This window comes from Spirochaetota bacterium, from assembly GCA_040756435.1.
GTDB lineage: Bacteria > Spirochaetota > UBA4802 > UBA4802 > UB4802 > UBA4802.
Window position 1 is genome coordinate 1 of sequence record JBFLZD010000011.1, and the last position, 57,671, is coordinate 57,671.

A 57,671-nucleotide genomic window follows, 5' to 3' on the forward strand; every position below is an offset into this window, starting at 1 on the left:
ATGCCCTATAAATCCCTCATGGTATTTATTGGCAAATCCCTGAAAAATGCATTCTTCCACTTCACCACCAATCCTGCACCATGGCCCAATGCTGCACCCTTCTCTCACTTTAGCCTGTAATACTATTGTATTATCTCCAATCGCACATGGTCCTTCAATTCTGGTAAAAGATTTTATTGAGCAACCTTTCCCAATATACACTGGTCCTTTTGTACAATCTATAACTACATACGGTTCTATAGTTACATCATCTTCTACTATTATTTGGGAACTATCGCCTAAAATTGTTACACTATTGTGGCCACCCGGCTTTTTTATAAATTTAAAATCCTGTGTTATAATATCCCCATTTTTATCAATCAATTCCCACAGAGATGTCAGCACATAACCGTTATAATTTGCTTTTTGAGTTTTGTCCTGCAAAAAATTTTGTACATCTTCGGTGGTGGTGAATGGTGGAATGGTAGCTTCTTGTACCTTTGCAAGTACAGGAATATCGTTATGCATATAAATAGTATTATTTTGTATGTCCGATAGTTCCGGGTATATAACCCTTGCATTGATAAACAGCAACTCTTCTGAATGGTTGATTTTCACCGGTTCATTAATATGGAGATGGGGATACTGTATGTGAACTATCGCTTCCAAATGATGTCGTGTATAAAAATAGATTGAATCAGGAAACTGAGATGGGAACAAGGTGGCATATCGCTGGTGAATGGTGAAAAGTCCGCAGCGAATATCCCATACGGGCCTTGTTAGGGTTATTGGGAAAAAGTCATTATACTGTGAATCTTCAAAAATTATTATTTTCATGTTTTCTTTAGAGCAGATACATTAATCTATTACATCATTAATTATCAAACCATATTTCCTTCATTAAAAACTGTTATTAAAATTAGTTATACTATAAACTGTTGTCAATAACATTTATGTAATAAAAAAAGCCACCCTACAGGAGTGGCTTTGTATGTATAAACTTTTAAGAAAAAGCTATTTATTTGCGTCTTCTTCAGCAAATTCTTTCTTGCGCTCTTCAATAACTTTTTCAGCAATCCTGCCTGAAATTGGCTCATAATGTGAAAAGCGCATTTCAAAGGTAGCCTTACCACTTGTCATTGCACGCAGGTCAATTGAATATCGCAGCATCTCGGCCAGTGGCACCAGCGCTTTAACTACTGATATTGGGGATTTCCCTTCCTCATCCGAACTTCCCATGCCCAGTACCTTGCCACGGCGGCTGGTGATATCATTCAAAATATCACCCATTGAATCCTTTTCAACATACACATCCACTTCCATGATGGGCTCTAACAGTATGGGACCTGCAGCTTCAAGACCTTTTTTCAATGCCTGTCGCGCTGCAATTTTAAATGACATTTCAGAAGAATCAACAGGATGATATGAACCATAGTAAAGCTCAACCGAAACATCCACAACCGGAAAGCGTGCAAGCACACCCTCATCCATTCCTTCTCGCAATCCCTTTTCAACAGCCGGTATGAAGTTACGTGGAATAACACCGCCAACAATGCTGTCTATAAATTCAAATCCTTTGCCACGTTCAAGTGGTGCAACTCTTATAAATACTTCACCATATTGCCCATGTCCACCTGTCTGCTTTTTGTGCTTATACTGAGCTTCAGCTTTTTTGGTGATAGTTTCCCTGTATGCAATCTTAGGTTCAGACGTAACAAGCTCAATTTTATTCTTTTCTTTTATGGATTTCAATATAATATCCAGCTGCATTTCACCCATTCCTGACAGAACTGTTTGTTTGGTTTCAGGATTAAATATATAGGTGATAGTTGGGTTTTCATCAGTTATTCGTGAGAATATCTGGCCAATTTTATCTTCATCGCCCTTCTTGGATGCCTGTACCGCATATGAAAACACAGGATTTGGTAACTGTATTATTGGCAACAACACTGAATGCTTTGTATCACATAATGTATCAAGAGTTGCTGTTCTATCCAGTTTAACAGCAACACCAATATCACCAGGAAGAAGTTTTGGCACTTCAACCGGTTTGTTGCCAATCATAGTATAAAGTTTTGTAACGCGTTCTTTATAATTCTTGGTGGAATTTAATACTTCAGTTTCAGGCAATAATGTTCCAGAAATGATTTTCAAATAATTGAATCTGCCAGCATACTGGTCAATGTATGTTTTCCATACAACTGCAGCAAATGGTGCATCAGGTTTTGATGTAATAACCACTTTTTCTTCTTTATTATTGGGATTTAGACCTTCAACCTGTTTGTTTAATTCCCATGCAGGAACATAATTTTTAATAACGTTAAGCAAATTCTTTATACCAATAGCTTTCAGTGAAGAACCACAAATAACCGGAAAGACCTCTGCTCTGGCAACAAGTTCTTTCAAGCCTTTTTTCATTTCATCTTCAGTTAATGGTTCACCCTCTAAATACTTTTCTATCAGTTCGTCATCGCCTTCAGCCGATAGTTCCATCAGACTATTGCGTGCATCTTCTGCAGCCTTTTTCAAATCTGCCGGGATATCGCTTGCTTGAATTTTGCCATCAGGTTTAGGCATCATAGCCTTCATTTCAATCAGGTCAATAACACCGCTGTGTTTATCAGCTTCACCGACAGGAATGCAAACAGCTGCAAATTTTGCATTAAAATGGGATCTCAGGTTATCAATAATAGCATTGAAATTTGCCCGTTCTTTATCCATTTTGTTTATAAAAATGATTCGTGGAATCTTTTTTGATTCTAAATAACGCCACACTTTTTCAGTTTCTATCTGTACGCCATCAACTGCATCAACCACTACGATAGCCGCTTCGGCTACCTGAATAGCGGCTCGTGCTTCACCAACAAAATCTGACATACCAGGTGTATCAATAATATTTATTTTAACATCATCTATCTCAACATAACCCAGTGCACTACGAATTGACATTTTCCTGCTTTTTTCTTCCTCATCATAATCCGATGTCAGCGACCCGTCATCCGGCTTGCCAATTTTGTCAATTTGACCACCTATAAACAACATCGCATCAAATAATGTAGATTTTCCGGTACTTCCATGCCCCACAATGGTAACAGTTCTAACGTTTTCAGTAGAATATTCTTTTAGCATCATACCCTCCAGCGTACTATTCACTAAATTAAAATGAGATATTCTCTTTTAGGACGAAAAGACAAAAGCTTTTGCAGAAAAGTAAAATGCTATATGTTTTTTGTAAAGTATTTTATTTTATAAAATTGAAAGCTATAGCACAAGTTCACAAAGAATATTCATAATCAATTTAGAAAAGTAGTTTAATAAAACATTATCTTTTGAAAAACAAAAGTTTTTCTTACCACTTCCTGGTATCGTAGTTATGTAGCAGTATAGTTTAGTGATAGGCAATTACTGTGCTGCTTTTTGTAGTAATTCCGGCGGTGGTCCCCAGTAAAATTGGCAACAAGGAATGCCTTCTTCTAAATAAAATGAAAATGTGTAGCCACTAAAACGATAGTTATCGGTATTTTCATCACTGTCTAATGCAGCAAGAAAATCATACAGATAATTCTCAACACAATAGGCTATAACCTTTGCCAATGACATCTTACATATTTTGCGCACATCCATCACAAACTCATACTCATTCTCATACAAATATAGATGTACCCGCTTCCAGGTGTGATACCGCTTCCTATACTGTAACCGTGTATAGCTTTTCACCGGAATTCGTTTATATGACAGCACATAGTTGATGAAATTGATAACAAACGTATGAAGCGATAGTTTACGGATAGTGGCATTTTCTTGTAAAAGCTCTAAGTGTGCATAGGCAATGCAGGTAGTCGTTTCTATATTCATATGTTTCCTCCAAAGTACGTATGTAACAATACAATAGGACTATTGGAAATAATTTCAACTACAAATTGTATGCAGTTTGAAAAACCATTCACGTTAAGAATAGGCCATGGTGCAGTTGTACACCATACATTGTGATACATCCTCAGGATAATAGGCATTATGATAAAAGGGCAAGCAGTGTAAAGATTGATGCATAGCAAGTATGTCACACCACACTATGAGGTTGCTCTAAAGTGGAGGGACATTATTCACATAACTGCCGACTAATAAAAAAATATTTTATAGCTTTTTATTTCATTACTACTAGTTTGTAATTTATTTGGCGCTTACATTTATAATGTATCATCACTAATTATTCCTAAATGTGGAAATTTGAATAAAATATAAAATAGTGTACAAAGGGTGTCCCAAAAGACACCTCTTTGCAATGACTTTTGTTTTCCTGTCATTGCGAGGAACGAAGTGACGAAGCAATCCCATAGTTGCGAGCGCCGCAGGCGCGTGGCAATCTCATCTTCTGCATCATTGAGATTGCTTCACTTCGCTCGCAATGACATTGCACTCACGCCATTGCATGCACTACCGTTTCTTTTGAGACGACCCCGTACACTATATTCATTATGAAATTTTTTAGGAATTATTGCTGATGTATCATAGTTATTATCCTATTATACTTATTAATCAAAGTATTTTATTATTGCAAAATTCGTATTCATTATATAATTGTAAAAATCCAAATTAAGATAAAATATTTTGATGATAGTATGAAATTATTACACAATTACAAAATTTATGTCACAATTTTGTTCTGTATTCATCTTTGTTTATTGAATCCAGTAGTATATGCACAGAATGTTTACGAAGCATCCTCACTGCATAACGCTGCTTCCCGAAGCCAGACTGTCCAGCAGATCTTTTATCAGCGTTGGGATACCATATTCAGTAACTATCTGCACTTTGATGCATATATAAACGTAAACTGGGTATTTAATTTTTATGTAAACACATATAACCGTGGTACTGGCCAAAAAGAAGCAGTACCCATGCGGCTGGTCAGAACATTTTCAGATCTAGCAATGTTATTCTCAGTCTATACACCTGTTACAGAAACACCGGATGAAACTCAGCCAGTAGACATAACCGATGTCACAACATTCCGCAAGCCATGGGTGAACAACTCAATTTTACTGGGTTTTACAGCCTGTGGGTATCACTATGGATTAACACGTTCGGTTGAAATTAACCGTGGGAGCGCCGGTAGTGAAACTGCAACTGATTATGCCTTTTCACAATTTTTTGACGATATTGTTGCAATCACAGCGGTGTTTGTTCCCTACGTTACGCTTCATGCAGGGATTGTCTTTAATCAGCAGATTGAACCAAACGAAGATGGCACTCTGGATTATAATTTTGACCCATCAACAATTACCAAACGCTACTTCACATCATTAAGTCTTTATAACACATTAACCTGGCGGTCAACAGCAGCAAAAGACCGCATGGAATCCTATGATGTAAGCCTGAACATAACACAATTGTTATCCATTGCAACAACCATACCTTCATACATACCACAGACAACAATTGGTTACAAACAATATCATAAATACAACGATGAGCCATATGACCCGGTGTGGATAAGTACAGCAAGCGGCAAATCAAATACCATGAGCGATAGTTTAAAGCAACATGCTACCCTGTATACCTATTACACAACGTTATCCAAAAACTTTGGCAATTTTTATATTGCAACCAGTATTGAATTACAACATGTTGACAGAACGCTTGTTGATAAGCGAACAGAGCAAAAAGTATTACTGCCAATGATGCGGATATGGTGGGCAAAAGCTGGATATGATCTTATGGATAACCCTGGCTGGGATTTCATTGTATGGTTGGGAGTAAATAAATACTATGACCCTGCAATAAGCTATCATAGCAAGCATAGTGATAATGACACAGGTGGCTGGTTTGCCATGATTGACGGTACTGCGCCATATATTACCTTAACCATTAAGGCTTCATATAATGACGCAAGTGAGCTTGATAGACTTGTTGAGGTAGTTGATAAATTTGTAATAGAAGCAAGTGCAAGTTTTAGGATTTAGTTCAATGAAAAGTAAAATTTTATCATACATATTTTTATGGGCGATAGTTCCTCATATAATAGCCTGCTCCTACACAGCTGACTATATCGAAGGAGCTCTTACCAACCGTGCCAGTTTTTCCATCAGTGCCCATTATGAGGCAGGTACTGGTGTAGTCGTTGAGTGGAATGCTAATCCCGACAATGACTCCTTTGCCGGCTATGAAATATATATGACCGAAGAACCAAACAATGAATTTGCAGATTATATAGTTGTTGGAGCTTGCTACAGTATTAGTTCTTCTACATATTTTAAATATGATTCCAATCTACAGTATACTTGGACATCGCAATTTACTCATGACAACACACATATTCCATCATCAGGCATTTACTTTTACCGTGTTGGCGTCATTGAGTGGGATGAACGTGATTATGATGGTGATGGCAAAGATGATAAAAAACCTTCTTCACCTAATGAATCATTATATGAATCATATACTAATATAGCTGAAATCAGTGGCAGCGCTATGGTTGAAATTCCTTGAATAATATAGAAATATAAGCTCTGACCCCTTCTACACCCATCCCACAATAGAATACCGCTTGCGATATATTGCATCGTAGCACATAAATCTTTTTACCCTTTCGGCAAATGTTTTCCCTAACTCTTTAAAATAGTCATGGTAATCTATTGGCACCCCTACATCAGCATCCTCCTGTAAATATGCTTTTATGCTGCTGTAAGTGTATGTAGTGGGGTCAGAGCATAAATTTTTCCGTACCGGATTATACGCTAAATACCACAACAACCACAACAAATAGTGAAATCCATCTTTTGCAAATTCTACAATACTATCCTTATACCGCTCATTCCAGAAAGGACCAGTCCTTCCGGTAACCTTATTATACAGTTCTGCAAATCGCGCTTTTATATACTGCATAATGCGCCCTATAGGTGCTCCATCATCTACCGTGCGAATAACCAAATGGATGTGATTGTCCATAATACAGTAGGCAATAAGCTTAAACGGGTATTTTTCTTTTGCTCTGCGTAAAATTTCCACAAAACAGGCTTTAAAGTACTCTTCTTCTAACATATTTCGCCACTCAATGCAGCGAGAAGTAATGTGATAGGTAAGACCGGGCATCTGTACACGCAATTTCCGTGCCATAGTATTCCTCCTATAAGTATAGTAATATGCTATTACGCTTCTACTGTATACAACGCTTTTGGTGGGAAAAATTAAAAGGAATTGGGAAAAAATTTGTATTTTTGATGAAAAATTTTAAACAATGGGGTCAGAGCATAGACTATCCTCTTCTCTGGGATCCCTGCGCGAGACAAAGTAATGCATCACGCAGAGTATGATGAGTTATTGGAGAGATGGTGGGATTTAGGGGTCAAAGCCTCACTCTCCCTATCTCTGCGATCTCTGCGTTAAACAAAAATTAAACATCTCACTGAGAATACAGAGTACACGAGTGATGGGGTCAGAGCTTATATTCTACACCCTAAAGGAAAACCCCGCAGGGGTGACACTATTGTAAGGGATCAGAGCCTCACTCTCCCCATCTCTGCAATCTCTGTGTGAGACAAACCGATGCATCACGCAGAGTGCGCAAAGTTATTGGAGAGATACTGGGATTTGGGAGTCAGAGCCTATAATCTATACAGTTATGATATTTAAAACAATTACAATATTATAATTGACAGAACAGCATTTTCATTACATACACATATATATCGTTTTATGGAGGAATAAAATGCATTACTGTATTATTGGCAATGGCGTTGCAGGCACCGAAGCAGCGCTGGCTATTCGTTCACAGGATAGTTCATCAGCAATTACTATTATAACCCAATCAGCCTATCACATGTACTATCGCCCACGCCTCATTGAATACTTAGCTGGTGATATTAAACCGGAAAATCTGTATATTTACAAACCTGCAACCTATGATGAAAAACACATTGAAGTTTTGTTTAAAACTGAAGTCATTGATATTGATACAAAGAATAAATATATAACATTGCATCATGGATCAAAGATTAAATACGACAAACTTTGTATTGCCACTGGTGCCACTCCTTCCGTGCCATCCATACCTGGCATCACGTCACAGGGTGTTTTCAGCGTTCGCACTATTGATGATGCAGATGCTATTATTAACCATATAAACAACGCATCTAACAAAAATGTTGTAGTGATTGGTGGTGGCCTTTTGGGACTGGAAACTGCATACAGTTTGTGCAAGCGGGGATGCAGCGTAACAGTTATTGAATTTTTTGATAGGCTCCTGCCGCGCCAGCTTGATGGTGATGGAGCAACCATTGTAAAAAAGCTTCTTGAGCAAAAGGGATTACAGTTTGTATTAGGTGATTCGGTTACGGAAATTATGGGCGATAGTTCCGCACAAATAGTCATCTGCAAATCAGGGAAAAAACTTACCGCAAGCACTGTGATATTCTCAATGGGAATTAAACCAGAGACTACCCTGGCAAAGAATGCAGGGATTTTGGTAAACCGTGGAATAGTTATTGATAATTATCTGCAAACTTCCGAACCGGATATTTTTGCTGCGGGAGATCCAACTGAATACAATGGAATATGTTATGGAATATGGCCTGCCGCACGCGAACAGGGGAAGCTTGCAGGATTAAATATGGCAGGAGTTAAACAGGAATACAAGGGTACATTGCATTCAGTATTGTTAAAAATAACAGGCATTGACCTTTACTCGGCAGGTGATTTTACTAAAGAAGACACTCAATCCATAGTTCATAAAGCCGACAGCATATACGTAAAGTTTTTATATAATAATACTGAACCTGTGGCAGCAATTGTCATTGGTGACATGAATATTATAAAACTTGCCCGCAACGTTATGGAAAAAAAAGCTGAGATTGGTGAACTAATTGGGAAGTTTACATGATTTTTGGTGATATTTAGGGGGTGTCTCAAAAGACATCTTTTTTGCAGTGAATTTTGCCTTCCTGTCATTGCCAGGAACGAAGTGACGAAACAATCCCATAGTTGCGAGTGTCGCAGGTACTCCTACTCGTCATTGCGAGAACCACCAGCGACGAAGCAATCTTTCTTTCTGTGCTATTGAGATTGCTTCGCTACGCTCGCAATGACTTTACACTTGCGTCACTGCAAGGAACGACGTGACGTACACTGTGGTTATTGCAAGACCCACGGTTTGTTTTGAAACGGTTCCATAGTCTACTTCTCTTTGAGATACTTTTCAATTCTGTTTAAGCCTTCTTGAATATTTTCCAACGATGTTGCATACGAAAATCGTAAAAAACCCTGGCCGGCGCTACCAAAATCAATACCAGGAGTTACTCCAACTTTAACTTTCTCTATTATATTGAATGCTTCTGTATATGAATCACTACAGAAAGCACGTGCATCTGCAAACACATAGAATGCGCCTGTTGGCTCAACATGGATTGTAAATCCCATTGATTGTAATCGCTGAATCATATATTTACGCCTGATGTTGTATGTATTGCGCATATGTTCAACATCCTGCTTTGCGTGTCGTAATGCGGCAATACCAGCCCACTGAATAAAGTTATTTGCCGAAATCATAAAATTTTGATGAATACGCTGCATTACGTTTGAAAATTCTTTTGGGAAAATGCAATAGCCTAATCGCCAACCTGTCATTGCATAGAGTTTGGAAAAGCCATTTATAACAAATGCCTTATCAGTAAATTCAAGTATGGAATGCGCTCTATCTTTATAGACAAGGCCATGATAAATTTCATCTGAAATGATAAATTGTTTATCAAACTGAGCTATTGTCTGCAGTGCGTCTTTACTCATGACAATGCCTGTTGGATTACAGGGTGAATTTAACATAATAGCTTTAGTTTTGGGGGTTATTTTTTTCTTTATGTCGTCAGGTCTATACTGAAAACCTTCTTCGGGATAGGTTATTATTTCATTTACAATTCCTCCTGCTGCAATGATAAAATTTTGATAACACGGATAGCGAGGATTTGATACAATAACATCTTCACCGGGATTAAGTATAGCAAGCATGGCAAAAAGAAGCGCAGGTGAAGTCCCTGTAGTAACCAGTATCTGATCAGGTGATAGTGACACATTATATTCATCGTAATAATATTCACAGATTGCTTCACGCAATTCCAGTAAACCCAACGCGTGGGTATATTTTATTTTTTGTTTTTTCAATGCTTCTATGGCAGCTTCTTCAATAATTTTGGGTGTCATGAAATCAGGCTCCCCAACTTCTAAGTGAATCACATGCTCACCTTTGCGTTCCAGCTCTTCGGCCTTTGCCATAACATCCATAACAATAAATGATGTAAATTCATGTGCACGTTGTGATAGCATAGTGCGATAGTTCATAATAATATACTCTCACTATTACAAAATTTTATGTAGAGTGTACACATATACTACAACGATATTGCTTCCCCACAAGCAATTTGTTAATTACAGCTTCCTATTACAAGTTAACCAGCAAATCACTATCATGACAAGCCTAATTTACAGTAACTATCGCAAAAAAATAATAGCAACTATTGACAAAATTTCACTTTCACTTTATTTTAATCATTGATTCAATAAACAGTAACTATCCTGCATACTATAATAAGGGGTGAAGCCTATGGTCCAGATTTTGATTTTATACTACTCCCGTTCAGGCAATACTAAGGAGCTTGCACAGGCAATAGCAGAAGGCGTTAAACAGGTTGAGGGTGCTCAGTGCATACTGCGTTCAACAGAAGAAGTGACCAAAGATGATTTTTTGAATTCACAGGGCATTATTGCAGGATCACCGGTATATTTTGGCACAATGGCAGCTGAATTAAAACGTTTGTTTGATGATTATGTTATTATTAGACGTAAGATGGAAAACAAAGTAGGCGCTGCATTTGCTACTTCAAGTGATCCATCAGGTGGTAAGGAAACCACACTCCTTTCAATATTGCAGGCTATGCTCATCTACGGGATGGTTATTGTTGGTGATCCTATGGAAGCAACAGGTCATTACGGTGTTTCTTGCATTGGTTCTCCTGACGAAAAGACAAAAAAGAATGCAGCACTGCTGGGTAAACGTGTTGCTGAATTAGCAAAAAAACTCTGGGATAAACAGTGAAACATTGTGCCATCATAGTAGCAGGTGGTATGGGACAGCGTATGGGTGCTGCTGTCCCAAAACAATTTTTACAGCTTGGCACCAAACCTCTTATTGCATGGTCAATTGAAACATTAGCTGTATCACAATTAATTGATAGCATAATAATAGCCATTCATCCTGAATACAAGCAACAGCTGGAAGATGTCATCAACACATATTTTCCTGATACTACCATTATCATCACGCATGGTGGACAAACACGCCAGGAATCCTGCTTTAATGGATTGCAAGCGTGCAATTTTTCCAGTGATGATATTGTGCTGATTCATGATGCAGCACGCCCCTTTATAACTATTAGTATGATTAAGCAGTGCATTGATGTAGCTACACTGCACGGTGCATGTGGTATGTATGTTCCTGTAAAAGAAACGATTGCACAGGTGAATGATTCTACAATAACGCACGTTTTACCACGTGAAATTCTCTATGCAGCACAAACACCGCAATGCTTTCGGTATTCAATAATTATTGATGCCCACAAAAAAGCACGCCAGCGTAATATTACTCATGCTACCGATGATGTGTCGCTGGCTTTACTTGCCGGATATACAGTAAAAGCCATAACAGGAGATTTTTATACAAACATAAAGATTACTACAAACGAAGATATGGAGTTAGCAAAATTGTTAATAAAGGATAAGGGAATAAAGAATATTAGGTGATTTGGGTTGTAGGAATATTTTAATAATATTGCTAATCTATCTTTATCTTTTTGATGTGCCCCAGCTGTTTTATTTCATCAAAAAGCAACCGTATACTGAAATCTTCGTCCATACGGCAATGCACAATCAGATCTGATGTATGGTTTTCTACATCTTCGGTAATGGATACCTGTCGTATGTCAATATCACCAGCATGTGTCTTTACTGCTGCTAAAATCTGCTTTGCTGCAATAGCATCGGAATAATAGGTTATCTGCAATATTCTGATTTTCTTCTGTTCAACAAGCCACAGCTCAACTTTTTCAAATACCTGTAATGTTACCACCAGTAGCACCGTAGCCAAGGCCCCTAAAAAATAAAACCCAGCACCAAATACCATGCCAATGCCTGATGTTGTCCATATTGTTGCCGCGGTAGTTAGTCCTCGTATGCTGAATCCATATTTAAAAATTGCGCCTGCACCCAGAAATCCAATGCCGCTAATCACCTGTGCAGAAAGCCGTGCGGGATCACCAGAACCAGGTGAATACACATAGGGAATAAAATATGACAAAATCATAATAATGCATGCGCCCAAAGATAAAACCATGTGTGTACGCAAACCTGCAGGTTGATAGTGACGCTCGCGTTCAAAACCTATACAGAACCCTGCAATAATTGCACACATAATTCGTACAAGCACTGTAACGGGGTGCAACACATCAAGACCGGTAATGGTATCAATGACTGAACTCATGCAATTGTTCTTTTAATAATTGTATTTGATTTTCAATGCTTTCAAGTGAAGTGCTTCCATATGATTTTTTTCGTTCAGTTGATTTCTCAGGGTCAAGGTATTCATAAATGTCAGCATCAAATTTTTCTGAAAATTTCTTAAATTCATCCAATGGTAAAGTAAAAAAGTCTTTATTGTTATTTTCACAATACTTAACAATTGAACCAACTATCTCATGAGCCTGCCTGAAAGCAATACCTTTCATAACAAGATAATCAGCAATATCAGTTGCAGTGGAAAAATTTTTATATAATGCATTCTTTGTTATTTCTTTATTCACTGTCATATGTTCAATCATCTCGGCCATGCCTTTCAGCACCAATTTCACAGTATCAATGGAATCAAAGAGAGGTTCTTTATCTTCCTGTAAATCGCGGTTATAGGTCATTGGGAGCCCTTTTAGCACTGTCAACAATGAAATTAAATTGCCATATAACCTGCCCGTTTTCCCACGTATAAGTTCAGCAACATCGGGGTTGCGCTTCTGAGGCATAATGGATGAGCCTGTTGTAACGCTATCAGATAGCTTTATAAAATTGAATTCGGCTGTTGACCACACAATCAAATCTTCTGCCAAGCGTGATGAATGCATACCCACCATTGCAGCAAAGTACAAAAAGTCAGCAATAAAATCTCTGTCACTTACTGCATCCATTGAATTATGTGCGATAGTTGTAAAATTCAGCTCTTTAGCAACATAGTGCCTGTCTGTGGTATAATTAACTCCTGCCAGAGCTCCGCTTCCTAAAGGAAGGACGTCTGCAGAAGTGAATGCAAATTTCAGCCGTTTGAGATCACGCAGATACGCCCAGGCATATACCAGAAGATGATGGCTGAAGCGCACAGGCTGTGCTATCTGCAAGTGTGTATACCCCGGCATAACGATATGTTTATGTTCATCAGCTTTCTTTATCAACTTTTGTATCAAATCAACACAAAGTTTTTGTATATCGTTAATTTCGTTTTTCAAATACAATCGTACATCGGTGACTACCTGATCATTTCGTGAACGTGCAGTGTGTAACCTCCTTCCTGCATCGCCAATAAGCTCCGTTAATCTTGCTTCAATATTCATGTGAATGTCTTCAAGCTTTTCGTTAAAAGGGAATGTGCCTTCTTCAATTTCTTTCTGTATTGTTTGTAAACCATTTATAATTGCATTGCAATCATCCTGGGATAGTATACCCTGTTTTGCTAACATTTTGGCATGTGCAATGGAACACTGTACATCATGTTTGTATAACCTGACATCAAAATGCAATGATGTAGATATCTGTTCTGTAACTTTAGAGGTTGTATCACTAAACCTTCCACCCCATAGTTTTTTGTTTTTCAAAGCTGTTCTCCTGTAGAAATAGAATTATAATGCACTGTCATTTTAAGAAGCACAGTGACTTAAGAATCTCATGTTTATTACATTGAAATTTTTCAATTAAATTAGAATGATATCCTATTACTTTCATCAAATTAACCTGTAATAGCCATGACTATCAATTGCTAAATACTTTTTTTTCAAAGCTATAGTAAATCATTTCATTGAAATTATATAATAAAAATGTATATCAATCATCTCCAGTGGTAGGAGTGCATACTTCATATTTCACTAAATAATTTTTTAGGAATTACTACTGATTATTATCAGTAATTTATTTATGTCAAGTATAAAGGGGAATCTACGATTTGATATTTTTTAGTATTATGTCAAGATAGTTGTCTAATTCCCCAATAAGAGGTTTTAATTCATATTCTAGTATATCTGAAAGGCTGACTATATCATTATTTTCCATTATTTCTACAATTTCGGATAACATATCTTGTAATCTGATATTCAATTCTTCAAGTGATTGATCATTATAGACAATGTCAGCCAGATTTATGCCAAATACCGGTGATACCTGATAGCAGGTTCGCATGTATAAATAAAGGAAATCCACAAGTGTATGTATAATCTCCAGTGCTTCATTATCTTTACCTTTTTGATACAGGCTGGCTATCGCCTCTAAATTATTCACCTGCTTTGAAATCATAGATTTTAAATCCAGCAGTGTCTGAAAAAGAACATCCGGCGAATCCACACTCTGAATAATAAGATGCTTCAGTGCATCACTGCAAAGTAAAACTCTGAATAATGTTGTTACATCATGAAACAATTCATGAATTTTATTAACATCACTATTGGTCCTATTTTCACTTATCATGTTTTGCAATGATTTAATTGAATCAATATATTGCTGTACCGTCATATCTTTAAACCGCACATCTTCCCTTTCAAGGCCAAGCATATGCAATACCGACTGTAATACTGAAATAATCCATTCTATACCATAGTGCAACTGAGTAAACTCATTATCAGTTAATTGCGCAATTGACTCTTTATCTTTTAAATACTGTTCGGCTCTATTACAATATGCAATACCTTCTTTTATGGAATCAATCACCACATCACCCACAGACTGGACAAAGCAATTAATATTTTTAATGTCATGTATTGGCGTATCGGGGGCCGAGTCTGGCTGATACAGCACTCCATCAACAATAGCACCTGAAAATATCAGGCTTCGCTCTGATGCCCAGCTATGAACTGAACTCATCACATCTTTTACAGTACTTTCTTTTTCTATGGTAAAATCAACAGGATGATCATTGATTAAAAGCTGCATCATATACCTCTTATTTTAATAATTAATCGCCAGTTTGATTTTTCAAATTTTTCATTTGTTGATCCAGCCAGTTGCTCTGTGACTTGGATCCTGAGATAGCCTTTTCCATGGAAGCAAATTTTTGCCTTAATTTCTGTTCATACGCTTTCAGATGCTCCTGCTTTCGTTCAATGCGCTCATCAGTAGCTTTAATAGATGCATCCTCCAGATCCATTTTTGCTACTATGATGTTTTTACCTGCGCTAACATACGGATCCAGGATACTTTCCATCTTAAAAGCCAATCCATTATCAATCCGGTTATCGCCATCATTATCCGAACCAAAGAAATCCTGAACACCTTCCGGATTTTCTGACAGCACCTCAACAAGCTTTGCCTCATCTATTATCAGCTTGCCTTCTCTTATTGTTTCCCACTTTGCATTTATTTCACCGGTTGAAACTCCAATCTGATAAAGCATTTTAACCGGTTTTTCTACATTTGATGGATAAGCGGAGCTAATTGCGGTCTTCAATGCATTTTGCAACCGCATAAGAGTCATATCCCCAATAAAAATACCGTTTTTATATTTATCTTTTTGATAATCACCAACTTTGTCACTTTTTGCTGCTTTTGTTAATTCATTATTAAATGTAAGATAATCATTATATGCTTCAACAAATTTCTTTATTTTTTCAACTGCTGTTTCAGTATTCTGACGTATTGTTATAGTAACGGGTTTCGTTGAAGTGCCTAAGAGATTAAGGGTTACCCCCTTTAATACATCATCAATACCGCTATTTTTGGGTCTAACTATCTCAACTCCATCAAGTTTTATTTTTGCATCATTTGCTTCAGCTATAACATTTTTTGGCTCAAGTATTCCTTCCCCTTTTATCTCGGTAATCAGTGAGGCATCTTGAAACGTAGCTTTGCCATCATTACAGTAGAACAAAATTTTTGTTATCTTTTTATCTGCAAAATCCTGCCCTACCGGTATTTCCTGTTTGCCCTGTTTATTTGGGTCTAGCTTATATATTTTTTCAGTACGTTTGCCATCTTCAATCGAAACTACTCCAACACCAATAATATCTTCAACCTCTTTTTTTGGTTTCTTTTCAAGAGGTCGTTCACGGGAAACATTATACCCTTTCAGTTCAATACCTTTTATAACAGTTGTTTCATCAGGACCTATCTCAACTTTATAGGGTATTACTTCATCTTCCGATTTTTCTTTTGAATATGTAACATTCAACTCAAGTATTGACTGCTTTTGTGCTTTGTACTCAACCGGTAAAATATACTCACGCCATAATTTGGCATCTATTGTTAGCATTTTCCCTTCTTTATCAACTGTCAGAGTACCATCTTCATCCTCTACAGGTTTGTCACCAGTATAACCTGTAAAATATTTTGTATCAAAGATTATTCGCTGGGATTCTTTTGCTGCGCCTTTTTCACCTTTTACAAGGCCAATCTTTTTTAAGTACTCTTCGTCACCGCGTATTTTTAATTCACCCTTTTTTCCCGGCACTTTTGATTCAATAGTTAAAATACTTTTATCATCGATAGTTTTAATTGTTGTTGCCGAAACAACACTGGATGCAATTTCATTAATTTTGTCGCTCAATGTTTTGATATTACCACCACGGAATTTTATGGTATATGAATTTCCATCTACTTCAATGCTGAAAGTTCCTGCGGGCAATATTTCATCTTCTTTAATCTGATCAGTGGATATTTTGTGGGATGAAGCTAAATTCAATACTTCAAGTGTATGTGTGCCATTCACTGCATGCCGTGATGCCTGAGCCTGCAAAACACCAGTATCAGAAACCTGGACACCTTTTTCCTTGAATGGTGACCTGAAACCATATAAATCTTTAGTTGCATTGTTTAATGTATTAAGTTTTGTTTGCAGCTGACGTAAAGCTTCCTTACGGAGAGAATAATTATCTTTTTCCTCCTGCCATTGTATAATAGGCCTGGCTTCTACTTCAACCAGCTTTTGAATTATCTGGTCGGTATCCATCCCTGATGCTACGCCGCCTAAAGTGACTGGCATACATGTATCCCTTCATGTAAGATAATAGTAAAGATAGCAATGTACCCATACTATTTCAATACATTATCGGCAAAATTTACCAATCACTAAAGCGACATATTACAACAAAATTATCGTGATTCATCGATAAACATGCCTATCATTTCCCTGATCTGAGCAGCAAGCCTGATTACCTCTTTTGGAGGTATTTCCCGTATCACTTCATTATTGTTGGCATCCAGAACACGCATAACAATTCTGTCAGTCTTTTCATCAACTGAGAATGCTATACGATTGTTGACTGTTTTTGCCGCTGCATTCAGCATGTCTACAGCATCATTCAAACTTTCCTTTGTAAAACGGGGTTCTTCATATCCCCTGTTCTCGTTTCGTGCTTCAGGCTGCTTAACCTTGAAAGCATTTACAGGCATATTCCCCGAAACTTTGCTAATATCCATACAAGTTACCTCCTTGTATACTTTAAAAACCTTCCCTGTACAAAATTTGAAAAAATTTTTGCCCTCTCCTCGTAAATTCTAAGAGAGGGCAAATCCCGGTCGGCACTGCGGTAACCGGATATTCCCCTCATCCCAATAAATGCAATACCAACTGAGGCTTGAAATTAGCCTGAGCCAGCATCGCAACACCACTCTGGACGAGGATCTGGTCCTTTGTAAACTCAACCATTTCGGCTGCCATATCCGCATCCCGTATACGGGAATCAGCAGCTAACATATTCTCATAGGACATTGCCAGAGCATTGATGGTATTTTCCATCCTGTTGTAGTAGCCACCAAGGTCTGCCCTTTGCCGATTCAGCTTATCTAAAGCTGCATCGATATACCCTATCATGGCATTTGCCTGACCAACAGTGGAAATTGACCGTTTTCGGTTCCCATCATAAAGGTTTAAAGCCTTGGCACTCATCGTAGTAATAAAGGCTCTAATCCTTTGCCCCTGGTTTGGCCCAATATGGAAGAATATGCTTCCTACTCGCGAATTGCGCGCATAAATGCCGGTGAGCATCTTCATACGGTTGAATTCAGCGGATGTTGAAATCCTGTCGATTTCATCAATAAGCTGTGACACTTCAACCTGAATCTGCGCACGGTCGGCATTTGAATAAATTCCATTGGCAGCCTGTACCGATAGCATCCTGATCCTCTGCAGAATATCATTAATCTGCTGTAATGATCCTTCGGCAACCTGTATAAACGAAAGCCCATTTTCGGCATTTCGTTCAGCCTGGAACAAACCGTTAATCTGTGTCCTCATTTTTTCAGACACAGCAAGCCCCGAAGCATCATCGCCAGCTCTGTTAATCTGCTGGCCGGATGCCAACCGCTCAATGGACTTATCCATTCGCGATGAGACGATCTTAAGCTGCCTGTTAGCGAATATAGCGCTTAAGTTGTGATTGATTCTCATAAACTCTCCCTCCCTTGAACGTTTACAGGATATCCCGGTATTTCTATTGAGATATCTCAGGATTTTTCAGTATGTTCATCATGAACATACCGGGTCTATTGTCAGACCAGGGGTTTTCTCCCCAATGTTGCCCGGACTGCCCATCATCCAGACCTCATCAGCTGCCGTGATTCCGGCAGCCGGTGACGCCCTCCCATCATCACCGGCCGCCAGAACAAGCAGCCGAATAGAAAGGACAGCCCCGGTACAATCGTCCAGGGAGAGTGAGAATCATCACATAAGTTTTCAAAGAACCGTTAGGTGTGTCCCCTATCTGATTACACAAGTAATCGTAACACCGATTGGGGTTGTAAATTAGCCTGTGCTAACATTGCAGTGCCTGACTGCACAGGGACTGTGTTCTTGGTAAATTCTACCATTTCTTCAGCCATATCAGTATCCCGGATACGGGATTCTGATGCCTGAACATTCTCATACGCGGTCATAAGCCCCTTGGCAGTATGCTCAAGCCTGTTATAATAGGCACCTAAGTCAGCACGCTGCTTGGAAAGCTTCTGTAGTGCTGCATCCATAACACCAATGGTTGCATTTGCACCACCTGGTGATGTCAGTGTAATAGCTACTTTACCGGTAGCATCTTTCATCTTGAAAGCCTGAGCTGTCATGGTTCCAATGAATACCCTGACGCGCTGATTGGCGTTAGGTCCCATATGGAACCACATGCTTGACTTTGGATTAATCTTGGAGAACTCACCGGTTAATATTTTGAACCGGTTAAATTCTGCCTGCGATGCTATACGGTCCACTTCATCAACCAGGGCAGATACTTCAACCTGAATAAGTTGACGATCTGCGTTGGTATAGATACCGTTTGCAGCCTGAACCGCCAGAACCCTTATTCTCTGGATAATCTGGGCAGTCTGTGCTAAATACCCTTCTGCAGTCTGAACAAACGACATACCATCTTCGGTATTTCGTTCAGCCTGACGCAAACCCTGGATCTGGGTTCGCATCTTTTCAGACACTGCCAAACCAGAAGCATCATCGCCAGCTCTGTTTATTCTTTCACCAGACGATAGCTTCTCCATGCTTTTGTTCACACTCCACTGTGTGAACTTCAACGTTCTGTTAGCATTTACAGCACTCATGTTGTGGTTGATAATCATTTTACACTCCTTTGCACATTAGTTTTGGCTTCCCTGCCATTAATTACACCTCACCGGGCAGACAGTGCAGTGTAATGGTGAGCAGCAAAAACGCTGCCTTGTTCCAGGCTTGTATCTGGGCTCATACAAGACCAGAACCACTGAAAGGCCAAGCCTGGAGTGATGCTATCAAACCACAAACCCCAACAGGTGTTTTCAAAGACCAACGTCAGGAGACACTACTCCCTGCTCGACTTTTCGTCACCGTAGGCCTAAAACATGAATGCTAAAATTTCCAGTTTTTCGTTATTTATTATGGATTAAACGTAATTATTGTAAAATATGCTTTTGTTTTCTCTTTTTTTTAATATTTTTCAATATTTTTATATTATATTGCAAGAGGTGCCCTTCCACAGCATTTTTTAAATTTTTTACCAGAACCACACGGGCAAGTGTCATTACGCTGCAACTGGTTAAATTTTCCTGATTGTACTGATTGCTGTAATTTACTTACCCTTCTTACCAATTCCTTTTCATAGTGCTGGTAATGCTCAAAAAGCATCTTCCATGCTTCACACAATTTGCTTGTACCTCTTTGATTTATAGTAGAAGTAAATCTATACCTGGTGCAATCTCCCATACAAAAATTATTAATGCTGCACATACTGCATTCGGTTGTGGTTTCACGTTTAAGCAGTGCAAATGTATTGCGTTTTTCATTATTCAAAATTTCCTGTAAGCGATAGTTCATAATATTGCCTAATTGCCACTCTGGATACACAAAAAAATCACAGGGGTAACAATCGCCATTGTGCTCCACAACGATATATGAATTGCATTCACCAAGCCAGCAACATGACGTTTTTGCACCATAAGAATACATAAGAAGATCCTGAAATAACCTGATGGAAACATAGGGAAAACCATCCTGATACCATGCATCAAAAAGCTCACAGTAAAAATTCCCCAGATCCTTTCCACTGATACTGTATGGCATACTATTTCCCTGTTCATCGTGTTCAAAACAGGGAATAAACTGTAGATAGGCAAAGTTATTGTTTCGGAAGAAGTCATAGATTTCACGTGCTTGTGCAACATTTGCATTGGTTACTAATGCAAGGATATTGTACTGCACGGCATATTCATTCATAAGAGCTATCGCATCCATAACTTTTCCAAAGGTACCATGCCCTGCATAATCTCTTCTATAGGTATCATGAATTACCTCTGGTCCATCTAAGCTTATGCCAACCAGAAAATTGTTACGTGATAAAAATTCACACCACTGCTCATTGAGAAGAATTCCATTTGTTTGAAGTGAATTTTCTATGATTTGAAAATTTTTCTTTAAACGGTTTTGAACAGTAACTATCTCCCTAAAAAAATCAAGACCGGCTAACGTTGGCTCACCACCCTGCCAACACAATGAAATATACGTTGAACCAGTATCAATCGCTGCTTTTATTAATGTCTCAACTACATCAAACGGCATTATTTGAAGACGCCCCGGGTATACATCAACTACCCGTTTGTAAAAACAGTAATTGCATGCTAAATTACAATGATATGAAACCGGTTTTACTAAGATTGAAAGACTTTCCATCGCACCTATGTGACCTTGTGATCATCCCTTTAAAAATTTAGAAGCATTAAAAGCATATATTCACACAAAGTAATTGCAAGCAGATTTATGAAGTTTTTCATTATTTTTGTTGCCTTAATATTGCATGAGCATTACACTTCATTAATTCTTATGGGCACCTCTAAAAACCACTTTCATCATTATAAATGCAATAAAGAGAAAGCGGTTTTATCCTATGTTTTGTGCCCACACGGGAACATCCAAAAAACAGTTTTTAGAAGTTCACGTATTCACAGGGGAGATTCACTATGGCAGTAGATATTCAATTAGTAGAAAATTCAAAAAGTAAAAAGGAGAATTCAAAGTTTTAAAATTTAAATCTAAAAAAGAATTACAAAAAGTTGCTGATGATGTCATCCATGTATTCATGAAAACTTTAAGTGATCATGCCGGAAATTATGAACTGACTAAACCTGAATGTGACTATATAGTAAAAAGTTTATTGCAGGTTGCCAACCCTGAACTTATAAAAATAATTACTCACAAAGATACAATTATTGGTTTTCTTTTTGGCTTTCATGATTTATCAGGTGCATTACAAAAAGCAAATGGGAAGCTAACCCCTTTATCTATTTATAGAATTATACGCGAATACAAAAAAACCAACTGGATACTGGTTAACGGGATGGGTATACTTCCAGAATTTCAGGGATTGGGAGCCAATGCGGTATTATATGCAGAACTGGAAAAAACCATACGGCAATTTTCTCAGTTTAAACACTTAGAAATGGTGCAGATACAGGAAACTACAAGTAAAATGCTTAGTAATGTTAAAACATTAAATGGAAGGACATTCAAAACTCATCGGATGTATCAGTTAGCAATATAACCTGGTAATAAAATGAACATTTCACACTATATGAATATCAATTACTAACACAAAACCTATTTTGTAATTCATCAGATTGTATTTTATTTGACAATCCATTATCGGTTGAAAATATTGCTTCAACACTAATATATACTATATCAGGTAATGGAGATCGGCATGAAAAAATTAAAAGTATTTTGTACGATAGCTCTTGTTATTGTGGCAATGGCTATGCCACTTGTGTATGTAAGTGCTGGTTACGCTGAAGCAGCACACCCTGCTGTTACAGCAGAATCCACCCAAGCACCACATGGCGGGCATGACATTGGTACAGAATTGCCACTATGGTCAGTGCTGCCGTTTGCAGGGATATTACTCTCAATAGCGCTTTTTCCTTTATTTGCCCCTCATTTCTGGCATCATCATTTTCCAAAGGTGTCAGCATTCTGGGCTCTTGTTTTTGCAATCCCCTTTGTTATTTCCTATAAAGGGATAGCTGCACATGAAATTCTGCATATTTACATCATTGACTATATCCCTTTTATTATTTTATTATGGGCATTATTTACCATTTCAGGTGGTATCCTGGTACGAGGTACATTGAAAGGCACTCCGTTAGTTAATTCCACCATACTGGTTATTGGCTCTTTGCTTGCATCATGGATTGGGACTACCGGTGCGTCAATGCTGTTAATACGACCAATTCTGCGCTCCAATGCTTGGCGAAAACACAAAGTACATACCATTGTATTCTTTATATTTCTTGTAAGTAATATTGGTGGTTCATTAACACCACTTGGTGACCCACCCCTATTTTTGGGCTTTTTACATGGGGTGCCATTCTTCTGGACATTAACACATCTTTTTACTGTCTGGGGATTTGCAGTAATAATACTATTGTTGATTTATTTCATTATAGACTCTTATTTCTATAGTAAAGAAGACAAATCCAAGGAAGAATATGGTGAAAAGCAGGCGCTTAAAGTGGAAGGTTGGCACAATTTTATTTTCTTAGCTGGTGTGGTTGGTGGTGTTTTATTCAGTGGTCTGGTAAAATTGGGTGAAGTCAATATATTAGGTGTACATCAATCAATAGAAAACCTTATCAGGGATGCTGTACTCATCATCATGGGACTGCTATCACTTAAAACTACCTCTCAGCAAATACGAAAAGACAATGAATTTACATGGTTTCCCATTCAGGAAGTTGCATACCTGTTTGCTGGAATATTTATGACTATTATTCCTGCCCTTGCAATATTAAAAGCTGGTGAACATGGTGCACTTGCATTTTTAATTAATGCAGTAAAACAACCTGCTCACTATTTTTGGGCAACGGGTTCCCTTTCCAGTTTTCTTGACAATGCCCCAACATATTTAACGTTCTTTAATACAGCACTGGGCAGCTTCTATGCCGGCATGCCCGAAATTGAAGCTGTACACCGACTGATAGCTGAACAAAACGTATATTTACAGGCAATAGCAGCAGGTGCGGTATTTATGGGTGCCAACACCTATATTGGCAATGCTCCTAACTTTATGGTAAAATCAATTTCAGAAGAAGCGGGAATACGAATGCCAAGTTTTTTTGGGTATATGTTTAAATATTCAATTCCCATTCTTATTCCTGTTTTTATACTTGTAACTTACGTATTCTTTAGATAACATAATATCCAAAGGATAAGGATATTCCATTGTCCTTATCCTTTGCCAATAACAATTAAAAGAGGTGGTAGTATGGCAAAAACATTTTATGAAGTAGTACTGGAAGGTCATTATAACTTTGTCTATGGGATGCTTGAGGGATATAAATTAGCTGCAGGGAAAAATTTTACTTACTATTTAAGTCAACAGGTTAATGTAAAAGCTACAACGCTTTCTGAGGTACTTAAAGAATTTCTTACCCTTAAAAGTAAGTTACAATATGTTATTATTGAAGCTAATTCATGGAAAAAATTTGAAGCAGCTGTTAAAAAACAGCCTGAAAATTCACTCATTAATAAAAAATATATTAAGTCAGTTAAAAAGATTGAAAGTGCTTCATTTGAATTTAACTTTGAAGCCTATGCCAGAAAATATGGTGATGAAATAAAGAAAATACTTAAGTCATTACCTAAATCAATTAAGCTTGTTGACTATGCACCAAAAGAAGAAGTTCATAAAGATGCAAAAGGAACTGAACTGTATGCACCTGACCATGAATATTCATTCAAAGGTAAAGGTAAATTAGTGGGTGACATTGAAACAACTATTTCATTCAACAAGAAATTTGACGAGCACCCCTTAATAGATGTATCTACTATCAGTTTACAATTGAAATAAGAAAAATATTAATTTCACGGCTGTTTCAGGCTGCTGGGAAGTGAACATTATTACACATGTTGTTCATGGATTTTCATTCAGGAATGAATAGTATACTCCGATACTAATTACGTGTATCATCATATAGATTACATTTTTTTAATGAGATAGAAAAATAAGAACCATGAAAAAAACATTAGCAATTAGTATAATCAGTATTGTTTGCATTGCTTCAACTATTATATATTCAAAGTACAGGATGTCTTCTTTTGAACCCCAATATATAGGGTTTCTTACTGTTGAAAACAGCACCATTATAAAACAATTAGATTCATTATTACAAAAAACAAATATAGCAGGTATCAGGGGTAATAAAGAATTAGCAAAATGTTTAGAGGAACAGATTAAATCCTTGAAGCAATTATCACTTATTGCAATCGCTGATAATGAATACAGTGTTCTTATTGCAGCAAAAAAAGATAGAGTTATTAATCAAAAACTTTTTGATGCAATTATTACTGATATTTCCCAGAAAAAGCTATTGCCATCAACAACATTTCCACAAATCACACGGTACTATAGCAATCATAAATATTACTTTTTTATTTATAATGCTCCACAGTATACTATTATCACAACATATAGCTTTGTGCTTCCCAAAAATCTTATTATTAAATTAGCACTGGAAAACCTTCTCATTGTTATTATGTTTATCATCATTGGCACTGCTATCATTATCACACTTCAACAAAAAGCTAGCAAACCAACCTCAATGAAGGAAGAAAAAACGAAAATAAAACCACATACGCCAAACCCCGTTGAAGCACTCTGCCAGCAATTTTCAATTATTTCAGTAACTATCGCACAACAAAATAAAAAAGGTAACCTGCAAACCATTTACAGCCACCCTGATAAAAAACAAAACGTATACCTGCAACCAGAAATAATTAATGAATTGCTTAATGGCGTACATATACTTGCAGAAAAAAATACAGTATTAATTTTTTATAATGACACCACTCAACTTTTTTTCAGACTGGTTAAACATCAGGCTTTTAAAGGAAAAACAATACAGGATATTGAAACGTTTATAGACAATAACAGTGTCTTACTTCTTAAATTTTTGAAAATAAAGAAATAAATGTTTTTAATTTACCATTAGCGTTTTGTAGCCACAATAGCATAATGATATTGCCCGGCTTGAAGAATATTCACAATTTTAAATCCACGTTGATATAGTGTTGCGGTAGCCTGATCAACAGATAACTTGATATCCATAGATGGGCCAGGAATACCTTCCCTTTTATAAAAATCAATAATTATCAGTAACCCTTTATCATTCAGCGACTTTATTGTATTGCTCATTGCAGCATCAATTTCATTATTGTAGACAAGCCCATGCAGAACATTAATCATGATGATTGCGTCAGCTTTCACAGGAATATTTTTTGTTATATCACCAAGCATTGGCTGTATATTGGTAACTTGTTTATCTTTTACTATAATAGTTAGATTATCTATTGCCTGTTCATTATAATCCATAGCATAAATTATTGAATCAGGAAACTTTTCAGAAAGGGCAAATGAAAAATATCCATCTCCACAACCAACATCCAGAATATGCATTCCATTTGTAAAAGGCAGTTTTGCAATGAGTTCATTTGCATTTATACATGCACTGCTTGATTTTCCTTTGTGTTCGTGTTTTTGCATTGGATCTCCTTACGGTATATTTTTGTAATTTCTAAAAACAGTAAAAAGAGTCAATTTAATAATTACCTCTTTATAATGTTCAACATCATAATTCAATTATAGCGGAAAAACATGTATGTATAAATAAATATTTTACAGTAATCATAAAAATATTGCACTATAATGCGTAATACATACATGGTGTTAATAACATACTATAACGATATCACCATTATCATGAAAATCTATAAGAACATTCCCATTATTTACGAAGACAATCACATCATAGTAGTGGAAAAACCAGCAGGTATCTTAAGTCAGAAAGATTTTACCAATACTGATTCAGTGCTTGAAATTATTAAGGAATATATCAAAACTACATATAATAAGCCAGGCAATGTGTTCCTTGGTCTTGTTCACAGGCTTGATAAGCAGGTCTCAGGAATCATGGTATATGCAAAGACATCCAAAGCTGCTTCACGGCTTTCGTCTCAATTCAGAAGCCATGATGTTATCAAGGTATACTGTGCAGCTGTACAAACTCCCATCAGCACTGATACTGCATGGCATACAATACATGACAAAATCACAAGGCACCATGACAAAACACTGATTTCAAGTGATAGCCATACTGCCATTCAAGCATCACTCAAATATAAAATCATCTATACTGAGCCAACATATTCTCTGGTATTGATTCAACTGTATACGGGCAAAAAACATCAGATACGTGCACAGCTGTCGCATCTGGGCATGCCTATTGTTAATGACAGTAAATATGGTGCTACCGCACTATTACCCCAAACTGCAATTGCTCTGCATGCAGTGTACCTGCAATTTTTTCATCCTGTTACAAAGAAACAAATATCCTTTTATTCCAAACCAGGGGGCATTATAACTTCAATATTTGCTACCATTGATGTTGACCATGTAATCAAAAACGCATTAACCCATGAAGGTTATTCATTATAACATTTTGGGCGATAGTTACCATGATAATTAGTGCCAGCCGACGAACCGACATCCCTGCCTTTTATTCACAGTGGTTTATGGATTGCATACAAAAAGGTCATTGCACTGTTACCAATCCATTTAATCCCAACCAGACAAAAGAAGTGTCGTTGCTACCATCAGATGTTGAAGCAATAATCTTCTGGACACGATACCCTGTAGGACTTATGAAACATTTAGACCAGTTGACTGATTCGGGATATCGTTATATCTTTTTATACACCATTACTGGTTATCCCAGATGGCTTGAGCCTTGTTCACCGGAATTACAGCACACAATACGGGCTTTTAAAGATATAAGCAAAATGCTTGGACCACAAAAAATAATATGGCGCTATGATCCAGTAGTGTTTTCAAAAGAATTGGATTTTGATTTTCACATAAAAAATTTTACTGCAATAGCACAACAATTACAGGGCTACACACAAAGGGTTATTATTAGTATTATGGAACCATACAAAAAGGTTATACGCAGGATACAACTATTGCATGAAAAAGAAATTGTATTACACCCAATGAATGTTTTTGGAGAAGATGCGCTTTTCAACTTTTTTACCCGTATAGCCTGCATAGCTTCTAATTATAGCATGCAGATTCAAAGTTGCTGCAGTAATCTCACTGAATATGGAATAGCATATGGAGCATGTATTGACGGCAACCTTATCAATTCTGTTTTTGGATTAGATTTAAATCCTGGTAAAGACCCATATCAACGAAATAATTGCCTGTGCTCAAAAAGTGTTGACATAGGAAGCTATAACACATGTAAGTTTGGTTGCATATATTGCTACGCAAACAGGTAAGGTATACAAATCAATGTTTTACGTTTTATCTGGTACTTACATCTATGAAAACATATACATCACATTTTCTTTATGATAGCTACATTATTGCTGCCCAGGCATTAGAGCCAATGAACTATTATGGCAGGCATGGTACTCCGTTTATTTTTATTATTGATTATATGGCACAAACCCCATTTATATGCCCCATCAAAAACATACCTGATTCAATACTATTTTCATTTGATGGATATTCAAGTACATCACAAAAAAAAGGGAAACCCGATATATTACATTTTGAAAAATTTCCTGTGATGTTTGATGAATATTTGTATTCATTCAATTGTGTACAACAACATCTCATAGAAGGTAATACATATCTTGTTAATCTCACTTTTCCTACAAAAATTTATACCAATCTTTCCCTTTATGAAATATTTATGTATAGCAATGCACCATATAAATTATTTTTTAATGATGCATTTGTTGTTTTTTCACCTGAAGCATTTATCACTATCACACAGGGAAATATTTATACTTTCCCCATGAAAGGAACTATAGATGCTCATATACCAGATGCAGAAAACATATTGTATAACGATCAAAAAGAGTTTGCTGAACATATTACCGTAGTTGATTTACTTAGAAATGATTTAGCCAGAGTATCATACAATGTTACTGTTGAAAAGTTCAGATACCCCACTAAAGTTAGAACACACGTAAAAGAATTAATACAGACAAGCTCAATAATAAAAGGCACTTTATACCCTGATTACCTACATAATATAGGTGATATTTTTGCAGCTCTTCTTCCTGCTGGCTCTATAACCGGGGCTCCCAAGAAAAAGACCGTTGAAATAATTGAAGAAGCTGAAATATATACAAGGGGATATTACACTGGAGTATTTGGCTATTGTGATGGAGAAAATGTATATAGTGCAGTGATAATACGGTTTATTGAAAACAATACTTCCTTGACATACAAAAGCGGTGGCGGAATAACAGTGTATAGCAATCCAGTTCAAGAATATAATGAAATGGTTGAAAAAGTTTATGTCCCTATTAATTGAATCACTATGTTGTGTTGATGGTATAATACAAAATATTAAATACCATAATGAACGAATGAATAAAAGCCGTTATGATTTATTTGGCTGTAATGATACTTTGTGTATTGAAAATTTCGTATCACTACCTGACTATGCTTATACCGGCATATGGAAAGTAAGAGTACATTATGACAGTGCAATTCATCATATTGAATATGAATTATATAAAAAAAAATCTATCAAAACACTTAAAATAGTAATAGATGATTCAATAGACTATTCATATAAATACAGTGATAGGTCCAGAATAGCCTACCTTTTTGAAAAACGTGGTAATGCAGATGACATATTAATTTTAAAAAACGGCCTTGTTACAGATAGTTCTACAGCAAATGTGGCTTTTTATAATGGGAAACAATGGGTTACCCCCGCAACACCCTTACTTCCCGGTACAAAACGTGCCTGTCTTATTGATGAAGGATTGATTAGCCAAAGGTATATTAGACTTAACGATATTGGTATGTTCACACACGTAAGCCTTATTAATGCCTTTTTAGATATTGGTGATATTGTAGTGCCAATAACATCTATAGAAATGTAGATCATTCTACCTATCTTCTTCATTATTTTTTTTCAAAACGAAATGATCTCACTATCTTTAAAAACGTTTCCTCATAACGGTCAAATGTATGTGGCAGGGCAGTACAGGTAATAACATATGCTTTACCCTCATTAAGGCAATAATACTGCAATACCTTTAATTTAAGACCACTCATGGTATACGTAAAACCCAATATCATAGCAGGTTTTCTAGCAAGCCAGGTTGTATTTTTATACATCAATCTGTAATCTTTTGAATAACTTTTTAAATTCTTTTGTGATAGTTCAAAATATTTTTCAAGGGTACTATCGTCGGTTACCTCTTCTACCGTTATTGCAATATTTTCCCTAAAATCATCCCTGCTTCCTTCTTCAGGGCTCAGTGCTATTACTGCTGCACCCATTTCCTGCTGCTGTATCTCCCAGTATTTTGGGAATACAATAGAAAAGTTATATTCATCACTGTAAAACCTGCCCTTTTCTTTCCGTGTACAACCAGGTAATAGCATTATACTTATTATAATAATTGATATACGTATTAAGTATTTTCTTTTCATACTTTTTGCTCCCGATTGAATAGAACATATCTGTATAATACTATATATTACGCTACATATGGTGGCGGATTACATATTCTTATATTTATCATACTATATTTTTTAAGCCTTATTAGCAATGCTTTTTTTTCTTTCATCCAGAATTCTTTTTATTTCATCAAACCCTTCACGGGTAATGGGAAGTATTGATACAAAATACACTGAAATCAAAAAGCATACACCCGGTGCAAATGCCATCATATAGCGTATAGCCAAAACTGCTGATTGCGGCTGTGCTGTGACGCTGTTTTCAATATATCCAAAAATGCCTAAAAACGCTGAAGCAAGTGCAATAGCTGATGCAGAAGCAACCTTATATAAAAATGTTGTAATGCCATAAAAAGCGCCTTCACGTCGCAGCCCGTTTTTATATTCATCATATTCAATGACATCAGGTATCATGGAAAATGGTATTATCTGTGATGCTGATATGCCAACACCTGCAAGCACACCAATAATTATTACAAACTGCAAATTATGTACTGGAGCTATCAGACACAACAAAAGCGATAGTGTAAAATATACAGCGGCAACCATATATGCTCTTCTTTTGTCAAGTTTGTCCGAAACATAAATCCACAATGGAGCCGACAATACCGCAACAATAAGCGGAATACCCATAACAACAAAGGTCATATCCTCTTCAATGAGAATGACATCTTTGAGGAAAAAGATGAATAGTGCCTGAATTAAGTCAAAACCAATCATATTGAATAAAAACATACCTAATATTATTCTGAATTCCCGCAAACTCAGCACAGCTTTAAATGTTTTTAAAAGCCCATCATGTATAACCGCTTCAGACTGAATTCTTTCTTTAGTTCCCACATATGTTATGAAAATTAAAACCATAATTATAATACCAAAGATAACACCCATAACCGGATAGCTTGTAATGTAGTGTTCTTTGCCTTTAAAGACTACATCCACAATTACTGAAACACCAACTGCAGCTACCAGATTCCCAACAAATGAAAGAGACATCCTGAAGCCTGATATACTTGTCCGCTCATCATAGTTTTGCGATAGTTCCGGCATCAGTGCATTGTAGGGAACTGCAACTACAGTGAAAGCAGTATTGAACAGTATGGTAATTGCAGTATAATAACCAAACAGTACTAAACTACTATGAGAGGGAACCAGCCATATTAACATAAACATAAGACCAAAAGGAATACAACCAAACAGAAAATAAACCCTTCGTCTTCCGTATTTAGATTTAGTCCTGTCTGAAATCATACCCATGATAGGATCGGTTATGGCATCCCATGCACGGGCAATAAAAAAGATAACCCCTGCCCATTGTGCAGGTAACCCGGCAACATTAACCAGAAAAAATAAAAAGTAAAAACCAATAGTGGTATAGGCAATATTAATGGCTAAATCCCCTAACCCATACGCTATCTTTTCAATAGTGGGAACTACATATCCTTCTTTCATTGTCGTGTACCTCTTTTATAACTGCCTTCAATGCCTCCTTGGACAACGAAGCAATCCAACACAATGTCATTGCGAGCACCGCAGGTGCGTGGCAATCTCCTCTTCCGTACCATGAGATTGCTTCACTTCGACAAGCTCAGTGCAAGCACTTCGTTCGCAAGGACACATCGGCCAATTCCGTCATTGCGAGCACCGCAGGTGCGTGGCAATCTCGTCATTTATTACCTAAAGATTACTTCCCTTTGACAAGTGGTTACTGAGTCCCGCCAAAGTACAGTTGCTGAGCTCGTCGAAGCATGGTAACCGCGTACCACCCCTTTACTATGGGAACATTTTGAATACTAAACGACAATGGTGAGCAAAAATCAAGAAAAATAAATTATTTATTTCCAGGCAACCAGGCTAATACTTTTTACTATCTCATCATATTGTTCTTGACCATCATATGGAGTGCCCTCAGCGTTATCTTTATTACTTCCAAATATAGTGCCATAACCATATTCTTTCACAATTTCAACATTTGAAAAACCCGCTTTATGCAACAGGGCAATATACTCGCTTTTTTGAATTGCCCCCGCAACACAACTTACATACGCATCAATTGAGTCTTTAATATGCGGTGGCAAAGTCCCCTCCAATACTATATCCGATACTGCCATCCTTCCACCATTTTTTAATACTCTATACGCTTCTCTAAACGCCTGTTCTTTATTTGGGGCTAAATTTATCACGCAATTTGATAGAATCACATCTACGCTGGTATCATCAACTGGCAGATGTTCTATATCACCCAAAATAAATTCTACATTTGTGATGTTTAATTTACGCGCATTTTCCCTTGCCAGGGCAATCATCTCAGGCGTCATATCAACACCAATAACTTTGCCATGTGGTCCCACCTTTTTTGCTGCAAGAAAGCAGTCTATACCGGCACCACTGCCTAAATCAAGAACCACTTCTCCAACTTTTAGGGATGCTAACGCGTTTGGATTACCACAACCCAAACCTAAATTTGCTGAATCTAATGCTTCTATGTCTGAAGCACTATATCCCGCTTTTTTGGCAATATCCTGCGGAGCACAGCAACCACCCGAACAGCATGAAGTTTTTGACATGGCTATTGTGCCATAATTTTGTTTAACTATGTTTTTTATTTTAATGTTTTGATCCATGGACATTTCTCCCCTCAAATAAACTATTTACTAAATATTGGCGCTATCTGTTCTGCTATTACCGAATTCAATGCATCTGCTCTCACAAATGCAATACAACATAACGATGCATCACTCTTTAAAGCTGCCACAATAAACTTATCCCCTGCTCTGACCCCTAACTTTTCGCGCAGATCTTTGGGCAACACCACCTGCCCGCGTTCATCAACAGTAACTATCGCCTCAATTGTGCAGGTTGATGACGAATTACAGCATTGTGTCCCACTCATACTATACCTCTGATTTTTCTATATTTTCTGAATTTTCTGATTATTCAGACATTCTAATACACGATGAATTATGTCAAGCAGTTTTTCACATTATGACATTTACATTTTTATTTGATATTATTTTTAGATACTATTATTATAAAAATGAACATTTAACACTACTACTCTGGAGGTTTGCTATGTTAAAAAAAATAATTATCACTATGACCTTTGTTTCTTTTTATTCGTACGCATTTTGTTTTCTTGAAAATTACAACAATTATCAATACCTCATTGGCGATAGGGCTGCCGGGCTTGCTGGTGCATATTGTGCCCTGGCTAATGATAGCACCGCATTATGGTACAATCCAGCAGGTTTGGCACTGGTAAAGGATAATAAAATAAATATCTCAACTAACACGTACAGCTATTTAACCCGAAATTCAAAACAATACTGGCAAATTGAAGAATCAGCTGGACAATATGAAAGCCTTGATTTAAAAGAAACTGATATTTCAGTTGTGCCAACCAGCGTTGCCTATGCTCGTAAAGTCAATTGGCTGGGAAGCGATGTTGTGGGATATGGATTATTTGTTCCGGTTCAGGATTCAATACAGGCTACCATTGCAGGAAAAACCACGGGTAGTGTTTTAAATGTTGACTTAAATGCCGCATACAGAATCAACACAAAAGCATACTACGGTGTGGCAGGATATGGAATAAACGTAACACCTCACTGTAATTTTGGTATAACAGCAGGTGTTGGCTACTTTCAGGGAAAAGGGGGAGCAAATATTGCTGCATATTTAGATCCTGGTGGAACAAATCAAAGTGAAATTGCAATGATTATTGATAATGAGCTTACTGCAGTTACTGCATATACTGGTGTTGGCTTGCAATATCTTGCTCATAATCATCACGTAGGGGTGTTTTACCATTCACCAATTTATAGATTGCATGCAACACGTGAGGAAAAGATGACCACTCAAGAAGTTGGTCCAATTTTCCCCTCCAATAGTTCGGCAACTCAAGCGACCGGCGATGATTTCCGCTTAAAGATTATTCCTGCATGTATTTCTTTTGGATATGGCTATTCCAGGGAAGGTGCATGGTCTATTGCCATTGAAGGTGTAGTTCATTACACCAATCCTGATTATCCACATAAAGTAATAAATGGTAAAATGGGATTGGAAGTATATATCCTGGACGATATTATTGTACGGACGGGGGTATTTACTGACTTCAGCCAGAAAGATACCGTAACCCAATCTTCCGAAAATGATGAAAAAAATGATTACTATGGTGCCACCATAAGCCTTTCATTTGGGAATGACCTTAATCCATTACAGAGTGATACCATAAAAGCAAAAAGCATGTGGACAACGATAGGGGTGGTATACCAGTTGGGGATTGGTGATATCAGGGGTTTTAGATTCTATACGGTTTTACCGCAAGGTGATATGCCAATTGAAAAGCAATATACTCACAGAATCAGTGTGTACTTAGGGGAAAGCATAGCTTTTTGATGGTGATATGGGGTATGAGGTTTTACAGGAGCAACTAAATGTTGCACTTCAAACGTGAACTTGCAATAATTCATAGTTAATTTTACACAAAATATATTGACTTTACCAAACAAATCATATATATTTTTGCTTTATACAATTGACTACCAGAGGTATTTATGGGACTTTTAAAAGATGCTGGTGAATCATTAGTAAATTTTAGCGAGCGGTTTTTAGATAAAACTGAAGAGTTAGCACAAATTGCCCGCATTACCATGGAAATAAAAAAGTTGGAACATTCCATAAAAGAGATATATTTAAATATTGGGAAGTATGTCTATGACCAGGTTATCAGCAGTAAGCCCATTGCAAACACTGATGATTTTATCACACAAGCTGTAACCACAATAAATGACTATAAAACAAAAATACAGGAAAAACAGAACGAAATACAAAAAGTCAAAGAACACTATGAATCCAAATACCATCGATATTAAAGCTAAAAATAATTATGTCTAAAACATCATCGCGTATTGTACAAGCAATTGAAAATCAAAAAGGTTTTTTTACTCCCAACGATATCATTGCATCGGTGCTGCTTGCCAAACCAAAAGGGAAAAAATTAAAAAAACATAAGGTTTCACAGCGTGAAGCACAGAAAACAATGCATCGAGTAGAGAATACAATCTCCACGCTTTACCGGTATGGATTCCTTACCCGCCAAAAGGGAAAGTATAAAATTATACAACCGTTTCAATTTACAGGTACTTTTATTCATAATAAAAAAGGCAGTGGCGTTGTGTATTTAAATGAAGATATTGAAATACATATTTACCGTGAAGATGTAAATCACGCCCGCAACAAGGACATTGTTCAGGTACAGCTAACTGATATACGCCGTGGAACGCTATTTGGCAGGGTTACGTCAATTGTGAATGCCAATAAACAGATGTTTTTTGCACGCTGCATAAAGCCCAATGGTAAATTATGGATTTTACAGCTTCTTGATGTACCAGGAAATATTCAGGTAATCACAAAAGATAAAATAAAGCCCGGTTTTTTGGCGATAGTTACTGTGAAAAATTCCTTTATACAGAATTACCAGGAATGCATCATAAATACAATAATAGAACAAGAAGAACAATATGATGTACAGCGTATTGTGGGGAAATATTCGTTACCAGGTGCGCATCCCGAGTATGAACACCTTGAGCACATTGAACAGTATGTACAACCACACGAACTAAAAAATCGCAAAGATTACCGAAAGCTTTTAACAGTAACCATTGATGGGGAAACAGCAAAAGATTTTGATGATGCCATTTCATTAGAATATAAAAAAGGCGTTTATACTCTGTATGTCCATATTGCAGATGTTTCAGCATATGTATATAAAGATGACACCATTGATAAAGAAGCATTTAACCGTGGAACAAGCTACTATTTAGGAAATACCGTAATACCAATGCTACCCGAGAAGTTATCCAACGACCTGTGCTCACTCAAATCGGGCGTTGACAGGTTAACCCTTACAGTTATGCTGCAGTTTGATGAAAACGGCAACTATAGAAAACATGAAATTCACCGCGGCATTATAAATGTAAAAGAACGCTTAACGTACACAATGGCTCAGGAGATATTGAACTCTAAAAAACGCGGTGCCATCAAAACAATGCTGGGACATGCAAAAGACCTTGCACAGAAACTTAAATCCAAACGATTATCCAACGGCAGGGTTGATTTAAACTTAGCTGATGCTGAAATGATATTTGATAACAACGCTTCTATTGCCGATATTGCGTTTGCCACACGGCTTGACAGCCACATGATCATTGAAGAGTTTATGCTAAGCGCCAATGAAGTTGTATCACGTGTTTTGCGTGAACACAATGTGCCAGCACTGTACCGCATACACGAACCAATTGCTTCAGAAAAATTTATTGCATTGCAAAATTTCCTTAAAACATTAGGCATTATTCTTAAAGAAGAAGAAAACATAGGGCTTGCACTACAAAAAGTCATTGATTCTGTAGCTCAAAAAGAGTATCAGCAGGTGGTTAATTTTATAGTACTTAAATCACTGATGCAGGCATATTATGGGCCAACACCACTGGGCCATTTTGGATTGGGCTTTAAGGATTATACCCACTTTACTTCCCCAATACGACGGTACCCCGACTTAATAGTCCATAGATGTATTAAATCATTGATTGATAGGGATAAACCGCCATATTCTTCCGATGAATTAGCTATCATTGGTGAACAATCATCAAAATTAGAACGTGTGGCACAATCGGCAGAGCGTGACCTTTTGAAACTAAAAGCATGTAGATTGCTTGAAGACAAAATTGGCCAGGAATTTGAAGGCATCATAAGTGGTGTAACACGGTTTGGTTTTTATGTTAGTTTGCTTGACAAACCAATAGAGGGTATGGTTCCATTAAAATTCCTGACCGATGATTACTATCTGGTTAACGAAGATGATTATACAGTCATTGGCAGGCGTTTGGGAAGGCGCTTCCGTCTTGGTGACCTGGTAAAGGTAAGGCTTAAAAATGTTGATATTGATTTGATGCGTATTGATTTTGATGTAGTATAAACGGGTAAAACGTATGTTACAATTACAGGCAAAAACGTTTGATGCAATTTCACCAGAAGCAACTATTGCATTGCTATGCACTCAGGAACAGATTGCAAGTAACACATTTATTCCCCATCAACTATCTGAAGTGTTTACCATTATCAACACCAAAACCTTCAAAGCAAAACCAAATACCTACTTTTTTGCAGCACTAAAAGATAAGCCTTCAATCCTTCTTGTAGGGCTTGGCAGCCACAAGGATATTACAGCTGAAACACTACGCAATGCTGCAAGTGTTATCGTTGGTGCCTGTTCAGATAAATCTGTATCCCAGGTGTATATTGTTATTCCCAAATTATTTTCATTACTTGATACAGCACGGTATATCGCTGAAGGGGTTTATCTTGCTAACTACGCATTTAATCGTTACAAAACGCAAAAAGAAGAAACCAGCCCATTATTGGAAAAAGCTATCCTTTTGTGTGATACTCCCGGGCAACTATCGCCCATAGTAAAAGAAGTAAGCGTTGTATGCAACAATACACTTTTATGCAGAGATCTTGTCAATGAAACAACCGAGCATGCTAATCCAGTAACTATCGCACAACTTGCAAAAAAAATTGCTGCTCAATCTAAGATTAAATGCACCATATACTCTAAAAAAGATATTGCAAAAATGAAGATGGGACTGCTTTTAGCGGTAAGCCAGGGCAGTATGTATCCGCCACAACTTATTGTGATGCACTACAGGGGTGCACCTTCCAAAAAAGACTCAATTGCCCTTGTTGGAAAAGGCATTACCTTTGATACTGGCGGCATTAATTTAAAGCCATCAGGACACATTGAAACTATGCGCACCGATATGGCTGGTGCTGCAGCATGCATCTACACCATAAACGCCATTGCACAGATGAAGTTGCCGGTCAATGTATATGCGGTTATACCACTTGCAGAAAATATGATTTCACACACCGCATATAAGCCTGGCGACGTCTTTACTGCCTATAACGGCAAAACCGTTGAGATAGGCAACACTGATGCTGAAGGCCGCCTGATATTGGCTGATGCGCTATCTTTCACTGAGAAAATATTAAAACCTAAAGCCATCATTGACATTGCTACATTAACTGGCGCTTGCATCGTAAGTTTTGGGGAGATAGTAGCCGCCTATTTAACCAATGATGAAAATCTTTCCACTGCGCTGTTTAATGCTTCAGAAACCACCGGTGAAAAGATTTGGCGTATGCCATTATATAAAGAATACAATGAAGAGTTAAAATCGGATATAGCTGATATAGTCAACGTTCCCGCAGTGCGAAATGCGGGCACAATTATTGGCGCGACATTTTTAAAAAATTTTGTTGAAAAGGCACCATGGGCTCATATTGATATAGCAGGAACGTCGTGGTACTCTAAAAAGCGTGGATACAATCCCAAGAATGCTACAGGTTTTGGCGTGCGTTTGTTATATGAATTTGTAAAGAATTATGGAGTATAAATCTAAACCTATAAAAGAAAGGAAAAAGCAATGTATTCAACAAAAGAACTCATTGATATAGCCATTGGCATTGAAGAAACAGGATTTTATTTTTATTCTACATTTAAAAACAAATTTAAAGATGAATCGTTTAAGCAAATATTTCAATTCCTTGCTGATGAAGAATTGCGCCATAAAGATGTATTTTCTAATATGCTAAAGGAATTAAAAGATACCACCGGTGTATTTACTGATGAATACTATGCGTATCTTAAGGCGATAGGGACTACCAGGGTATTTGCAAATAAAGACGACATTGATAAAATTGCACCAAACCTTACACAGCCACTGGATATAATAAAGATAGCAATGGATGCTGAGCGTGACTCTATAGTATGGTATTCGGAGTTAAAAGAAATTTATAGAAATGATACAAAATCAAAAGGCATTTTAGAGCGTCTTATTAATGAGGAACGAAAACATGTGCTGACATTACTTGATTTGAAAGAAAAGCTCAGCATGTAATTATACATTATGATAATTGAAAGTAAAAATAGAGCAAAATTTGTTGCTAACAATGTGGTGAAGATTTTGTAGGTAGTGAAACTACCGAACATATTGAATCTTTTATACATAAATGAAAATCAAAAGGCTTGGAAACTGCTACGGTGGCGATAGTTACTATGGAAATATAAGCGGATGAAAACGTTATGGAGCAGATAGAGCCATATATTGTGATTAGTGGAGAAATTCCATGATTCCCACCTATCATTGCAAGTTCTGCGAAGCAATCTAATAACATCTTTGTCATTGCGAGCATAGCGCCTGTGCTGAGTGCTTCGACAAGCTCAGTAACCTCTTGTCGAAGTGCTTGCACTGAGCATGTCGAAGTGCTTGCACTGAGCTTGTCGAAGTGAAGCAACCCCAGGTTACAAAGGAAATGATTGCCACGCACCTGCGGTGCTCGCAATGACGAGTTACCTTACACTTTTTTTGTAATACTACAGATATTTATCATTGACAAATAATTTCAGCAAAATAATTTGGTTGGCGACCAATATTTTATATCTAAAGCCAGAGTACTGGCCTGGGCAAATTAAACAAATATACTATAATCCATAGAAAGGGGGATTGGAAGCCTATGAGTTTGTATCAAAAAGTGTATGATGAATCTATTAATAATCCAGAAAAATTTTGGTCTGAGGCCGCAAAAAATATTCACTGGTATAAACCCTATACCAAAGTTCTGGATGAATCTAAAAAACCATTTTATCGCTGGTTTGTGGGTGGACAGGTCAACACATGTTATAATGCACTTGACCGCCATGTTGAAAATGGCCGCGGCAATCAGGTTGCACTTATATACGATAGCCCTGTCACAGATACTATCACCAAATTTACGTATAAAGAAATGCTTGATAAAGTTTCACTATTTGCAGGTGCTTTGCAAAAATATGGGATTAAAAAAGGCGATAGAGTTATCATTTATATGCCCATGATACCTGAAGCACCTGTTGCAATGCTTGCCTGTGCACGAATAGGAGCAATTCACTCAGTAGTTTTTGGTGGATTTGCACCAAATGAATTAGCAATACGTATTGATGATGCCAAACCAAAACTCATTGTATCGGCATCATGTGGTATTGAAGGAAAAAAAGTTATAGAATATAAACCACTGCTTGATAAAGCCATAGAGATAGCCAATCACAAGCCCGAACATTGTATCATCTTCCAGCGTCCGCAGGTACAATCGCCACTTGTTGCAGGAAGAGATATAGATTGGAATGATGCCATTCAAGGTGTGAAGCCAGCTGAATGCGTGCCCGTTGAATCAACTGATCCCTTATATATACTGTACACTTCAGGGACTACTGGCATTCCTAAAGGTGTGGTGCGGGATAACGGTGGTCATGCTGTGGCACTATACTGGAGCATGAAAAATATCTACGGTATTGAACCTGGCGATGTGTGGTGGGCAGCTTCGGATGTTGGTTGGGTTGTTGGCCATTCATACATTGTGTATGGGCCATTATTGTATGGTGCAACAACAATTTTGTATGAAGGTAAACCTGTTGGAACACCTGATGCAGGAGCATTCTGGCGGGTTATTTCCCAGCACAAGGTGAAAGCGTTGTTTACTGCACCCACAGCTTTCAGAGCAATTAAAAAAGAAGACTCCGGTGGAGAATTTTTCAAAAAGTATGATCTATCTCAGTTTAAATATTTATTTTTAGCAGGTGAACGTCTTGACCCGGATACCTACTACTGGGCATCTAATCTGTTACAAAAACCGGTCATTGACCACTGGTGGCAAACTGAAACCGGTTGGCCTATTGCTGCAAATTGTGTTGGCATAGAATTGTTACCAATCAAAGCAGGCTCTCCAACCAAACCCGTTCCTGGCTATCAGGTTCACATTATCAATGATGAAGGTAAACAACTGCCTAATGGCACTGAAGGAATTGTTGTAATAAAACTTCCACTGCCTCCAGGTACACTTCCAACATTATGGCAGAATGACGATAAGTACCGTGAGTCATATCTGGATATATATGATGGATATTACTTCACAGGTGATGGCGGGTATTATGATGAAGACGGATACCTGTTTATAATGGGACGAATTGATGATGTAATCAATGTTGCCGGCCACAGACTTTCAACAGGTGCCATGGAAGAAGTTATTTCAAAACATCCTGATGTAGCCGAATGTGCTGTCATTGGCGTTGAAGATAGCTTCAAAGGACAACTGCCTGTTGGATTTGTTGTATTAAAAGAAGGTACAACAAAAAGTCATGATCAGATTAAGAATGATCTGGCACAGATGGTTCGTGAACAGATTGGCGCTGTTGCCTGCTATAAAACTACACTTATTGTCCAGCGATTGCCAAAAACTCGTTCAGGAAAAATTTTGCGTGGAACCATGCGTAAAATTGCTGATAAAAAGCCATACACCACCCCATCAACTATTGATGATCCGGCTATTCTGGATGAAATAAAGGACGCACTCTCTAAAATCACTGTTAGCGCATAGTAGATAAAAAAGGGGGGGCCAAAATAGACTTCATTGCAATTACTTTGCACCCACGTCATTGCGAGGAACGAAGTGACGAAGCAATCCCATAGTTGCGAGCGCCGCAGGCGCGTGGCAATCTCATCTTCTGCGGCATTGAGATTGCTTCCCTTCGACAAGCTCAGGGCAGGCGCTTCGCTCGCAATGACATTGCACTCCCGTCATTACATGCACCACGGTTTGTTTTGAGATCACCTCTTTTTTATTCAATTTTATTTGTATTAGTCCATATATTCATTTCATCAGCTTTTTTAATTAATTCATCCCTGAAATTGGGATGAGCAATGCTAATCAATGCTTCTGCTCGTTCCCATGTTGATTTCCCTTTAAGCTGCACTGCTCCATACTCAGTTACCACATATTGCACAATGGATCGGGGAACAGTTACAATTGATCCAGGAGGCAACGTTGGAACAATCCTTGATATCAAATTGCCATCTTTATCCTTGTAGGTTGAAGACAGGCAGATAAACCCTTTACCACCATGTGAACCAAATGCACCAAATATAAAATCAAGCTGTCCGCCAGTACCGGATTTATGAGCCACTCCTGCTGACTCTGAACAAACCTGACTGAATAAATCCACAGCAATAGCATTATTAACCGCAACCACTTTATCATTGAGAGCTATAATTCTTGGGTCATTAATATAATTAACAGGATACGAAGCACATGTTGGGTTGTGATGCAGGAAATCATATAATTTATTGGTACCCATTGCAAATGTATAGCTCATTTTATATTTATCAATGTTTTTCTTAGCACCTGTAACTCTCCCTGCATGATATAAGTCAACATATGAATCAACAAGCATCTCCGTATGCACCCCCAAATCCTTGAGGTCACTTTCAGCAATCATTTTCCCAACAACATTGGGTAATCCACCAATACCAAGCTGCAAGCACGATCCATCTTCAATCTGCTCAAGCAAATGCTTTGCAATTTGTTTATCTATATCAGTTGGTTCTAATGCAGGTATTTGTGGTAACGGCAGGTTTTTGCCTTCAACTATGTGGTCAACCCGTGAAATATGTATTGACTCCTGGTTTCCTCCCAAACAGTATGGGACATGTTCATTAACTTCTACAACTATCTTTTTTGCCTTTGTTACAACTGCAGACGTTACAGAATTTGCAAGCCCATAATTGAAGTATCCCCTTGGGTCCATTGGACCAACCGTTAAAAATGCTACATCAAAATCCAGGTATTTTCTGATTACCCGTGGTCCCTGATGATAGGTAATAGGAATATAATTACAAAGATGCTGATCATATAATCTTCGTGAGATAGTTCCAAAATGGAAGTCATTCAAAATGAAATGTTTTCGCTGTGGATCAGCTTCTACTATTTTGGGTACGCGCATATAACAAACACTTCGAACATCCACATTGCGCAATTCTTCAGCACGTTTTGATAATGCTTCATCAATTGCTTCAGGGAATAATACAAATTCACCATAAAACACCCTGTCGCCTGATTTTACAAAATTAGCTGCTTCTTCTGCAGTGATTTTCTTCTTTTCATATTCCCATTTTTCAATATCACCCATTACTCTTCTCCTTTCTATAATGATGATTGCGTTGCCTTATCATCTTAGATTGCCAAGAGTTTAATTTTAATGTATGCTAATTTTATAGTATCAACATTACATCATCATTTTATTTGATTTATTTATACTATCAATACAACATAGATTACTTACATTGAATATAGCATATACAAATTTTACTTCTAAATTTTGTATATATATAAATAACATTATTACGATATTGAATACCATCTAGAAGGTTTGTAGTGAATTTATAGAAGCGAAGATTGGAGCTTTTGTGGTTAAATTATATATATCATTAACCTCATTGCAATTACTTTACACCAACGTCATTGCGAGGAACGAAGTGACGAAGCAATCCCATAGTTGCGAGCGCCGCAGGCGCGTGGCAATCTCATCTTCTGCGGCATTGAGATTGCTTCCCTTCGACAAGCTCAGGGCAGGCGCTCCGACAAGAGGTTACTGAGCTTGTCGAAGCACTCAGCACAGGCGCTAGTCTCGCAATGACATTGCACTCCCGTCATTGCAAGCACCACGGTTTTATTTTGAGACAACCTCTATTATTTATTTCTTTATATCTTGCAGTGTTTTAAAAATCCTTTTAGCTCTCCACTCATCCAATGAAAGAACATACTGGGTATCCATTCAGGATACTCTACCCATTATTTATTTCTTTATATCCTGTAACGTCTTAAAAATTCTTTTGGCTCTCCACTCATCCAATGTGAAGACATACTGGCTTTTTGAACTGCTACATATAAACCTGTTGTTTTCATATTCTTTATGGATCACTAGCGTAATCTCTTCTGGCTTTTGGGATTCCTCATCACCTTTTACGGTAACAGTAATTGAAGCTATTTTACCCGACAATGTTTTAGCATTAACGTCAGGGAATGAATATGCTTTTAGTGGATCAAAAGTATACAACATCTCCTTAACCTTATTGTTATCCAGTACTACTGCTGGATGTTCTTTACATATCCACTGCTCTTCTTTTTCAACTTCTTTTGGCTTTTCTTGTTTATCTTTTTGCGTACTACCTGGTTCCTCTTTCTTCTTTTCTACAATTGTTTTTTGCAGTGTCAATGTTGCATTTTTATACCATAATTTTACTGTATCAATCTTTGCTATATCAAGCTGGACAATATCCTTATTCCGCAATTCGTCTACCGTTTTATTGAAGTATGAATCTAACGTATCTTCTGCAAGGTAAACCTTAGGATCACCTTCTAATCGAACATATGTGTGGCGATAGGTGCTCCCTTTTTTGCCAATATAAACATTACGTACAATCTGACCATTACATTTAGCCTGCACCTGTATTGCATGGTCGTTGTCAAGCTCATAGCGTTCATAATGTGGTTTATCGCTAATCAGATCAATAATCTTCAAATCTTTTATCTTATTTACCATATTGGCAATAATATTTTTATCGCCATCAAATTCATTTACCTTCCAGCTATCGCCATCCTGTTTTATCAGTATTATCGCTTCACCTTTTTTTAGTACTAGCTCAGTTATGGGGCTTTTTATGGTAGGCAGTGTAACTACTGTTTTTGTTATCAATGAATTAATGATAAGGTAACCAGCCAGAATAGCTATCACCACAATACTGATAAGAACATTTTTTTTCATGTGCATACCTACACCTCTTTACTGAATTATCTCATACTGGAAAATTGTTCTTCAATGCGCTTGCGGCGAATGTTACGACGCCATATATACAGTAACCCAAAAAGAATTACCAATAGAGGCAATCCAGCAATGTTTATACCCTTTATAATACTCTTTGCAGTATCAGACGTTTCTTTAATTGGATTGAACGATAGGCCCTTGCTTCGCATCTGTGGAATGGCATAGTTGCCCTGCAAATAATCAATCACGTTGTGCATGAACACTGCATTGGGCGATTTTCCTTCTTCATCAATAATGTTACGTCCTGTTATTTCTGACGTTCCTGCTACAAATAGTTTTACTGGCTTTACACTTTGTTTTAAAGCTTCTTCTTGAACATAGTCTTTGCCTTTTGCTTCTTTAGATTTTACATCAATGGTGGGCTGCTTATCGGCAAAGTAGCTTTTTAAATTTCCCTGCACCAGTACTGCTAAGTTATATTGCTTGAGGCTTGAATCTTGCGGCGGATTTGCACCCCACGGCATAAAGCTGATATTACCCTGCTGAAGCCAGCTGTACGGTGATGATTTTACAAGATATTGTACAGAAGCTTTATTTTCCTTGAGCAGTGTTTCATCAACTGAAATGGAAGAAGCTTTTAAAAATACTATCTTTTTTAAATATTGAGTGATTTCATTTTCTTTGGACAAGCCTTCCTCAGAAATCATTGGTGCAAAGTATATTGTTAACTCACCCAATCCTCGTTGCTGAGCAATGAAACACTGCTTATCCATCACTATATCACGGCCAATCTTGACTCCATAATGGGCAAGCATCCCTTCAAGGCCGGTAAATACTGGTAATGCCTGAGGGGGTCGCTGGAACATCTGCATACCCTGCATTTGCTGCTCCACATATGAATCAAGTAGCATTACAGCACTACCACCACGCATCAAAAACTGATCAATTTTATACAACTCATATTCACTGAACATTGAACGAGGTCCATTGATAATGATGGTTGCAATATCATTTGGTATTTCATCTTTGGTAATATCTATAGTTATCAGATCATACATGTCACCAATCATCTTCCTGAATTGTGCTGCACCATTCTGCTCATCATTGATGTCACGCTCACCGTGACCTATAATATACCCTACTTTTGGGTTGATGCTGATAAGATTGTCAATGGCTGCATTCAGTGTATCTTCAAGGCGGGTCAAATCCCCAACTGAATACTGTCCAAAGATTGAGCGTGATAGAATCTGTACCGTTTCAAATTTATTGTTGTACTCCACTACAATGCCAACCATGCCTTCACCTGGTTCAACAGTCCTGCCTTCCATGGTAGTAAACCGTGGCCACCGTAACATTGGCAAACCATACATCTGAGCCAGTGTACTCCCCTGTGGATTTTGTAATGGGTCAATATAACGATACTGTATTTTATTGTAATTGCGTATATTACACTTCTGAACTTCAGTATATACCCGCTCATTTAAATTCTGCATACCCGGAATTGGCAGGTTACTACTAGCATATAAGGTAACTGTTATAGGGTTTTTCAGTTTAAGCAATGAATCAATCTTGCCATTCATCTTTTTTATTAGTGTTGTTATACGGTACTCCAGTCCTTCTGGTTCAGTGATTGAATCAATTTTTTCTATTAAGTCACCATGAATTATGGCCAGACCCATAAAAGCATTTCGGAATTTGACCTGATCATTACGTATTTCCCTAATCTGCACCGGATAAATACCAAAATCAGAGGCAGCATCCTTTTGCTTTTCAACATCAATAAACTCATAGTGAAAATATCTATTGCCTGCATTATCATATTCTACCATCAGGTCCTGAAGATAGCGGTATACAGCGTTATATGGCGCGGGAAGATCCTTATTAAAAAATATCTTAATGGTTAATGGTTCTTCCAGTGATGACACTACCTCTTTACTTATTGGTGAAAGCGAATAGACACTATTCTTAGTCAGGTCAACCCTGAAATATACCGTAAGCCCAACTAAATTGATTAAAACAATAATCACACCATACAGTATAAACTGCGAATAGCTCTTTTGGGTTTCACTATCACCCGATTTAGTGTGCTCTTTAATTTTCTGTACTACCTGTGTATATATAGTTGTAATGGTACCTTTTAGGTTTTGCATCACAGTAACAAATTTTCTTTTATCCATAATTATCTTTTCACCTCCAGCTGATATATGCTTGCCATTGAACTAATAACAATTACCGAAGCAAAATATATGATATTTCGCGAATCCACCACACCACGGGCAATGTTCTGGAAATGGTAGTCAGCACTGATGTATTCAAACAGTGAAACCAATTTAGGTGAAATAAAGTATAAAAATTTTGTTATAAGCGATAGTACTATGCAAATGGCAAACCCTATGATAAACGCAACAATCTGGTTTTTAGTCATTGATGATGCAAAAACACCAATTGAAGCATACGCAGCAGCAAGAAGCACCGCACCCAAATAACCACCAATAACGGGACCAATATCAGGAGAGCCAACAAATGCAACCGAGACCGCATAGACCAGTGTTGGTGATATCATAATTGATGCAAACAGTGTTGCGGCCAATATTTTTCCTGCAACCACCTGTATTGTTGAAAGCGGCAGCGTCATAAGCATCTCAAATGAACCGGTATTGCGTTCCTCAGCAAAAAGGCGCATGGTGATTGCCGGTATCACAAAAGCAAATAAAAGCGGCAGCAGTTCAAAATAAGCCCTTAGTTCAGCCTGTCCATATAAAAAGAATGTTGAAAAGAAAAGAAACCCTGCTATAACCAGGAACACAGAAATTACAATATATCCTATTGGCGTTGAAAAATATCCTGATAGTTCCTTTTTTGCAATAAGCTTTGCGCCTTTCATTATCTCTTTAAATTGCTCCATACATTCCTCCTTACATACCTACGGTTAGTTCGCGGAATACATGCTCCAGGCTTCTGTATTCCCTGTTCATTTCATACAATGTCCAGCCACTGTCTTTTATACAATTGAATACAGCTGGGCGCAAATCAACGTCAGCTCCAGTTAAAATCTGAACATGGCATAACTGGCCTTCATCACGTACATGCTGTACGTTTTTTACTCCTGATATGTTTTTCAAAGCATTCTGTATTACTTCAAATGTAGTCCCGCCAATGACACAATTTATACGAATGTCCTTACCCCGGGCACTTTTAAGCTCAGTGGTTGAATCATCAGCTACTATCGCACCCTTATCAATGATTATCACGCGATTACAGGTAGCTTCCACTTCCTGCAATATATGGGTTGACAGTATCACTGTTTTTTCCTTTCCCAGATCTTTAATAAGGTCACGGATTTCAACTATCTGGTTTGGATCAAGGCCGTTGGTTGGTTCATCCAGTATAAGTATGTCAGGATCATGCAATATAGCCTGCGCCAATCCCACGCGCTGCTTATATCCTTTAGAAAGCTCATTAATATTTTTATGTATTACTTCGGTTATGCCACACTGAATGGCAACATCTTTTATTTTTTCTTTATCATAAATTTGCCTGATTTCAGCCATAAAGTGGAGAAAGTCATATACCATCATATCGGGATATAATGGTGCAGATTCGGGCAAATATCCTATACGCTTTTTTATTTCTATAGGATTTTCATTAACTAGAAACTCATCCACGCTTACCATTCCACTGGTTGGCTGCAAGTAGCCAGTGAGGATGCGCAATGTAGTAGTTTTGCCTGCACCATTTGGCCCCAACAAACCAGTTATCTCACCTTTTCTGATTGTGAATGAAATACCATCAACAGCCTTAACGTCACCATAATGCTTTACCAGATTCCGTACGCTTATCATGTACCGCTATCCTCCTTAAAAAATAGGATTGTGAATTTGTCGTTATTTTTCATTCCAAACTATTGCTATGAAAATACTTTCAATATAATACAATATATATTATTGATGTGACAATATAAATATGGAAAACAAATGATGAAAATGTTACATATTATCTTTGTGCTCTGCCATAATCATCTTCAATGCGCTCTATATCATCTTCACCAAAGTATTCACCAAGCTGAACTTCAATGTACACTAAGTTTTGTGTTCCCGTATTTTCCACTCTGTGTAGCATATTGTAATCTATATCCACACTTACTCCTGGGGCAACATCAATTTCATGTTTATCAAGAGTAACCACGCCCTGACCAGACACAAAAAACCAGTGTTCTTTTCGCTTTTTATGGCGCTGCAGGCTTAATCGTTTTTTTGGGTATACCGTTATACGTTTAACCTTATGGGTTTCTGTGTCCGATAGTACCTCATAAAAGCCCCAGGGCCGGTGATCAGAATATATTGCTCTATCATCCATAATTATCCATTCCTCTGCATAAAGTGATTCATAAAATCTACCAGTGCCTTAACACCTTCAACGGGCATTGCATTGTAGAGAGATGCTCGTAATCCACCTACCGAGCGGTGCCCCTTTAATCCACTCAAGCCCTCCTTTTCTGCCTCTTTCACAAACTTATCTTCAAGTTGTTCATTTTGCATACGCCATACTATATTCATCTTTGAGCGGCTATGTTTATCAACGGGGCAATTATAGTACCCATTGCTTGAATCAATAGCATTGTAAAGCATTGCAGCTTTTTCGTCACGGCGCTTTTCAATTACCGATAGTCCCCCAATTGATTTAGTCCACCTGAGTGTAAGTGTTGTCATCCACACGGTAAACGTTGGCGGTGTATTATACAGTGAATTTTCTTTTGCGTGCAGGTCATACCGTAAATACGCTGGCACATCTTTTCTTGCTTTTTCTACAAGTTCTTTTTTCATAATAACCAGTGCCATACCTGCCGGTGCCAAATTCTTCTGAGTGCCTGCAAACAGCATGCTTACCTTATCCCACTCCACTGGCCTTGACATGATATCCGATGACATGTCAACAATTAATGGTATATTACCGGTACCGGGCATCTGTTGCCACTGTATGCCATCAATGGTTTCATTGGAACAAATATGCACATACTCAGCACCTGGTGTATACTCTAACTCACTCTGGTCTGGAATACGTCGATATTTTTCAGAAGCCCCATCCCAGATAACCCGAGGATTGCCAATGAGTTTTGCATCTTCAATGGCTTTCCTTGCCCAGGTCCCCGTTACCACAAAATCCGCAATTTTACCAGGGCCAAGGAATGCTATAGGAATCATACCAAATTGGAAAGTAGCACCACCCTGTATGAAAAGAATATAGTAATCATCCGGTACCTGTAAAATCTCTTTAATAAGTACTATGGCCTCATTATGTACCTCATCATATATTTTGCCACGGTGGCTCATTTCAATAAGAGACATGCCTGTGTTCTTATAATCAACAAGCTCCCTGCTTGCTTCTTCCAGTGCTGGCAACGGTAACATTGAAGGCCCTGATGAAAAATTATAGATACGTGCCATGTATTCTATTCTCCTTATAGAAGTATAACTATTCAAAAAGAGGTTATTATTTATAATTATCACATTCTACTTGATAAAAATGCTATTGATATGATACTGTTGTAAAAAATCAAGCAAATAAATCCAGAGGGGCTATCCCATGTCAGGAAAACTGTATATTGTTGCAACACCCATTGGCAATATGGAAGATATTACATTACGAGCTTTACGTATCCTGAAAGATGAAACTGATATAGTCTATTGCGAAGACACACGACAAACAGCAAAGCTTCTTGCTAATTATGATATACATGTACCCACACGCTCACTGCATACCCATTCAAGCAAGGCAAGGCTACAGAGCATTATTGTGGAATTAGAGTCAGGCAAAACAATTGCATATCTCACTGATTCTGGTACACCGGGAGTGTCTGATCCAGGTGGGCAACTGGTAGCGCTGGCACGCAAGCACAATATTCCTGTAATTCCTATTCCAGGGGCTTCGGCGGTCACAGCTATTATTTCAGTGTGTGGTTTCCCTGCAACGCAATTTTACTTTGCAGGTTTTTTAAGCAAAAAGGAAGGCAGGCGAAAAAGCCAGTTACAGGAACTATCGCACCTTGATGCTATTATTGTTTTGTACGAATCCCCTTACCGCATCATAAAATTATTGCACGCTATTGCCGAAGTAATGCCACAGGCTAAAATTTTCATTGGCAGGGAAATGACCAAACATTTTGAGGAATTTATTTATTGCAAGGCAGGAGATGTTGATTCAATTGCTAAAACGTTAACACAAAAGGGAGAGTTTGTAGTGGCTGTGTATAATCATGGTGAAAAAACTAACTAATTTTACAATTTTATCTTGACAGTATAAAAATGTAAATATATTCTTAATGTATGTATTATTATAGAAAATTAGAAAAAACACTTGCTAAATTCCTTAATATTTTTCCTGCAGTTGCAGTGTGTGGTCCCCGCCAATCTGGAAAATCCACCATGTTACAGCACCAATTTGGCAAACAATATCGATATGTCACTTTTGACGACCCTTTTATGCGTGAGCGTTTTACTGAAGACCCAAGAGGGTTTATGAATGAATTTAACAACCGTGTAATTTTTGATGAAGTGCAAAAGGTCCCAGAAATTTTCAATTATCTTAAAATGCGTATAGATGAAAATCGGTCCTCATATGGAAACTTTATACTTACCGGATCAAGTCAATTTACTATGCTTAAAAATATAACAGAATCATTAGCAGGAAGAATTGGGCTATTAACACTGCTGCCATTTCAATTTTCTGAAATGCCACAATCTCTTCACAACCAACAGATTATATTTGGAAGCTACCCTGAAAACGTAGTGCGCCACTATTATGGTGTACACGAATGGTATGGTGCATATATTACCAACTATATTGAACGCGATGTACGTACTTTATTTAACATAGGAAATTTAAAAGACTTTGAGCGGTTGCTATGGCTTTTGGCTGCTCATACCGCACAGGAACTTAACATGAATAAAATTGCCAGCGATATTGGTGTTACCGTTAAGACCATTAAATCCTGGATTTCAGTACTTGAAGCTAGCTTCATAGTTTTTACCATACCTCCCTCCCATTACAATCTTGGTAAAAGAATTGTGAAAAGGCCAAAGATATATTTTTATGACACCGGGCTTATATGCTATTTAACAGGTATTCATACGCAGGAATTTTTACAAAATGGGCCTTTAGCAGGGCCTATTTTTGAAAATTATATAATGGCTGAATTAAAAAAAATAATATCCCACTATAACAAAAATGTAGGTTTATTCTACTATAGAGATAATTCAGGAAATGAAATTGATTGTATAATAGAAGATTTATATAATAATAAAATTTTCCTTGTTGAAATAAAGTATACCGCTACACCAAAACCTGTTTTTGCAAAAAAATTACAAAAATTATTACATGCACACAAAGAAGCCCTTCCACAAGTACATAGCAATGCAACTGTATTATGCCAGACAAATGAAAAATTTATTATGAACGATGTACAATTTATGCATTATATGAAATTTTTAGAGGAATTTGAAAACGCTATTTGTCCACAAGGCTCTTAACATAAACCGCTCATACAACAAAGCTATGTTTGTGCAAATGCAATTATGGCTTTTACAATATCATCAAGGGATAATACCTCTACTGCAGCACCCATCTCAACCGCCGCACGGGGCATACCCCACACAATTGATGTTGCCTCATCCTGTGCAATTGTATGGGCACCTGCGTTTTTCATTTCAAGCAGCCCTGCAGCACCATCCTTGCCCATACCTGTGAGTAGTATTCCTAACGCATTTTTCCCTGCTACTTTTGCCATAGATTTAAACAATACATCGGCAGCAGGTTTTTGAAAATTTACTCTTTCACCATCATTATACATTGCATATAACGACGCACCTTTACGTTCTATTACAAGATGTATACCGCCAGGAGCAATGTATGCAGTACCAGCCTGTAATAATTCTTCATCCTCTGCTTCTTTAACGGTTAGCTGGCATATTTCATTTAAACGCTGCGCAAATTGATTGGTAAAATTTACCGGCATATGTTGCACAACCAGTATTGGCGGTAGATGTTGAGGTAAGCGTTCAAATATATATTCTATAGCAACAGTACCTCCAGTTGAAGCACCAATAGCTATAACTTTATCAGTTGTTATAACCTGCGATAGTACAGGTTTTTTAATTGCTTTTTTTTCTTTAACAAGCTTTGGCGATAATTCTTTCCACTTCTTTAAAAAAGTATTTCGGTTAAAATAGGCATTCCGTATTTTTAATAGAATCTCATTGGTAACTTCTTCAACCGATAAGCTGCCACCTGGCTTATTAACAATATCATACGCGCCTAACTCAAGCGCTTTTATTGCTGCAAACTTATCGTTGGTAGTAATGGAACTTACAATGATAACAGGCATTGGATAATATTGCATCAATCTTTCAAGAAATGTTAATCCGTCCATACGTGGCATTTCAATATCAAGGGTGATAACATCGGGATTAAGGCGTACAATTTTATCCCGTGCAATAAACGGATCAGGGGCTGTGCCAACAAGCTCCATATCATCCTGCTTTTCAATTATTGATGCAATAATATCACGAACTATTGCAGAATCATCAACTACCAGTACTTTTATCCTTTCACTTTCAAACATAGTTGTACCTTTCAAAAATTAGGATTGTATAAATCCTCAATGGTGATTTGTTCTAATGTTTGTACTATTATTTTATTTGTCCGGGTATTAAAATGTACCCTTTTTCCATGATCACCCCCAGTATACATCTGTTTAATTAAGATTTTTTCTTTCCTCAGTATTGTAGTTGCAATATCAACGTTTTTATCACCAATAAAAAATATTTCTCGTTCATCAAATATGATAAACGCACCACCACAAATTGAGGCAACTAAGTCTTCACGTCTGCTGTTATTTTCTTTCAAAAATTTATACAACAACACATAGATAGCAACATCCCCATACTTTGTACTGCTTTGCTCATCACTGGGTGCCTGGGGTAACAAATAATGACACATACCTCCATATCTATGCGTTTTATCATAAATTGCAACTGCAACGCAACTACCCAATACTGTCTTTATTACTATTGGCCTTTTTGAAAAGATGAGCTCTCCTGGATTTAAAAAGTATTCCTGCAACTCTTCCATGTACTCTCCTACTCAACCTTCTGGTATATAGAGTGTGGCAATTGGTGAAATGTATGCCGTATTCCCACCAAACTTTCAGATAATCCTAAAATTAAATATCCACCTGGTTTTACATATTCATAAATTTTTGATAATATGATTTCTTTTTCAGTATTATCAAAATAAATGAGGACATTACGCAAAAACACAATATCAAATAACTTATTAAAGGGATAATCATCCATTAAATTTAAGAATCTAACCTGTACCAAATTTTTTATTTCTTCTTTTACGGTAAATGTTTTTTTTACCTTATCAAAATGAAAATATCGCTTTAAAAGATGATCCTCAATGTTTCCACGGATTTTAGAATAATGGTACACTCCTTCATTGGCAAAAGTAAGTACGTTTAACGATATATCGGTTGCTAAAATTTTAATATCATAAGTATGCAATAATTTACCCAACACTTCATAACATACTATTGCCATGCTGTATGCTTCTTCACCTGTGGAACATCCTGCACTCCATAAACGTATATACTGCTGTGTATGATAGTTATTTTTTATATATTCTTTCACAAATTCAAAGTGGTATTCTTCCCTAAAAAAATACGTATAATTGGTTGTGAGTAAGTTAACAAATTGAATACGCAGATTGCCTTTTGTATCATCCAATAATGCCCTGTATAAGCTTTCGTAATCTTTAAATTCTTTATCAGGACCAACTACTTTACATAACCTGTATTCAACAAGGTATTTTTTATAATCTTTTAGTGAAATACCTGCCAGTTCATAAAAAAGATTTACAAATTTTTTAAATAGTTCATCCGAAAGATGTGCATCATGCATTTTCATGGGATATCAAAACAATATAACATCACCTTGTTTGTGCTCGTCTTCATCCAATTCTTTATGCAAATACTTTTTATACAATTTCTTTAAAAATTCACGTTCATCTGCGGTAGTAATGAGGCTTTCTAGTAGTTTAAATGAATCTATGCGATATTCACATTGAACACCCTGGCATACTTTATGCTCACGTATTAGTTTTTGTATTGTATTGTTAACTTTATGCAACATAATATTTGTAAATTTATCCCTGTGATCCATCTCTTCCTTTATTATAACCAGCTTCTGTATATCCTCAAATTGCTTGAATAAATTCCCCTTTACACCTTCATCCTGCGTAATTAAAGCTTTTGAAACATTATCAACTAATCTGGTAAACTGGTCAATATTCTCTTCATATTCTTTAATCATCTTTTCTGACAAATTTATAAATTCCTGAATTTGAGCAAGGGCATCCTGTTCTTCTTTCTTTTTTTCTTCTATTGTATTTAAATTTTGTTCTATTGTTTTTTTCATTGGCTCAAAAAACTTGATAGTTTGCTCTGAAAATGTGTGTAACTCCTTTGCAATAATTGCAAATACATTATTGCCGGTAAGCTTATTTGCCTCAATGCTCATATTAAGCGAAAGTATATTTATTTTATCAGTAATTTCTTCTACCTGCACCATTATTTCTTTTATAAACTGGAATGTCTGGCTTACCGTGGAAAGGTATTGTGCAAAGGATTCCTGGGTATTGCGCATTTTTGCATAAAAGCCTATCATCTGGTCATATTGCACTGCTCTTTTATCTTTAAAGCCTTTTAAAATTTCAAGAACATACTGCACATACTCAATACTCTCGGCCTGTATCTTTTGCAATAACTGTATGGAATCTTTAACAAGTTCAAAAGATGATGTAAAACGGGTATCAATAAACTCATTCCACTCTTCAGCTATTAAAAGGGGTAATTTAGTTGGGCATAAAGTTTCTAATTGTTGATATAATGATATTAATTTTCTATGGTATTCATATATAATTACCAACAAACCACAGATTATTTCTTTATATATATATTCATAATATTCATATATTGTACCATTGTTAATTTTACCTGGTAATGAAGATTTTAATTCAATATTTTTTATGGTGCTATCTGTTTCAGTTACAAGTTTTTGAACATCCTCACAGCATATAGTATTATTCATATCATTAATTTTGTCATGAGCCAGCTCAAAAATTTCATTAATAGCTTTGGCATGAGCAGTTTCTATTATTTTATTAATAGTGCTAACAATATTTTTTTTGCTTTTACTGCTTATTGTATATTGCAGAAAAACAAGCACACATAGAAAACTATTGCCTGCAAATAGTATATACAGTAACAGTTTTAATGGATATACTATGCATAGTATAGCAATACCAATACTTATTACAAGGCACACAATAATTGTATAATAGAGTATGCTCTCAATCTTTTCTAAATTCATGCAATACCATTATTTTTATATAAATTTCACATCAAAACGGGGCTCATTTAAATGCTTTTAATCACTAAGACATTTTTAAAAGCCCCGTTATTTTGCCAGTAACTATCACTATCTCAATTAAAAGTCTTTAAAATCATTGAGTGGTATTTTGTCCTCAGGCTTTATAAGCTCAACATCCTTATCACCTTCTTTGGGTTTGGCCTTCATCTTATCTATTGCTTCATGAACCTTATGAGCCTTTGAAGTGAGGTCACTTGACTTCTTTTCATCAGCACTCTTTACAATTATATTCTTGATTGCTTTTTCTCCCATCACCACTGAATTTAATTCCATTACCGCTTCACGCTGACTTTCTACCTGGCTTAACATCTCTTCGCTGCTGGAAGCTGTTTCCTCAGATGATGCAGCCAATTGCTGTACCACACTGTTTACCTGTGAAATTGCCTTGGTTACTTGATTTGAGCCCTTTGCCTGTTCCTTGGATGCCCTGGTAATCTCATCAAGTAAAACATTTACCTTTTCAGCCCGTGATACTACATCATTAAAACTGGTTACCACTATATCAGTTTTGCTTGCCCCACTTTCAATATCCTGATTGATCATATCTATTAAATCCGATGTTTCTCTGGCCGAATCTGCACTTTTTTGTGCAAGTGACTTTACCTGCTCGGCAACCACGGCAAAACCACGGCCCACATCACCCGCACGAGCGGCCTCAACAGCAGCATTAAGTGCAAGTATATTGGTTTGAAATGCTATATCATCTATTGCTTTGTTTATTTTTATAATCTTCTTTGAGCTTTCACCAATGGTATTCATAATCTTTTGTAGCTCTGTAGAATGCTCCTGGGCACCTTTTGCTGTTTGCATGGTTTCTTTCATTAAAATTTCGGCCTCGTTTACATTTTTGGTATTGGATTCTATTATTGACTGTAACTCTTCCATACTGCTGGTTATCTCCTCTACCGAGCTTGCAAGCTCGCTTGCGCCACTGGACAATTCCTGGCTTGCTGATGCTACCTGGTTTGCTGCTTTTTCTAAATTATCAGATGATGTAGAAAGATTGTTGGAAACATTGTTTATTGGTTTTACTATAATATTTGAAATAATAATACTTAAGGCAATAGAAAGTCCAACACCTATAATCATTAGTATTATTATTACAGAGCTATAAAACTTAATATCCTCTTTTAATGTTTCCCTTTCAGATTTTACTTTTTCTTCCACCTTTTTCACTATACCATCAACTAAGCTTAATATTTCTGATAAATGTAATTGAACTTC

At 37.1% G+C, this 57,671-nt stretch carries 51 protein-coding genes (1 of these 51 running past the window's edge); 21 read left to right on the forward strand and 30 right to left on the reverse strand.

Features of this window, described 5'->3' with window-relative positions:
- The 3 genes from AB1444_04780 to AB1444_04790 form a co-directional block, all read right to left on the reverse strand.
- Window positions 1-816 (reverse strand): putative sugar nucleotidyl transferase (locus tag AB1444_04780; GenBank protein MEW6525968.1); only part of this gene is annotated, 816 nt, incomplete at its 3' end.
- Between the two features lie 177 nt (window positions 817-993).
- Window positions 994-3,108 carry an elongation factor G gene (fusA, locus tag AB1444_04785; protein MEW6525969.1) on the reverse strand — a complete coding sequence of 705 codons (2,115 nt, stop codon included), beginning with the start codon at window positions 3,106-3,108 and terminating at the stop codon, window positions 994-996.
- Window positions 3,109-3,381: 273 nt separating this feature from the next.
- Entirely contained in the window at window positions 3,382-3,834 is a 453-nt protein-coding gene (locus AB1444_04790) for a hypothetical protein (protein ID MEW6525970.1), read from the reverse strand.
- Window positions 3,835-4,598: 764 nt separating this feature from the next.
- Between AB1444_04790 and AB1444_04795 the strand changes: the two genes are divergently transcribed.
- On the forward strand, window positions 4,599-5,942 hold the full coding sequence (locus AB1444_04795; protein ID MEW6525971.1) for a hypothetical protein: 1,344 nt from the start codon (window positions 4,599-4,601) through the stop codon (window positions 5,940-5,942).
- 4 nt (window positions 5,943-5,946) lie between these two features.
- Window positions 5,947-6,468: a hypothetical protein gene (locus AB1444_04800; GenBank protein MEW6525972.1), complete on the forward strand. Its 522-nt coding sequence runs from the start codon at window positions 5,947-5,949 to the stop codon at window positions 6,466-6,468.
- Between the two features lie 30 nt (window positions 6,469-6,498).
- Here the strand turns inward: AB1444_04800 and AB1444_04805 are convergent, their stop codons facing one another.
- Entirely contained in the window at window positions 6,499-7,095 is a 597-nt protein-coding gene (locus tag AB1444_04805) for a transposase (protein MEW6525973.1), read from the reverse strand.
- Window positions 7,096-7,687: 592 nt separating this feature from the next.
- On the opposite strand from AB1444_04805, the gene AB1444_04810 reads away from it, so the two are divergent.
- Complete coding sequence (locus AB1444_04810) at window positions 7,688-8,857, forward strand: FAD-dependent oxidoreductase (protein MEW6525974.1); 1,170 nt, start codon at window positions 7,688-7,690, stop codon at window positions 8,855-8,857.
- A 293-nt stretch (window positions 8,858-9,150) separates the two neighbouring features.
- Here AB1444_04810 and AB1444_04815 read toward each other — a convergent pair whose 3' ends face one another.
- Window positions 9,151-10,308, reverse strand: a complete 1,158-nt coding sequence (locus tag AB1444_04815) for a pyridoxal phosphate-dependent aminotransferase (protein MEW6525975.1) — start codon at window positions 10,306-10,308, stop codon at window positions 9,151-9,153.
- A 262-nt stretch (window positions 10,309-10,570) separates the two neighbouring features.
- Between AB1444_04815 and AB1444_04820 the strand changes: the two genes are divergently transcribed.
- Together AB1444_04820 and ispD are read left to right on the forward strand one after the other, a co-directional pair.
- Window positions 10,571-11,062, forward strand: coding sequence for an NAD(P)H-dependent oxidoreductase (locus AB1444_04820; protein ID MEW6525976.1), 492 nt, complete (start codon window positions 10,571-10,573; stop codon window positions 11,060-11,062).
- On the forward strand, window positions 11,059-11,766 hold the full coding sequence (gene ispD, locus AB1444_04825; GenBank protein ID MEW6525977.1) for a 2-C-methyl-D-erythritol 4-phosphate cytidylyltransferase: 708 nt from the start codon (window positions 11,059-11,061) through the stop codon (window positions 11,764-11,766). Before AB1444_04820 ends, ispD begins: the two co-directional genes overlap by 4 nt.
- A gap of 31 nt (window positions 11,767-11,797) precedes the next feature.
- Here ispD and AB1444_04830 read toward each other — a convergent pair whose 3' ends face one another.
- From AB1444_04830 to AB1444_04865, 8 genes are all read right to left on the reverse strand, one after another.
- Window positions 11,798-12,502, reverse strand: a complete 705-nt coding sequence (locus AB1444_04830) for an MgtC/SapB family protein (GenBank protein MEW6525978.1) — start codon at window positions 12,500-12,502, stop codon at window positions 11,798-11,800.
- A complete protein-coding gene (gene argH, locus AB1444_04835) occupies window positions 12,486-13,877 on the reverse strand; it encodes an argininosuccinate lyase (protein ID MEW6525979.1) in 1,392 nt (463 codons plus the stop codon). Before argH ends, AB1444_04830 begins: the two co-directional genes overlap by 17 nt.
- Window positions 13,878-14,214: 337 nt before the next feature.
- Window positions 14,215-15,204: a hypothetical protein gene (locus AB1444_04840; protein ID MEW6525980.1), complete on the reverse strand. Its 990-nt coding sequence runs from the start codon at window positions 15,202-15,204 to the stop codon at window positions 14,215-14,217.
- Between the two features lie 19 nt (window positions 15,205-15,223).
- Entirely contained in the window at window positions 15,224-17,245 is a 2,022-nt protein-coding gene (gene fliD / locus AB1444_04845; protein MEW6525981.1) for a flagellar filament capping protein FliD, read from the reverse strand.
- 110 nt (window positions 17,246-17,355) lie between these two features.
- Window positions 17,356-17,682, reverse strand: coding sequence for a flagellar protein FlaG (locus AB1444_04850; protein ID MEW6525982.1), 327 nt, complete (start codon window positions 17,680-17,682; stop codon window positions 17,356-17,358).
- Window positions 17,683-17,809: 127 nt separating this feature from the next.
- Window positions 17,810-18,652, reverse strand: a complete 843-nt coding sequence (locus AB1444_04855) for a flagellin (protein ID MEW6525983.1) — start codon at window positions 18,650-18,652, stop codon at window positions 17,810-17,812.
- 317 nt (window positions 18,653-18,969) lie between these two features.
- Window positions 18,970-19,818, reverse strand: coding sequence for a flagellin (locus tag AB1444_04860; protein ID MEW6525984.1), 849 nt, complete (start codon window positions 19,816-19,818; stop codon window positions 18,970-18,972).
- Between the two features lie 367 nt (window positions 19,819-20,185).
- Window positions 20,186-21,400 carry an anaerobic sulfatase maturase gene (locus AB1444_04865; GenBank protein ID MEW6525985.1) on the reverse strand — a complete coding sequence of 405 codons (1,215 nt, stop codon included), beginning with the start codon at window positions 21,398-21,400 and terminating at the stop codon, window positions 20,186-20,188.
- A gap of 406 nt (window positions 21,401-21,806) precedes the next feature.
- Here AB1444_04865 and AB1444_04870 point away from each other — a divergent pair, with 406 nt between their 5' ends.
- From AB1444_04870 to AB1444_04885, 4 genes are all read left to right on the forward strand, one after another.
- A complete protein-coding gene (locus AB1444_04870) occupies window positions 21,807-22,268 on the forward strand; it encodes a hypothetical protein (protein ID MEW6525986.1) in 462 nt (153 codons plus the stop codon).
- A 159-nt stretch (window positions 22,269-22,427) separates the two neighbouring features.
- The gene (locus tag AB1444_04875) at window positions 22,428-23,915 is read left to right on the forward strand and encodes a sodium:proton antiporter (GenBank protein ID MEW6525987.1); all 1,488 of its coding nucleotides are present in this window, start codon (window positions 22,428-22,430) and stop codon (window positions 23,913-23,915) included.
- A gap of 72 nt (window positions 23,916-23,987) precedes the next feature.
- Window positions 23,988-24,572: a hypothetical protein gene (locus AB1444_04880; GenBank protein MEW6525988.1), complete on the forward strand. Its 585-nt coding sequence runs from the start codon at window positions 23,988-23,990 to the stop codon at window positions 24,570-24,572.
- Window positions 24,573-24,735: 163 nt separating this feature from the next.
- On the forward strand, window positions 24,736-25,692 hold the full coding sequence (locus AB1444_04885; protein ID MEW6525989.1) for a hypothetical protein: 957 nt from the start codon (window positions 24,736-24,738) through the stop codon (window positions 25,690-25,692).
- A gap of 17 nt (window positions 25,693-25,709) precedes the next feature.
- Here AB1444_04885 and AB1444_04890 read toward each other — a convergent pair whose 3' ends face one another.
- Window positions 25,710-26,264: a class I SAM-dependent methyltransferase gene (locus AB1444_04890; GenBank protein MEW6525990.1), complete on the reverse strand. Its 555-nt coding sequence runs from the start codon at window positions 26,262-26,264 to the stop codon at window positions 25,710-25,712.
- Between the two features lie 177 nt (window positions 26,265-26,441).
- On the opposite strand from AB1444_04890, the gene AB1444_04895 reads away from it, so the two are divergent.
- The 4 genes from AB1444_04895 to AB1444_04910 are packed head-to-tail and all read left to right on the forward strand — an operon-like array spanning window position 26,442 to window position 29,686.
- A complete protein-coding gene (locus AB1444_04895) occupies window positions 26,442-27,215 on the forward strand; it encodes an RluA family pseudouridine synthase (GenBank protein MEW6525991.1) in 774 nt (257 codons plus the stop codon).
- A gap of 20 nt (window positions 27,216-27,235) precedes the next feature.
- Window positions 27,236-28,057 (forward strand): DUF1848 domain-containing protein, encoded by an 822-nt coding sequence (locus tag AB1444_04900; GenBank protein ID MEW6525992.1) that lies wholly within the window; start codon window positions 27,236-27,238, stop codon window positions 28,055-28,057.
- Window positions 28,058-28,101: 44 nt separating this feature from the next.
- Entirely contained in the window at window positions 28,102-29,106 is a 1,005-nt protein-coding gene (locus AB1444_04905; protein MEW6525993.1) for an aminodeoxychorismate synthase component I, read from the forward strand.
- Window positions 29,090-29,686 (forward strand): aminotransferase class IV, encoded by a 597-nt coding sequence (locus AB1444_04910; GenBank protein MEW6525994.1) that lies wholly within the window; start codon window positions 29,090-29,092, stop codon window positions 29,684-29,686. Before AB1444_04905 ends, AB1444_04910 begins: the two co-directional genes overlap by 17 nt.
- 22 nt (window positions 29,687-29,708) lie before the next feature.
- On the opposite strand, the gene AB1444_04915 is transcribed toward AB1444_04910, so the two are convergent.
- The 4 genes from AB1444_04915 to hgcC form a co-directional block, all read right to left on the reverse strand.
- A complete protein-coding gene (locus tag AB1444_04915; protein ID MEW6525995.1) occupies window positions 29,709-30,242 on the reverse strand; it encodes a PsbP-related protein in 534 nt (177 codons plus the stop codon).
- Between the two features lie 102 nt (window positions 30,243-30,344).
- Entirely contained in the window at window positions 30,345-31,721 is a 1,377-nt protein-coding gene (locus AB1444_04920; GenBank protein MEW6525996.1) for an MFS transporter, read from the reverse strand.
- Between the two features lie 383 nt (window positions 31,722-32,104).
- On the reverse strand, window positions 32,105-32,893 hold the full coding sequence (locus AB1444_04925; protein ID MEW6525997.1) for an arsenite methyltransferase: 789 nt from the start codon (window positions 32,891-32,893) through the stop codon (window positions 32,105-32,107).
- Window positions 32,894-32,916: 23 nt separating this feature from the next.
- Window positions 32,917-33,162, reverse strand: a complete 246-nt coding sequence (gene hgcC / locus AB1444_04930) for an HgcAB-associated protein HgcC (GenBank protein MEW6525998.1) — start codon at window positions 33,160-33,162, stop codon at window positions 32,917-32,919.
- Between the two features lie 179 nt (window positions 33,163-33,341).
- Here hgcC and AB1444_04935 point away from each other — a divergent pair, with 179 nt between their 5' ends.
- The 6 genes from AB1444_04935 (at window position 33,342) to AB1444_04960 (ending at window position 41,738) form a co-directional block, all read left to right on the forward strand.
- Window positions 33,342-34,667 carry a hypothetical protein gene (locus AB1444_04935; protein ID MEW6525999.1) on the forward strand — a complete coding sequence of 442 codons (1,326 nt, stop codon included), beginning with the start codon at window positions 33,342-33,344 and terminating at the stop codon, window positions 34,665-34,667.
- A 158-nt stretch (window positions 34,668-34,825) separates the two neighbouring features.
- On the forward strand, window positions 34,826-35,143 hold the full coding sequence (locus AB1444_04940; protein MEW6526000.1) for a hypothetical protein: 318 nt from the start codon (window positions 34,826-34,828) through the stop codon (window positions 35,141-35,143).
- A gap of 14 nt (window positions 35,144-35,157) precedes the next feature.
- A complete protein-coding gene (gene rnr, locus AB1444_04945; protein ID MEW6526001.1) occupies window positions 35,158-37,245 on the forward strand; it encodes a ribonuclease R in 2,088 nt (695 codons plus the stop codon).
- Between the two features lie 13 nt (window positions 37,246-37,258).
- Window positions 37,259-38,725, forward strand: coding sequence for a leucyl aminopeptidase (locus AB1444_04950; GenBank protein MEW6526002.1), 1,467 nt, complete (start codon window positions 37,259-37,261; stop codon window positions 38,723-38,725).
- A gap of 30 nt (window positions 38,726-38,755) precedes the next feature.
- Window positions 38,756-39,229, forward strand: a complete 474-nt coding sequence (locus AB1444_04955) for a ferritin family protein (GenBank protein MEW6526003.1) — start codon at window positions 38,756-38,758, stop codon at window positions 39,227-39,229.
- Between the two features lie 616 nt (window positions 39,230-39,845).
- A complete protein-coding gene (locus tag AB1444_04960; GenBank protein ID MEW6526004.1) occupies window positions 39,846-41,738 on the forward strand; it encodes a propionyl-CoA synthetase in 1,893 nt (630 codons plus the stop codon).
- A gap of 241 nt (window positions 41,739-41,979) precedes the next feature.
- Here the strand turns inward: AB1444_04960 and AB1444_04965 are convergent, their stop codons facing one another.
- The 7 genes from AB1444_04965 to serC form a co-directional block, all read right to left on the reverse strand.
- Window positions 41,980-43,326 carry an acetyl-CoA hydrolase/transferase C-terminal domain-containing protein gene (locus AB1444_04965; protein ID MEW6526005.1) on the reverse strand — a complete coding sequence of 449 codons (1,347 nt, stop codon included), beginning with the start codon at window positions 43,324-43,326 and terminating at the stop codon, window positions 41,980-41,982.
- Window positions 43,327-43,992: 666 nt separating this feature from the next.
- The gene (locus AB1444_04970) at window positions 43,993-44,961 is read right to left on the reverse strand and encodes a DUF4340 domain-containing protein (protein ID MEW6526006.1); all 969 of its coding nucleotides are present in this window, start codon (window positions 44,959-44,961) and stop codon (window positions 43,993-43,995) included.
- A gap of 26 nt (window positions 44,962-44,987) precedes the next feature.
- Complete coding sequence (locus tag AB1444_04975) at window positions 44,988-47,138, reverse strand: Gldg family protein (protein MEW6526007.1); 2,151 nt, start codon at window positions 47,136-47,138, stop codon at window positions 44,988-44,990.
- 2 nt (window positions 47,139-47,140) lie between these two features.
- Window positions 47,141-47,866, reverse strand: a complete 726-nt coding sequence (locus AB1444_04980; GenBank protein MEW6526008.1) for an ABC transporter permease subunit — start codon at window positions 47,864-47,866, stop codon at window positions 47,141-47,143.
- A gap of 10 nt (window positions 47,867-47,876) precedes the next feature.
- Window positions 47,877-48,803 (reverse strand): ATP-binding cassette domain-containing protein, encoded by a 927-nt coding sequence (locus tag AB1444_04985; protein ID MEW6526009.1) that lies wholly within the window; start codon window positions 48,801-48,803, stop codon window positions 47,877-47,879.
- A 151-nt stretch (window positions 48,804-48,954) separates the two neighbouring features.
- Complete coding sequence (locus AB1444_04990; protein ID MEW6526010.1) at window positions 48,955-49,317, reverse strand: phosphomannose isomerase type II C-terminal cupin domain; 363 nt, start codon at window positions 49,315-49,317, stop codon at window positions 48,955-48,957.
- 2 nt (window positions 49,318-49,319) lie between these two features.
- Window positions 49,320-50,405, reverse strand: coding sequence for a 3-phosphoserine/phosphohydroxythreonine transaminase (gene serC / locus AB1444_04995; protein MEW6526011.1), 1,086 nt, complete (start codon window positions 50,403-50,405; stop codon window positions 49,320-49,322).
- A gap of 139 nt (window positions 50,406-50,544) precedes the next feature.
- On the opposite strand from serC, the gene rsmI reads away from it, so the two are divergent.
- Both rsmI and AB1444_05005 read left to right on the forward strand, forming a co-directional pair.
- On the forward strand, window positions 50,545-51,234 hold the full coding sequence (gene rsmI, locus AB1444_05000) for a 16S rRNA (cytidine(1402)-2'-O)-methyltransferase (GenBank protein ID MEW6526012.1): 690 nt from the start codon (window positions 50,545-50,547) through the stop codon (window positions 51,232-51,234).
- 50 nt (window positions 51,235-51,284) lie between these two features.
- Window positions 51,285-52,487, forward strand: a complete 1,203-nt coding sequence (locus AB1444_05005; GenBank protein MEW6526013.1) for an ATP-binding protein — start codon at window positions 51,285-51,287, stop codon at window positions 52,485-52,487.
- 23 nt (window positions 52,488-52,510) lie between these two features.
- Here AB1444_05005 and AB1444_05010 read toward each other — a convergent pair whose 3' ends face one another.
- The 5 genes from AB1444_05010 to AB1444_05030 form a co-directional block, all read right to left on the reverse strand.
- The gene (locus tag AB1444_05010) at window positions 52,511-53,578 is read right to left on the reverse strand and encodes a chemotaxis response regulator protein-glutamate methylesterase (protein MEW6526014.1); all 1,068 of its coding nucleotides are present in this window, start codon (window positions 53,576-53,578) and stop codon (window positions 52,511-52,513) included.
- Between the two features lie 11 nt (window positions 53,579-53,589).
- Window positions 53,590-54,087, reverse strand: coding sequence for a chemotaxis protein CheD (locus AB1444_05015; protein ID MEW6526015.1), 498 nt, complete (start codon window positions 54,085-54,087; stop codon window positions 53,590-53,592).
- A gap of 8 nt (window positions 54,088-54,095) precedes the next feature.
- A complete protein-coding gene (locus AB1444_05020; protein MEW6526016.1) occupies window positions 54,096-54,923 on the reverse strand; it encodes a CheR family methyltransferase in 828 nt (275 codons plus the stop codon).
- 6 nt (window positions 54,924-54,929) lie between these two features.
- Window positions 54,930-56,387: a methyl-accepting chemotaxis protein gene (locus AB1444_05025; GenBank protein ID MEW6526017.1), complete on the reverse strand. Its 1,458-nt coding sequence runs from the start codon at window positions 56,385-56,387 to the stop codon at window positions 54,930-54,932.
- A 117-nt stretch (window positions 56,388-56,504) separates the two neighbouring features.
- Window positions 56,505-57,671, reverse strand: partial view of a methyl-accepting chemotaxis protein gene (locus AB1444_05030; protein MEW6526018.1) — the 3' portion only. Its footprint extends 444 nt past the window's final position; only the last 1,167 of its 1,611 coding nucleotides appear in the window; its start codon lies beyond the right edge, outside the window — the gene reads right to left on this strand; it ends in the stop codon at window positions 56,505-56,507.

Bases quoted from the DNA above. Each gene is read 5' to 3' on its own strand.
- AB1444_04840 (MEW6525980.1), bottom strand. From the start codon at position 15,204: ATGATGCAGCTTTTAATCAATGATCATCCTGTTGATTTTACCATAGAA.
- AB1444_05025 (MEW6526017.1), bottom strand. From the start codon at position 56,387: ATGAATTTAGAAAAGATTGAGAGCATACTCTATTATACAATTATTGTG.
- AB1444_04850 (MEW6525982.1), bottom strand. From the start codon at position 17,682: ATGGATATTAGCAAAGTTTCGGGGAATATGCCTGTAAATGCTTTCAAG.
- AB1444_04960 (MEW6526004.1), top strand. From the start codon at position 39,846: ATGAGTTTGTATCAAAAAGTGTATGATGAATCTATTAATAATCCAGAA.
- AB1444_04820 (MEW6525976.1), top strand. From the start codon at position 10,571: ATGGTCCAGATTTTGATTTTATACTACTCCCGTTCAGGCAATACTAAG.
- AB1444_04900 (MEW6525992.1), top strand. From the start codon at position 27,236: ATGATAATTAGTGCCAGCCGACGAACCGACATCCCTGCCTTTTATTCA.
- AB1444_04980 (MEW6526008.1), bottom strand. From the start codon at position 47,866: ATGGAGCAATTTAAAGAGATAATGAAAGGCGCAAAGCTTATTGCAAAA.
- AB1444_04860 (MEW6525984.1), bottom strand. From the start codon at position 19,818: ATGATTATCAACCACAACATGAGTGCTGTAAATGCTAACAGAACGTTG.
- AB1444_04970 (MEW6526006.1), bottom strand. From the start codon at position 44,961: ATGAAAAAAAATGTTCTTATCAGTATTGTGGTGATAGCTATTCTGGCT.
- fusA (MEW6525969.1), bottom strand. From the start codon at position 3,108: ATGCTAAAAGAATATTCTACTGAAAACGTTAGAACTGTTACCATTGTG.
- AB1444_04955 (MEW6526003.1), top strand. From the start codon at position 38,756: ATGTATTCAACAAAAGAACTCATTGATATAGCCATTGGCATTGAAGAA.
- AB1444_04965 (MEW6526005.1), bottom strand. From the start codon at position 43,326: ATGGGTGATATTGAAAAATGGGAATATGAAAAGAAGAAAATCACTGCA.
- fliD (MEW6525981.1), bottom strand. From the start codon at position 17,245: ATGCCAGTCACTTTAGGCGGCGTAGCATCAGGGATGGATACCGACCAG.
- AB1444_04910 (MEW6525994.1), top strand. From the start codon at position 29,090: ATGTCCCTATTAATTGAATCACTATGTTGTGTTGATGGTATAATACAA.
- AB1444_04855 (MEW6525983.1), bottom strand. From the start codon at position 18,652: ATGAGAATCAATCACAACTTAAGCGCTATATTCGCTAACAGGCAGCTT.
- AB1444_04985 (MEW6526009.1), bottom strand. From the start codon at position 48,803: ATGATAAGCGTACGGAATCTGGTAAAGCATTATGGTGACGTTAAGGCT.
- AB1444_05015 (MEW6526015.1), bottom strand. From the start codon at position 54,087: ATGGAAGAGTTGCAGGAATACTTTTTAAATCCAGGAGAGCTCATCTTT.
- serC (MEW6526011.1), bottom strand. From the start codon at position 50,405: ATGGCACGTATCTATAATTTTTCATCAGGGCCTTCAATGTTACCGTTG.
- rnr (MEW6526001.1), top strand. From the start codon at position 35,158: ATGTCTAAAACATCATCGCGTATTGTACAAGCAATTGAAAATCAAAAA.
- AB1444_04915 (MEW6525995.1), bottom strand. From the start codon at position 30,242: ATGAAAAGAAAATACTTAATACGTATATCAATTATTATAATAAGTATA.
- hgcC (MEW6525998.1), bottom strand. From the start codon at position 33,162: ATGAGTGGGACACAATGCTGTAATTCGTCATCAACCTGCACAATTGAG.
- AB1444_04790 (MEW6525970.1), bottom strand. From the start codon at position 3,834: ATGAATATAGAAACGACTACCTGCATTGCCTATGCACACTTAGAGCTT.
- AB1444_04920 (MEW6525996.1), bottom strand. From the start codon at position 31,721: ATGAAAGAAGGATATGTAGTTCCCACTATTGAAAAGATAGCGTATGGG.
- AB1444_04870 (MEW6525986.1), top strand. From the start codon at position 21,807: ATGAAAACTTTAAGTGATCATGCCGGAAATTATGAACTGACTAAACCT.
- AB1444_04815 (MEW6525975.1), bottom strand. From the start codon at position 10,308: ATGAACTATCGCACTATGCTATCACAACGTGCACATGAATTTACATCA.
- rsmI (MEW6526012.1), top strand. From the start codon at position 50,545: ATGTCAGGAAAACTGTATATTGTTGCAACACCCATTGGCAATATGGAA.
- AB1444_04940 (MEW6526000.1), top strand. From the start codon at position 34,826: ATGGGACTTTTAAAAGATGCTGGTGAATCATTAGTAAATTTTAGCGAG.
- AB1444_04950 (MEW6526002.1), top strand. From the start codon at position 37,259: ATGTTACAATTACAGGCAAAAACGTTTGATGCAATTTCACCAGAAGCA.
- AB1444_04905 (MEW6525993.1), top strand. From the start codon at position 28,102: ATGAAAACATATACATCACATTTTCTTTATGATAGCTACATTATTGCT.
- AB1444_04885 (MEW6525989.1), top strand. From the start codon at position 24,736: ATGAAAAAAACATTAGCAATTAGTATAATCAGTATTGTTTGCATTGCT.
- AB1444_04890 (MEW6525990.1), bottom strand. From the start codon at position 26,264: ATGCAAAAACACGAACACAAAGGAAAATCAAGCAGTGCATGTATAAAT.
- AB1444_04925 (MEW6525997.1), bottom strand. From the start codon at position 32,893: ATGGATCAAAACATTAAAATAAAAAACATAGTTAAACAAAATTATGGC.
- AB1444_04810 (MEW6525974.1), top strand. From the start codon at position 7,688: ATGCATTACTGTATTATTGGCAATGGCGTTGCAGGCACCGAAGCAGCG.
- AB1444_05010 (MEW6526014.1), bottom strand. From the start codon at position 53,578: ATGTTTGAAAGTGAAAGGATAAAAGTACTGGTAGTTGATGATTCTGCA.
- AB1444_04880 (MEW6525988.1), top strand. From the start codon at position 23,988: ATGGCAAAAACATTTTATGAAGTAGTACTGGAAGGTCATTATAACTTT.
- AB1444_04830 (MEW6525978.1), bottom strand. From the start codon at position 12,502: ATGAGTTCAGTCATTGATACCATTACCGGTCTTGATGTGTTGCACCCC.
- AB1444_05020 (MEW6526016.1), bottom strand. From the start codon at position 54,923: ATGAAAATGCATGATGCACATCTTTCGGATGAACTATTTAAAAAATTT.
- AB1444_04895 (MEW6525991.1), top strand. From the start codon at position 26,442: ATGGTGTTAATAACATACTATAACGATATCACCATTATCATGAAAATC.
- AB1444_04875 (MEW6525987.1), top strand. From the start codon at position 22,428: ATGAAAAAATTAAAAGTATTTTGTACGATAGCTCTTGTTATTGTGGCA.
- AB1444_04865 (MEW6525985.1), bottom strand. From the start codon at position 21,400: ATGGAAAGTCTTTCAATCTTAGTAAAACCGGTTTCATATCATTGTAAT.
- AB1444_04800 (MEW6525972.1), top strand. From the start codon at position 5,947: ATGAAAAGTAAAATTTTATCATACATATTTTTATGGGCGATAGTTCCT.
- AB1444_04795 (MEW6525971.1), top strand. From the start codon at position 4,599: ATGAAATTATTACACAATTACAAAATTTATGTCACAATTTTGTTCTGT.
- AB1444_04805 (MEW6525973.1), bottom strand. From the start codon at position 7,095: ATGGCACGGAAATTGCGTGTACAGATGCCCGGTCTTACCTATCACATT.
- AB1444_04990 (MEW6526010.1), bottom strand. From the start codon at position 49,317: ATGGATGATAGAGCAATATATTCTGATCACCGGCCCTGGGGCTTTTAT.
- AB1444_04975 (MEW6526007.1), bottom strand. From the start codon at position 47,138: ATGGATAAAAGAAAATTTGTTACTGTGATGCAAAACCTAAAAGGTACC.
- AB1444_05005 (MEW6526013.1), top strand. From the start codon at position 51,285: ATGTATTATTATAGAAAATTAGAAAAAACACTTGCTAAATTCCTTAAT.
- AB1444_04935 (MEW6525999.1), top strand. From the start codon at position 33,342: ATGTTAAAAAAAATAATTATCACTATGACCTTTGTTTCTTTTTATTCG.